The following is a 56,583-nucleotide window of genomic DNA, read 5'->3' on the forward strand; positions in this document are numbered from 1 at the left end:
GGCGGGCGCTGGCGTACCGCTGGCGCCGCCGGGCCGGGCCTGGCCGGGAATCGCTTCCCCTTCGGCCGCGCCGTCCGTACCGGCGCCCGTAGCTGGCGTCCCCGGCTGCGCTGGCGTGCCGGGGGAAGCGCCGGTGGCGGGCTTGCCGCTACCCGGCACGTACACGGCGCTGCCTTGCGACGGCAAGGTGGTGGCGTCGCCGCCCTCGGTGGCGCCGCCTTCGGTGTAGAGCAGGGTGGGCGTGCTGCCCGGTGGCGTATTGCCGAGCTGGAAGGTGGGACGCGGCTGGGCGCTGAGCACGGTCAGCGGCACGTTGCTGCCCACTTGCGTATCGCCCGGCAGCATCATGCGTACGGCGTTGTCGGCCACCCGCACCAGATAGCTGCCATCCTTGAGTTTGGACAGCACTTCGGCCGGCACGGTCTGGCCGACCAGGTTTTGCAGCACGCGCTGCAGGGCCACCTGGCGGCCATCGCCGATCGGCAGGCCGGCGCCAGCGCCATCAGCCGGATTGACCGGCGTGATGACTGCGGCGTCCAGGCGCGGCATCATGGCGCGCGCCTGCTTTAGACGCTACCGTAGGCGGTGACGATGCGCCGTTCAGTACCGGTGGCGTTGATCAGTTTGGACAGCTGGGCCATCCATGGCATGGTCAGGTCGCGGATCTGGCGATCGGCGTTCAGCATCTGACGGATGAGTTCAATCTTGCGCTCGCGGTCGGCGCCGCTCATGGTGTGCTGCGGTTCTTGCTCGCGCAGGGCCTGCACGTGGGCGGCGCAGCGCTGTTCCAGCAGGACCAGGGTATCCCAGTCGCTGTGGCTGGCGGCCTGCACCATTTGTTCGGTCAGGTCGGCCATCGCGGCGTACACGGATAAAACATCTTGAATCGTCATCATAAATCAGGCGCTCGCGAGGTTGTTGGTGGGGTTGACGCCGGTGGCGGCAGGGGTGTCGGCGATGGCGTTCCAGGCATCGCGCAACTCGATCAGCAAACGCTGCACTTCTTCAATAATCGTGGCATCGTTGTTGAGGTTGGCCGTGAGCAGGCGGCTGCTCATGTATTCGTACAGCGCATCGAGGCCTTCGGCGATTTCGCCGCCGGCTTTCTTGTCGAGCGCGGCGCGCAGGCCGCTGTCGATAATCATGATGGCCTTGGAGATCGATTTGCCCTTCTCGCCGATATTGCCACTGCGTAGACCGTTCAGTGCCGAACTCAGCGCCACCAGGGCGCCGTCAAACAGCATGACGATGAGCTTGTGGGGGCTGGCGGCAACGACGCCGGTTTCCATGCCGACTTTGGCATAGGCATTGACGCCAGTTTGTCGAGATCCGAACATACTTTATCTCCTAATAATGCGCTTGCGGTCAGGACTTGGCCAGGGCCGCAAATTGCTGCGTCAAGAATGACTGGGTGGTATTCATGCTGGCAATCGTGGTATCGAGTGCCGAGTACTGCTTGCGGTAACGCGCTTCGACATCGACCAGGCGGGCGCTGAACGCGTCGCGCTGCTTGGTGATGTCCTTGACGGAATTGTTCAAGCCGGTGGTGCGGCTGGCGATCGTGCCGCTGGTCCCGAGGAAGCCCGCGGCCAGCGTGTTGAGCTGGTAGGCGTAGCCTTGCGAGAAGCCAAAGCTGCCGCGCGAGCCGATACTGTCGCCGGTAATCGTGAGCTTGAGGCCATCGACCGGGGCGCCGGGCGAGCCGGTCAGTGTCTGGCCGTCGCCGGTGGCGGTGTAGCCGCCGATGGTGCCCGTCACGTCCACGCCATCCACCGAGGCGCCGCCGCCAAACACGGCCGATACCGCAGTGCCGGTGGCGCTGCTGACGTGGACGTTGGACTTGGAGCCATAGCGCGTCGAGGTCAGCGACAGCTTGCCATCATCGCCCACGGTGGCCGTTACGGTGGCGCCGGCGGTGGAGAATGCGCTCACGCCATTGATGGCCGATTGCAGCATGGTGGCCAGCTGGCTCGGGTTGTAGTTGCCGGCCGGCAGGGAAATCGAGGCGGTATTCGACAGCGTGGACGGCTTGGTGTCGTTCAGCGTTACGGTCCAGGTGGTATCGGGGTCGATGGTGGTTTCCGCTGGCAGCACCAGGTCACCCGCGAGTGTGCCCTTGGTGGCCAGCTGGCTGATATCGACGTTGAAGTCGCCGGCCTGGGTTTTGCTGGTGGAGCTGACGAACTTGACATCGGGGTCAGTGCCACGGCCCACCGCCGCGAACAGGCCTGGTATGTCGTTGAACTTGGTGTTGATTGCATTTTGCAGCTTGCTGGTATCGAGCTGCAAGGTACCGTCTTTTTGGAAGGAAATACCAAGTTGCGACAGATTGGTCAGCGAGGTGCCTTGCAGGCCGGTAATCGAACTCGACAGTTGGCGTCGGATCGACGATTGCAGATTGCGCAGCGTGGAATCGCCCAGCAGCGGGCCGCCGGTCTTGGTATCGGCGTTGTAGCCGCCGAGCTGGGTGATCTGGCCATTCAGGTCGTTATACGCCTTGACGAAGCCGTTCACCGCGCTGGTCAGCGAAGTACTGTCGGTGGCCACGGTCAGCGAGGTCGCCCCGGCCTTAAGGGCGCTGATGGTGACACCTGGAATCGCGCCGCTGATGCCGGCGCTAGGGCTGGTCACCGCAATGCCGTTGACGGTGGCCTTGGTGTCGGCTGCCGCGGCTTTTTGCGACAGGCTCTGAGTGCCGCCCGGATCATAGCCCAGCAGGGCCGACAGTGCCGGGTCCGCCGGATTGCCGCCGGTGCCCGACAGCGTGATTTTCATGGTCGAGGTGGCGCCGGTCGCGCTCGAGGTCAGGATCAGGTGATTCGGGGTCGCGTTGGTGCCGGTGCTGCCGTCCGAAACAATGCTGGCGGTGACGCCGAAATTGCCTTTGTTGATCGCGGCCACAATACCCTGCAGGGTATTGTTGGAGCTGTCGATCACGATGTTGCCGCTGGTGCGACTGGAGTCGGCCGCAAAGCTGGCGTCCAGATAGGCGCCGCCGGTGCCGGCCGTGAGTCCGGCGCCGGCCGGATTGGTGCCGCCCACGGTGATCGGGCTGCCGTCGGCCGAAATCAGCGAGATCGAGCCGATGGCGGTGGTGTTGGAGCCGATGTTGGCGGTGCCGCTGTTGCCGATGCCGCCGTTGACGGCGCCCGTGATGGTTTCGGTGATGGCGATGTTGTTGCCGTCGGCATTTTTGAATTGCAGGTCGCCGCCGGCCACCGTACCGGAAACCGTGATGTTGGCGTCCGCCAGCGCGCGCTTGACGGCGGTGTCGCCGGTCAGCGCCGCGTCCAGCGAGGCGGCGCTGACGCCGCTGCCGCCGGCCACGCCGGTTTGCTGGATGGCAATTTCCACACCGCCCACCGACAGGCTGTAGGTGCCGCCGCCGCTGGTGTCCACATTGCCAAAGGTCGAGGCGCCGCCGCTGCCAAACAGGGTGGCGCTAGTGGCGGTGGTCGCGGCCTTGGCCGAGACGCCGGTGGTGGTGCTTTTGGCGTTGATGGCGTCCGCCAGCAGGCGTGCGCTGCGCGTGCTGCCGTCGGTGGCGATGGCCGTGTTGTTGATCGACAGCGAACCCGGGGTCAGGCCGCTGGTGTTGAGACTGGCGCCAAGCTGGGTGCCCGTGATGCCGAACGTGCCGCCGCTGACCGTACCCAGCGCGAAGTTAATTGTGGTCTTGGCGCCCAGGCCGATTGCGGCCGTGGTGCTCTTGTAACCGTTGGAAGCCAGCGTTTGCGCCTGGGCCACCTGGGTGACGTTGATGCGATAGTTGCCTGGCAAGGCGTCGCCGCCTGCAGTGGCGGTCAGGATGGAGGCGTCGCCAGGCGTGGCGGTGCGGGTCTGGAAACTCGACAGCGAGGTCAGGCCGGACAGCGAGGACTGAAAGCTGCCCAGGGCGCCGGACAGATTGCCAAAAGCGGAGACTTGCGCCAGATAGCTCGCCGACTTCTTGTCGAAGTCCGCCAGTGGGGCCGACTCCACTGCCATCAGCTTGCTGACGATGCTGTCGACCGGAATGTTTGAGCCGATACCGGGAGATGAGATGCCCACTTTGTGCTCCTGTGTAAAACAATAATATAAGACAATATCGGCAGAATCAAACCGGACTTGAGAGGGGATAAAACCCGCCAGTTCGCGCAAAGCTGAAAAAAACGGCAGTGCTTAACAAGTTGATATTGCAACGTTGATACTGCGCAGTGATCGGCAGCAAGGTGGCGGCGATGGAGGAGGGGACGCCTGGCGTCAGGATGCCATAGATGAGGAAAAGGCGGCGCGCGGCGGGCGCGCGCCGGCTTCAGGCGGTTTGCTGGATCAGCAGACCGGTATTGCTGGACTTGCTTTCAAGGGCCTTGGCGATTTCCAGCGCTTCGGGCGTGGGAATCTGACGCAGCACTTCCTTGGTGCTCTGGTCGATTACTTTCACCACGGTACGCTTGGTGTCGTTGTCGACCGAGAACTCCAGACCTTGCGACTTGGCCTGGGACGACTTGTTCAGTTGCGACACGGCTTCGTTGACCTGGTCCAGCGTCGGGACGGCCGTGCTGGCCTTGACAGCGTTGGCGGTCTCGACGGCGGTGGCCGGCGCGCGCGCTGCGCCCTGCGCTACTGCAGCGTCAGAGCTGACCGGGCTGCGGTCGGCGGTGCGGGCCGTGGTGGCCGAGCCTATGGTATCGATAGTCATGATGCTTCCTTTACGAAAAATCCCCGACTGATGAAATCAGCCGGGGAACCTGGTCAGAGCGATGTATTCCGAATCAGCTCATCCCCGGATTTTAGCCACGCAGCAGCGACAGTACGCCGTTCGGCAGCGAGTTGGCTTGCGCCAGCATCGCGGTACCAGCTTGTTGCAGAATCTGGCCACGGGTCAGATTGGCCGTTTCCGCCGCGAAGTCGGTATCTTGAATCCGGCTACGCGAAGCCGACAAGTTCTCGGTCGTGGTGTTCAGATTCGAGATGGTCGAAGCAAAACGGTTCTGAATCGCACCCAGTGCAGCACGGTTGCTGTTGATCTGGTTCAGTGCAGCGTCGATGGTCTTCAGCGCAGCGTTCGAACCTGCCACGGTGCTCACGTCCAGCTTGGCCACCGATTGCAGCTGGCTAGCGGTGGTCGCAGCAGCACCGCCGGAGTTGGCGATAATGCTGTTGTCGGTCAGCGTGGAGCTGGCCGAGAAACCACTGTCCGAGGAGAACTCGATGTGGCCACCAATGATGATGTTCGATGCTGCACCGTCATACTGCACGGCGCCGGTCGAATCCACCTTGTCGCCACCGGTACCGCCGCCAGCGAAGGTCTGGTCGGTTGCTGGCACAGCTGGCTTCGAGCCTTGTGCTGGCTGGTCGGCACCGCGAATCTTGGCGCCGTTCAGCTTGTCGTCCGCTGCGGTGTTGGTGTTCTGGATGTTGATGTCATCGCCATTGCCGTTGACCAGGGCGATTTCCTTGCCCGTGCCCGCTGCGTTGGTTTTGATGGTGGCGCTGACGCCCGTGGTGCCCGACTGCGCATTAATGGCTTGTGCCAGTGCCGACAGATCGCCGCCCTTAACCTGGGCCGAGACGGTCACGGCTTTCGATTGCGAATCGTTAGCGATCGAGTTGTTGCCACGCAGCGTGAACTGGTAGGAGCCGTCTTGCAGGTTCGACAGGGTTGCGCTGGTGGTGGCAGTTGCCGTTACACCGCTGGTGCCACTCTGGCCATTGACTGCTGCAGCAATCTTTTTGGCGCTGTCGCCGTCGCTCACCTGTACGCTGGTGCTGACGCCGGAACCCGAGTTGAAGGTCAGCGCCTGGGCTTTGACGTTATTGGCGTTGGTGGCTGCGCCGCCGCCGAAGGAAACCGCTTCGGACAGTGCACCAGTGCCGTAGGCGGAGGTGGCGGTATTGTTGCCGATGTCAGTCGCTTTGGCCGAGCCGACGCCGATGTTGATGGTCTGGCCCGAGTTGGCGCCGACCTGGAACTGCGCCGAGGTCAGCGAGCCGTCCAGCACGTTCTGGCCGTTGAACTGGGTGGTGTTGGCCACGCGGTCCAGCTCTTGCGACAGCGCGCCTACCTCATTCTGGATCGATTTGCGGTCGGAATCGGAGTTGGTGCCGTTGGCCGATTGCACGGCCAGTTCGCGGATACGCTGCAGCAGGTCGCCGGCGGTGCTCAAGCCACCCTCGGCCGTTTGCGCCAGCGAGATACCGTCGTTGGCGTTACGCGCAGCCGTCGTATTGCCGCGAATCTGCGACGTAAAACGCTCCGAAATCGCCAGGCCAGCAGCGTCGTCCTTGGCGCTGTTGATGCGCAGGCCCGAGGACAGGCGTTGCAGCGAAGTCTGCAGGCTGGATTGCGAGGAGGTCAGGTTACGTTGCGAGTTCAGCGATGCAATATTACTGTTGATGACTTGTGCCATGATGTTTCTCCAAACTGGTACTTCATTGTGGGCGGGTTGCCTCAGTTCCCCTTGGTCTGTCCCTGTGCTGCCAAGACAATCAAACCGCAGTTATTCTCGGTAACGGGTTCCCATGTGGAAAGTTTAGGGAGAAAAAGCCGGAAAATTTTTCGCTGCAGGGCTAAAGTTCGCTCTGCATGAGCGTCTAAACGACGCCAAAAAAAGAAACTTTAGGGCGAAAAAATATTTATTTCGCGCAAAAAAAATGCCCGGCGCGGGGCCGGGCACGGGGGGATGGGTGGGGAAACGGCTTAGTCGGCCACCACCACGCGGTTTTTGCCGGTCTGCTTGGCCGTGTACATGGCCTTGTCGGCACGTTTGACCAGCTCGGTCTGCTCTTCGTTGGGGCGGCGCAGGGCCACGCCGGCCGAGAAGGTGATCAGCACCTTCTCGTTATCGTGCATGAAGAAGTGCTTGGTCAGCTCGCGCTGCAAACGGGTCATGGTGCTGGCAGCCGCTTCCACCGTGGTTTCCGGCATCAGGATCAGGAATTCCTCGCCGCCGAAGCGGGCGATCACGTCCATCGAGCGCAGCGTGTCCTTGACGATCTTGACCAGGTGCTTGAGCGCGGCGTCGCCGGCAATGTGGCCGTAGGTGTCGTTGAGCTTTTTGAAATCGTCCAGGTCCAGCACGGCAATGCACAGCGGCGTGCCGCGGCGGTCGGCGCGCGCGGTTTCGCGTTCGAACACATCGTCCAGGCCGCGGCGGTTGAGACTGCCCGTAAGCTGGTCTTCGCGCACCAGCTCGCTCAGATGCTGCAGCTTGGCTTCCAGCGTGTGGATGCGCGCCTCGGCGTCCTGCACTTCCTGTTTGGCCAGCATCATCTTGTCGCGCGCCTTGAGCGCTTCGCTCTGGACGATGCGGGTTTCCTTGAGCACTTCGTCGAGGATGCTGTTGAGCTCGGCGATATTGTCGGCGCGGCTGATCTTTTCCGAATAGCCGCCAATTTTCTCGTGGAAGTCGCCTGTGGAGGCCGCCACCTGGCCCAGACGGTCGATAAAGGTCATCATCATGTTCTTGACGGTGAGCTTGACGTCCGCCAGGCTGTGCTTGAGCTGGCCCTGCTTGTAGATGACTTCCTTGAGGCTGCGCGTGGCTTCTTCCAGCGCGCGCACGTCGAGCGGGCCGGCGATGAGGTTTTGCACGGCGTCGATCTGGCCGCGCAGCCAGCTGTCATCGTCCAGCAGCTCGCTGACGTTTTCCAGCAGCAGCTTGAACAGGCGCAGCAGCAGTTCCTGCTGTTCGCCGCTGTCGCCGCCGCGCAGTTCGATCTGGTAGCACAGCTGTTTGAGGCGCACCGCAATTTCCGCCAGCGCTTCCTCGCTGTGGGCCAGTTTGGTGGCGGCGCCCAGCGATTCGGCTTCCGCCGCCAGGACTGGCGCGCCGGCCAGCAGCGAGGCCACGGCAAAGGTCAGGGTGCGGCTCAGCAGGTCGCGCAGGCTGCGCGCCTGCTCGCTCTCTTCGCCGGCCAGTCCGGCCACTTCAATGCCTTTCTTGGCCGCGATAAAGTGCTTTTCCACTAGTTGCGACAAAGCACGCGCATAACTGTCCCAGTCGCGCGACTTGACGGCGCGGTTAAAGCGGCGGCCAAACTCGGCCAGATCGCCGGTATTTTCCGTGAGCTTGGTGGCAAACTGGCTCAACACCGATTCCGGACCGGGGTCGGCACTGCCCAGCGGGGCGGCAGGCGTGGCGGAGGCGGGGGCTGTGGCGGCGGGCTCGGGCGGCAGGCCGGCAATTTCGTTATAGATGTCGCGGTAAGCTTCCGGCGTCGGCGCAATGCGGCGCACTGCCAGGCGACGAAACGCCTCGCGCGCGATGTCGGCCGGATTCTGCTCGGGAGTAGGTGGTTTGCTGGACATAGTGACGCGCGGACCTCTTAATGGATTACCAATTACGGCAATGATAAGCGCGCTGTCCGCCCGGCAATGCTTTGATCAGGGACGGGAAGGTGGCTTTCATCCAAGTATTGCTATCTTACCCTCGCTTATTCAATGAGTTGGTTTTTAATCGCGTAGTGGGTCAGCTCGGCGCTGTTTTTCAGCTTCATTTTAACCAAAAGACGGGCCCGGTACTCGCTGACCGTCTTGACCGACAGCGACAGCTCCTTGGCAATCATGCCCACGGTTTTGCCGGAGGCGATCATGGTCAGGGTCTGGTATTCGCGGTCGGACAGGGTTTCGTGCAGCGGCGCCTCATGGTCATCGTTGACGTGGTTGGCCAGCTCCTGCGCCAGCGCCGCGCTGATGTACTTGAGGCCGCTGGCGACCTGGCGGATGGCGTTGACCAGCTCCTTGGGCGCGCTCTGCTTGGTCAGGTAGCCGGCCGCCCCCGCCTTGAGCGAACGGATGGCGTACTGGTCCTCGCGGTGCATGGACAGCATCAGCACCGCCAGTTCCGGCTTTTCCTTCTTGATCTGTTTGAGGACCTCGATGCCGCTGCGGTCCGGCAGCGAAATATCGAGCAGCATCACCTGGCATTCGGACTTGCGGAACAGCTTGATGGCGTCCAGCCCGTTCTCGGCCTCGCCGGCAACCACAATGTCGCGCGTCTCGGCCAGGATTTGCTTCAAGCCTTCCCGCACGATGGCGTGGTCGTCGGCAATGAAGACCTTGATGGTGGCTTTTTCTGTCATGAATCGTTATACCCTGTTGTGTCCCGCTTGCATGCGGCAAGACACATTATTTCGTAGTGGAAATGTTTTCTTCCGCTATTGTAGCGCCAGCGGCCGCTGCAATGAGGTTGTCGCGCACGGTATCGCGTTTAATTTTGATCGACACCACGGTGCCGCCGCCGTTCGCGTGGCTGAGCGTCAACGTGCCGCCCAGCGCGCGCGCGCGTTCCGACATGCCGCGCAGGCCGAACGAGTCAGCCTTGGTGCGGTCGGCCTGGCGGATGCCGCGGCCGTTGTCAGCGATTTTCAGGCTCACATGGTGGCGCAGCCGAGCCAGCTTGACCGTCACCTTGCTGGCGTGCGCGTGTTTGGCGATATTGGTCAGCGCCTCCTGGGCGATGCGGAACAGCGCGGTGGCCTGGTCGTTGTCCAGCCCGATGTCGCGCTGGTTGGCGCTGAAGCTGGTGTGGATGCCGGTCTGCTTGTCGAACTCCTTGACCTGCCATTCCAGCGCCGCCACCAGGCCCAGGTCCAGCAGGGCCGGACGCAGGTCGAGCGAGATGCGGTGCACCGCGTCAATCGTGCGGTCGACCAGGGCATCGACGTAGTCGGTTTTTTCGCGCAGCACGGGATCGGCGCCGTCCAGCCGCGCGGCCAGCATGGCGACGGCCATCTTGATGGCGGTCAGGTTGCCGCCCAGCTCGTCATGGATTTCACGCGCGATGCGGGTGCGCTCCTGTTCCTTGACGCGGTCGGTATGCGCGGTCAGCTCGGCTAGGCGCGCGCGCGAGTGGCGTACTTCGAGCTGCTCTATCTTGCTTTCGGTGATGTTGGTCATGATGCCGTCCCAGCGCACCGCGCCGGCCGGCAGCGCGTGCGGCGTGCAGCGCAGGTTGATCCACTTGACGTCCTTCCAGGCATCGACCCAGATCCGGCCTTCCCAGTTCCAGCTCCACAACGCGGTGGCGGAGGCGTGCATGGCATCCAGATAGGACGCGCGGTCGTCTTCCAGGATCAGCGCCAGAAAGCGCCCGGGATGGGCGTGCAGCTCGGCCGCCGTCAGGCCCAGCAGCGCCTGGCAGCCATCGCTGAGGTAGGGAAAGCTGACCTGGCCATCGCCATGCAGGATGAACTGGTACACCAGACCCGGCGTATTGGAGACGATGGCGGCAAAACGCGCGCGGACTTGTTCCAGTTCGGCCACCAGGGACTGGCTGTCGTTGTGATGTGGGGAAGCTGCGCTCATGTGGCCATTTTATCTTGTGTGCCGGAAGCGCTTCAACAGCCGGCGGAAGCGCGCGACCCAGCTGCGCGGTCGGGGCACCGCGTGCTGGCGCCAGTGGCGCAATGCCTTGCGCAGCGCATCGACCTTGCGCCACGCGCGGGTGGCGCGCAAACGCGCGATCCAACGTTCTTTCAAGGCCAGGAACCAGGCCAGCAGCGCGGCAAACCAGACGATGGTCAGCAGCACCGGCCGTGTCAGCAGATACAGCCGGGCGACGGCCGCCGCGCCGCCCAGCTTGGCCAGCACGATCACGGTCAGCCCCAGCACGGGGTGGCCGTGCGCCATCGCCCACAGCGCCAGCAGCTTGACGGGAAACAGCAGCGTGGCGGGCAGCACGAACAGCACCAGCGCCGCTTTCGGACCCAGACGGCAGATCCAGGCCTCAAGCCGGTGCAGCGGCGGCCATTGCGCCAGCCGGTTCATGATGCTGGCGCCGATATTCCACAACCAGTCTTCCAGTAACAGCAGCAGCGCGGCCAGATAAACCAGCGGCGCCAGCAGCCAGCGTTGGAGGCGATAGAGTAATCTCATGCTTGTTCCTTTGACAGCATGATACGTGAAAGCCGTTACAATAGCCTGTATGAATAAAGCATTTGTCAAAGAATCGGACGGCGATGACGACGACGAAGCCGCAGCACTGGCTTTGGCAATCCCGGCCGGCTCCAAGAATTACATCCGCCCGGAAGGCTATCAACGCATCAAGGATGAGCTGCTGCAGCTGATCGATGTCGACCGTCCCGAGGTGGTAAGGATCGTGCACTGGGCCGCCTCCAATGGCGACCGTTCGGAAAATGGCGACTACATCTACGGCAAGCGCCGCCTGCGCGAGATCGACCGCCGCATCCGCTTCCTGACCAAGCGCATGGATTCAGCCGCCATCGTAGATCCCAGCGCGCACTATGGCAGCGACCAGGTGTTCTTTGGCGCCACCGTCACGTACAGCAATCAGCATGGCGAAGAACGCACCATCACCATTGTTGGCATTGATGAGCTGGATCCGCTGAACGGCAAGATCAGCTGGGTGGCGCCCGTCGCGCGGGCGCTGACCAAGGCGCGCGAAGGCGACACCATCACCTTCCAGGCGCCGCATGGCGTGGAAGAGCTGGATATTCTCGAGGTCCGTTATCCTGCGCCGGTGGCGGAGTAAATCAGGATTTTGTCCGACATCAGTCTGAATTTAAATCAGCCGAAGCACCACCCTAGTAGGGGTAGCTACAGCCCAATTCAAGATATAAGGAAGTAAACTATTTTTGTTAATGTTTCTGCGTGATATATTGCGTGTGATTTCTTTTTGGAAATTTTTTAAAAGGAGTATGCATGCAATTTTTCATATCATCGCGTCAAGTGTTAACGCTGCTGGGTGTAGCAATTGCCACCGGAGCGGCAGCGACTCCGGCCCCTATCGTCTCGTTTTTGCAGCCGTTAGGCGCCGGTGCCGGGTTGATATCCGCGCCATCTGTCAGTCCAGACGGGCGCTATATCGCCTACCGCCAAGATAATCCGGCAGGGACCGCAAACGATATTTATCTCTATGATCGTGTCACGGGCACCGCAAGCCAGGCAAACCTGACGTCTGGCGGCGCACCCGTAGGTGCAAAGTGCGATTTGCCTGTTGCTAGCAATGATGGCTTGTACGTTGTCTTTGCCTGCAATTCAGCGCAAATGGGCCTGCCGAATACGCAACTGCCAGGTGCAGGGCAAGCGTATTTTGTTTATGACCGTCTGAAAAATAAAACCGAAGTAGTGGCACAAGGCAGTCAGAGTGCATACGTCGGGTTAAGCAATCCCATTGCGCTCAGCGCCAACGGCCGGTATGCCGCTTACCGTACCTGGACAAATGGTGCGAACAATGTCGCGATTTATTCCTTAGTTATTCGTGATTTAGTTAATAAAACCAGTACGGTGACGCCAGCCACTTCCACCTATGTTTATTTGCAGCAGGCACCGACCAGTATTAGCAATGATGGCAGGTATGTCGTCTACGCTGGCAAATCCAATGGCGGCAGCACGCAGGAGGATGTGCTGGTGTTCGACCGCGTTGCCGGCGCCAGTTCGCTGATCAACGTCACGCCGGCGGGGGCGCGCGCTAATGGTAGTAGCCAAGGAGATGTGGCGATCAGCGAGGATGGCAATTTCATCGCGTTCTATTCCAACGGCACCAATCTAGTTGCCTCCCAAACGGGCACGCCGCGTCGTGTCTTCCTGCGGGAACGCAGTACAGGCAAGACCGAGCTGATCAGCCCGATGAACTTGGTGGGCACACCCGCAGGCGTGGCCTTGAGCGGCGACGGCCGCTACGTGTCTTATGCCTCCAATAGTGTGTTGTATGTTTATGACCGGCTGACTAAAAAAACCCGCAATGTGAGTAGCGCCGGTGCAGCAGCAGTCAGCACGCGCATCAGCCGCGATGGTCGCTACGTGGTCTATCAGACCAGCCAAGCTCCTGGTATGACGCGGGCGATTGCACTGGTTGATTTCGGCGCACGTCCAGGATTGTCTCTATCTTCTTACAATCTGTCGCTGACTGAAGGCGGTGCAGCGGGTACATATTCCGCCGTGCTGAATCAGGTCCCTGATTACGACGTAACAGTGGCACTATCCACCAACGCGCAGCTCAGTTTGGCACGAAGCCAGTTGACCTTTACGCCAGACAATTGGAGTGTGCCGCAAATCGTTAGCGTGCAAGCGCTGAACGATGGCATTGTGGAAGGCCAACATAGCGCTATCGTTAGCAATACCGTGAGCAGCAACGACATAGAGTACGGCGTCCTTAAGTCTCAGCAGGTCACGGTCGCGATCAGCGACGCGATCATCCCGACTATCGTCCTGCCTGCGGGCACCTGGACCAGTCCGGAGCTACCGCTGGTTGGCACTGCAGCCCCTAACGCGACCGTCATGCTGACTGCAGTGAATCGTACAACCGGGTGGCTGACCTCGGTCACTACTGTGGCGGATGCTCAGGGCAACTGGAGCTATACGCTGACTGGTCTGACGGTCGGTGTAGTAGACCTGGACGCGCAGGCGGATGGCTTGAAGAGTGCCGTGCAGACCGTGACCATCGCGCTGGACATCGCACAATAAAAAGAAGCCAAGCCGGACAGGCCGGCTTGGCTGCGCTGGCCGAAACGTCACTGACAGCCAGCGTTGCCGTCGCCCATCGCCATGAATCCCATTCTCAAATAATCAATAGTAACTATTTGCTACTAGTTGCAATATAATAATATTGGCGAAAGGAAAATTTCGCTCAATTGATTATTCCGGCCGACTGCTGCCGTCGGCCCAATTTTGAAGGGTAACTTCATGAGTTCAGCAAGCAAAGCAGCCGCAGGGCTGTTGTTCACTTTCAGTGCCGCGATGGCGCAGGTGCATGCCGCACCTGATATCGTCATTCAAAGCATTCCGTTTGATCTGGTCGCGCAAGAGCCGTATGCCAATATCAGCGCGGATGGCCGCTATGTTTCGTTCAAACTTCAGCAGCGCCGCGATCCCGCTTTCTATCCTGTGAACGAGTATATTCAGGACATGCGTACCGGGCAGCGCGTACAGGCCAATCTGACGTTAACTGGCGACCCTGCGCCAACCAATGCTGCGTGTAACTACCCATCCATGAATGCGACGGGCCGCTACCTGGTGTTCACTTGTGTGGCCTCGTACATGGGCGGCAAAACCGCTGGCGGCAGCGCGAATTTCGTCTACGACAAAGAAACCAATACGACGCAGATGATTCCTGATACCGGCGATGACCGGCCAGGCAACAATGGCACGGGGATTAGCGCCGATGGCCGCTTCGTGGCATTCCGTACCACGACCGCTCAGAATGTCGCCAAAATCTATGTGCGGGATATGGTGAACAAAATCACCAGCAGTACTAATGCCCAAGGTGTGCAGCTCAGCACTAGCCGCGTGTCTATCAGCGGCGATGGCCGTTACATCGGCTATGCCGGCCGTAACATTGGAGGCACCTTCTTTAATATTTCGGTGTATGACCGCGTGACGGGAACGACCGAACCAATAGACGTCAGGATGGATGGTAGCCGCTCTACGATTAATACGAGTGATGTTTCGATGAGCGACGATGGGATGATATTTGTATTTGTATCTACAGACAAGGCGTTGTCACCCACTCCTCCAATGAATAACAATGCCGGCGCCTATGTACGCGATCGGAAGACCGGTAAAACGGAGATGGTCAGCTATATCAACGGGACGGTTCAGTATGCGGCCGTTAGTGGTAATGGCCGCTATGTCGGCTATGTGCAGGCAGGTATCATGTATGTCTACGACCGCTTCACCAAGCTCACCCGTAAGATTGTTCAGACTTCGATGCAAGTCTTTGGGCCGCCAAGCTTTTCTGCAGATGGCCGCTACGTCGTGTTTACTGTCACGGACGTACGAGGCATGCAGTCGATCACGATTGCCGACCTGGGGATTGCGCCAGGCGTGACCTTGTCGACCAACCAGCTGACCCTGACAGAGGGCGGTAACGCTGGCACTTACAGCGTGTCGCTGAACCAGGCACCGAATGCAGACGTTAAAATTAAAGCGACTACCAATGCTCAGCTCAGCTTGGTGCGTAGCGAATTGACGTTTACGCCGGCTAACTGGAGTTCGCCGCAAATTTTCAGTGTGCAGGCAGTGGCAGATGGCATTACTGAAGGCAAGCACAGCGCAACCATTGCTCACACGGTTGCTTCTGCGGACCCCGGTTACGCTGTGGTACAACCGGCGGATGTGACTGTGGCGATTTCGGACGGCATTATTCCGACCATCGTTATTCCATCGACGAACTGGGGACGTGCCGACATGCCCTTGAACGGCACCGCGGCACCTGGCTCGACCGTGCTACTGACCGCCGCCAACCGCAGCACCGGCTGGCTGTCCTCGGTGAGCACCGTAGCCGATGCGCAGGGCAAATGGAGCTACACACTGACCGGCTACACCGACGGCGTGATTGACCTGGATGCACAGGCTGATGGCATCAAGAGCGTGGTGCATACAATCAATGTGAACCTGGCGCCGACCTACATCGATGTGAGTGGCTATATTCGTACTACCGGTTATGGCCTGGCCTACAACCGTGCCACCGGCAAGTATGTGGGCAATATCGTGCTGGCGAACACCGGCAGCATTTCATTGGCAGGTCCACTGCACCTGCAGTTCAACAACCTGACCGCAGGCATCATCTTGTCCAATGCTACCGGCAGCCATAACGGTTCGCCTTACATTACGGTGCAAGGTGCGCTGGAGCCGGACGGCACGGTAACCATTCCGCTGGTTTTTGACAATCCGGGCAAAACCCCCATCAACTACGACAACAAGATTTATAGCGGCATCTTCTGATCGCTTGTCCCTTAATGTTACGAGGAATCTCTATCATGTTAAATCTTCAAATGCGCCGTGCCTTGCTCGCACTGGTATTGGGCGCCAGTGCAGCGCTGGCGAGCGCCGATACCTTGCACGTGGAAATCGATACTAGCAGCTTTGGTAATGTAAACAGTGGCGGGTGGATCGATCTGTCTTTCCTGCCATTCAATGCCAAGGCGGCTGTCGCCAGTGCGAGCCTGTCTGGTTTCTCCGGCTTCAGCACGCTGGCGCCCGCGCAGATTTCGGGGGATGTACAGGGCTCGCTTGCCAGTGGCTATACACTGAGCAATACGGGCCTTGGCGCTGATCTGTTCCATGCCGTGAATTTTGGCGGCAAGGTCGGCTTCAATGTGGACTTCAGCGGTGCAACGGACCCTGCGGTCAACCGTGCTCTGTCAGCGCTGTCGGTATCGATCTATGGTGCTGACCAGCTTACCTTGCTGGGTAATGGTGATCCAGCAAGCGGTAGCCTGCTGCAATTCTACTGGACACCGTCGAAAACCAGTGCGAAGCCGGGCTCGGTGAGCTATCAGGTGTTTGACAGTGTTGCAGGTGTTGGTCCGGTGCCTCCAGTGTTGGCACTGCATTCAGTATCGGCGGTACCTGAACCCTCCAGCTGGGCAATGATGGGTGTCGGGATAGCTTTGCTGGGGCTGGCACGCCGCCGTAAAGCGGCAGCAGCGTTCGCAGTGTAAGAGGAAAACGAAGCCGGCGTCTGCCGGCTTCGTTTTAGCTGCGCTCGCGCAGGATGCGGTTGACGCCTGCCACGCGGCGCACGTTGCGCAGCAGGCCGGCCAGGTGCACGCGGTCCTTGACCTGCACCGTGAAGCGCAGCTGGTGCAGCACGTGTTCCTTGTCCTCGTCCATGCCGACGTAGGTGATGTTGGCGTCCGATTCGCCGATCTCCGCCGCTACGCGCGCAAGGATGCCTTTCTCGTTGTTGATCAGCAGCTTGATGCGGCTGTCGAAACGGCGGTTCAGCTCCGTGCCCCACTTGACGGCAATCCAGCGGTCCGGCTCCTTGGCTTTTTGGCGCTTGGCCAGGGTGCAGTCGGCGGTATGCACCAGCAGGCCCTGGTCGCGGCGCAGCTGGCCGATGATGGAGTCGCCCGGTATCGGCAGGCAGCACGGCGCCAGCTGCACCGATACGCCTTCGCTGCCGCAGATGGTGACCGGGTCCAGCTCCGATGCGCTGTTGTGGTCCACCGGCGCGCTGACCGATTCGCCACCGCGCAGGCCAAAGATATGGCGTGCCACCAGCGCCGCCATGCGCTTGCCGACGCCGATGTCGGCATACAGCTCGTCCAGCGACTTGGCGCTCGACTCCTTGAGCAGGCGCTCGATCAGATGGTCTTCCAGCTCCGGGCTGATGCCCAGCGAGGTCAGTGCCTGCGACAGCAGCTGCGCGCCCAGCGCGATCGACTCGGGCAAGTTGATCGTCCGCAGATGGTGGCGGATCGCCGACCGCGCCTTGCCGGTGCGGACGAACGACAGCCAGCTCGGGCTGGGGCGCGATTCCGTGTCTGTCACGATCTCGACGATGTCGCCATTGCGCAGCTCGGTGCGCAGCGACGCCGGCTCGTTGTTGATGGTGACCGACACCGTGTGATCGCCAATGCCGGTGTGGATCGCATATGCAAAGTCAATCGGCGTGGCGCCACGCGGCAGGGCGATGATTTTCGATTTGGGCGTGAACACGTATACCGAATCCGGGAACAGGTCGACCTTGACGTGTTCGAGGAATTCGGCCGAGTCGCCGGTCTGCTGCTGGATGTCGAGCAGCGATTGCAGCCAGGCGTGGGTACGCTGCTGCAGGTCCGACATATTGGCGTCGCCGTTCTTGTACAGCCAGTGCGCCGCCACGCCCGATTCGGCGGTGCGGTGCATTTCCTGGGTGCGGATCTGGAACTCCACCGGCGTGCCGTACGGGCCAATCAGCGTGGTGTGCAGCGACTGATAGCCATTGAGCTTGCGGATCGCGATGTAGTCCTTGAACTTGCCCGGCATCGGCTTGTACAGCGAGTGCAGGGTGCCCAGCGCCACATAGCAGTTGGGGAAGCTGTCGACCACCACGCGGAAGCCATACACGTCCAGCACCTGCGAGAACGACAGGTGCTTGCTGCGCATCTTCTTGTAGATGCCGAACAGGGTCTTTTCGCGGCCGTAGACTTCGGCCTCGATATTGGCCATGGTCAGCGTGTTCTTGACCGACTCCAAAATCTTCTTGACCACTTCGCGGCGGTTGCCGCGCGCCGCCTTGACCGCCTTGGCCAGCGTGCGGTAGCGCAGCGGGAACAGGTGCGAGAACGACAGGTCCTGCAGTTCGCGATAGATGTTGTTCAGGCCGAGGCGGTGCGCAATCGGCACATACACTTCCATGGTCTCCTTGGAGATGCGCGCCTTTTTGGCGGGCGCCATCACGTCCATGGTCCGCATATTGTGCAGGCGGTCGGCCAGCTTGATCAGGATGACGCGCACGTCCGAGGCCATGGCCAGCAGCATCTTGCGGAAGTTTTCCGCCTGCGCTTCGATCTGGCTCTGGAACTCGATTTTCTCCAGCTTGGACAAGCCGTCCACCAGGTTGGCCACGGGCGCGCCAAAGCGCTCGATGAGCTCTTCCTTTTTGACGTCCTGGTCTTCCATCACATCGTGCAGCAGCGCGGCCATGATGGCTTGCGCATCGAGCTTCCAGTCGGCGCAGATTTCCGCGACCGCGATCGGGTGTGAGATGTAAGGCTCGCCGGATTTACGCAATTGGCCGAGGTGCATTTCGTCCGAGAAGCGATACGCTTCCTTGACCTTTTTCAGGTCGGCGGCGTTCATGTACTCAGCCAGTTTTTCAGTCAGATGGGACACCGACGCAACACCGGCCGTCAGGGCAGGGGGCGTGGCCAGGGGCGACGAGGAGATCACAGAAGGTGCAGGGGGAGAGGCTGGTGGTGCGAGTGCGTTGGCGGTGCTATCCCCTGCATCATGACCAGACATGGCCGCGGCCGACGCTTTGGTCGGCCGTTTCGCCCGGGCGGGCTTGGCACTTAATGTCGGATCTGCAGGGATCAGATTCATACGGTTGCGTTCCGTCACGATGGGAATGTCCAATACTACTGCTAAACCGCATCATTCACATTGTTCGGGAACGCGGTCCCAACTTACATTGGGACTTTCTTCAACATTTCCAGACCGACTTTGCCGGCGGCGATTTCACGCAGGGCGACCACGGTCGGCTTGTCCTTGGCTTCCACTTTCGGGGTGTGGCCTTGCAGCAGCTGGCGTGCGCGGTAGGTCGCTGCCAGGGTCAGCTGGAAACGGTTAGGGACGTTTTTCAGACAATCTTCAATCGTAATGCGGGCCATCTATAACTCCTAAAAATCTTGTGTATTTATTTATTCAGCGTGGATGCCCAGCTGGGCAAAGAGCGAGGTGTTGCGTGCCGCTTGTTGCGCAAACCGGCAACGGGCTGCTCGGACGATCGCCGTCAGTTCCGACAGCGCTACGTCGAATTCTTCGTTGATAATAGCATACTCGAACTCGGGGGCGTGGGCGATTTCGCCGCCCGCCGCCAGCAGGCGTTTGGTGATCACGTGCGGCTCGTCGGTGGCGCGTTTGTACAGGCGTTCTTCCAGCGCCGCGATCGATGGCGGCAGGATGAAAATGCCGGCCGCCTGCGGGAACAGTTTCTTGACCTGGCGCGCGCCTTGCCAGTCGATTTCCAGCAGCACGTCGGTGCCGGTTTTCATCTGTTCTTCCACCATCAGGCGCGAGGTGCCGTAGTAATTGCCGTGCACTTCGGCCCACTCCAGGAATTCACCGTTCTTGGTGCGCGCGATGAAGTCGTCGGCGGTGGTGAAGTAGTATTCCTTGCCGTGGGTTTCGCCCGGACGCGGCGCGCGGGTGGTGGTGGAAATCGACAGCTTGATGGTCGGTTCCTTGGCCAGCAGCGCGTTGACCAGCGTGGACTTGCCGGCGCCGGACGGTGCGGCGACGACAAACAGGCTGCCCGAGAATGCGTTGGTTGAGCTCATGTTGATCTTTCAAAAACGTCAGCAGGCGACTTTTCCGTCGCCCAAAGATGTATTTTACCAAGAGCAACGGCGAGAGTTCAATTTACAGGAGGGAGAGGAAATGCTGCGCTGCGGCGGGCGCGCGTTCCTTGGCGCCGTTGATGAAGTAAACGTAGACCTGGCCGGACTTCGTCTGCGCCTGCCAGTGCGTGGCCTGGGTGGCCCATTTCTTCAATGCCGGCTTGGTGTAGCCGGTGGCGATGCCGCTTTGTGCGTCCATCAGGCGGGCGTAGGCAAACTCGCCGGTCAGCTCGGTAAAGTTGGGGAATTTGGGCGAGTCGGTGAGCACGGTCGCGATCTTATATTTGCGCGCCAGCTTGAGATAGTCCTCGTTGAGGAAGCTGTCGTGGCGCGCGTCCAGCACGTGCTGCAGCTTGCGTTTGCCTAGCTTGGCGGGCAGCAGCTTGAAGAAGGCTTCGAGGTCGTCGGGGTCGAACTGCTTGGTGTTGGCCAGCTGCCACAGGATGGGGCCGAGTTTGTCGCCGAGTTCCGTGAGGCCGCTGTCCATGAATCGCTGGATCGATTCGCCCGCTTCGGCCAGCACCTTGCGGTTGGTGGCGTAGCGCGTGGCCTTGACGGAGAAGACGAAATCGTCGGGCGTTTTTCCGGCCCAGCTGGCGAAATGTTCGGGCTTGGCGGTGCGGTAGAAGGTGCCGTTGATTTCAATGCTGGTGACTTGCGTGCTGGCGTATTCGAGCTGCTTCTTGACCGGCACATCTTTCGGATAGAAGGTCTCGCGCCACGGAGCGAAGTCCCAACCGCCGATGCCAGCCCTGATCTGCGCCATCTTCCGTCTCCTGATAGTATCGAGGTTTAAGTCTACACCGGGATATACCATGAAAGACCTGATCGTCGTCGCCACCATTACCGCCAAGGACGGCAACGCAGTACTGGTGCGCGAGGCGCTGGAGAAGATTGTGCCCCTGAGCCGCGAGGAAGCGGGCTGCATCCGCTACGACCTGCATGTGGACCTGGGCAACCACGCCAGCTTCGTCATGCTCGAAGCCTGGCGCGACGCCGCCGCGCTGGCCGAACATGAAGCCGCGCCGCACTTCCAGGAGCTGGTCAAGACCATCGGCGGCAAAGCTGATGTGCAGATCCTCAAGCTGAACCAGGTGTTGTAACTAGTCTGGCGAGAAGGCCTTGGCGGCGGCCAGGGTGTCCAGGGCTTCGCGCAGCAGCTGGATTTTGCCGTCTTTGGCGACCAGCCGGCCGGCGTAGGTTTGTTTGTAGAGCTTGCCGGTGGAGGGCACGTCAACCTCGACGCTGTATTCGCCAAAAGCCTGGTCGCCGGTTTCAATGAATAGCTGCACGTCCTTGAAGCGGAAGTCCGGCACTTTCTTCAGCAGGCCGCCGATAAACGCTTCGATGGCGGCCGGGCCGACCGCGCGGACGTTGGCGCCCAGTGTCGGCAGTTCCAGCACGCCGTCGTCGGCAAACAGCGCCGCTGCAGCGGCTGGGTCCTGGATGTTGTCCAGATAGGCGTGGAGTAATTGGCTGGCGTTTTTCATGATGTTTCGCTTTCAGTGGAAGTTGGTATGGCTCCACTGTAGCGCTACATCATTGTTGGATAAATCCGTTAAAGCCGAATGCTTTGTGCATATGGGTGAATAATCCGGGCGTTAAAAAAGGAGCCGGAGCTCCTTGGGTTTATTCCAGGTTCTGCACCTGTTCGCGCATCTGCTCGATCAGCAGCTTGAGCTCCATCGAGGCGTCGGCCAGTTCTTTGACCGAGGCTTTCGCGCCCAGCGTGTTGGCTTCGCGGTTCAGTTCCTGCATCATGAAGTCTAGGCGTTTGCCGACCTGGCCGCCTTTTTTCAGGATGTGACGGGTTTCGGTCAGGTGCGCCGACAGGCGGCCCAGCTCTTCGGCGACGTCGATACGGATGCCGTACAAGATCACTTCCTGGCGAATGCGCTCCAGTGCATCCTGGCGCGACAGCGCCGAATTCGACCCCTGGCAAGCCAGACCCAAGGCATCCTGCATGCGCTCCACCGCCTTTTGCTGGAACGCCGCCACCACTTGCGGAATCAGCGGCGTAATGCGCTTGACGATGGCTTCCATCGCCTCGATGCGCGAAATCAGCATGGCTTCCAGCGCCGCGCCTTCACGCTGGCGGCTCTGCACAAACGCCTCAATCGTGCGGCCGGCGAGGATGGCGACGTCCGCCTGCAGCGACTCCTGGCCGATCTGCGCCTCTTCAATCACACCTGGCCAGCGCAGCAGCTCAGCAACTGACATCGTTTGCACGCCCGGGAACAAGCCGCCGACTTCACCCTGCAAGCGTTGTAATTCGGTCAAAAGCGGCAGATTCAGCGCCTGCGTGCCCGTTGTCGCGGCCTTGCGGCCGAAGCTCAGGCGCAGTTCGACCTTGCCACGGGTGATGGCGCCCATGATCGCTGAGCGTAAATCGGGTTCAAGCGCACGCAAATCGTCGTTTATTCGGAACTGTAAGTCCAAAAACCGCGAGTTCACACTCTTGATTTCAATAGTCAGTGTTCCCGCCGCACTTTCACTGGTGGCGACCGCGTAGCCCGTCATGCTGGAAATGCTCAATGGATATCCCCGATTTAATCTTTACAAAACAGTGATTTATCCACACAATCCGGTTGTTGAGGCGAGGAACCTTATGGCTGCACAAAACAACGCCCCCTTACCAGATGGTCTGGAAATTGCTGGATATCGCATTGTAAAGAAAATTGCGTCCGGTGGGTTCAGTATTGTTTACCTTGCGTACGATACTGACGGTGTCGCTGTCGCAATCAAGGAGTATTTGCCTAGTTCTTTGGCACTTCGGCAGGAGGGCGACCTGGTTCCAGCCGTCTCCAAGGCCAATCTTGCCGTGTTCCGCATCGGCTTGAAGTGCTTTTTTGAGGAGGGCAGGGCGCTGGCCCGCATCTCCCACCCCAATGTGGTCAGCGTGCTCAATTTCTTCCGCGCGCACGAAACGGTTTATATGGTTATGGCCTATGAATCTGGCCATTCGCTGCAGGAGCACATCCAGCGGCAGCGCGGCAAGGGCGTTAAAGTAGGCGAACTTTTTATCCGCACCATTTTTACCCAGGTGGTCAAAGGCCTGCGCGAAGTCCACGCCAACAAGCTGCTGCACCTGGACCTGAAACCCGCCAATATTTATCTGCGCACCGACGGCACGCCCATGCTGCTGGACTTTGGTGCGGCGCGTCAAACCGTCAACACCGATATGCCGACGCTGACGCCGATGTACACGCCCGGCTTTGCGCCGCCCGAGCTGTACGCCAAGACCGGCATGGGACCGTGGACCGATATCTACAGCATCGGCGCGTCGATCTTTGCCTGCATGGTCGGTTCGCCGCCACAGCCGGCCGACCAGCGCAAGACCGAAGACAAAATGGCCAGCCACTTCGACAAGCTGGAAGGCCAGTATTCGCCGGCACTGGTCAAGCTGGTGCGCTGGTGTCTGGAGGTCGAACCGCTGGATCGTCCTCAAAGCCTGTTCGCGGTGCAGAAGGCGCTGCAGGAGAAGGAGCCCGCAGCCGCACCGGCGCCGCCACCGGCCACCATGCTCGACCGGTTGCGCGGTCTGCTGGGGCGCCTGGGCGGCAGCAGCACAGCGCGGGCCAAGGCCGGTCCGGATACCTTGATCTGATTCCGATTCGATAAGGACGTCGCCATGCAATTCTCCGTGTACCAGGAAAGTCACATCGGCGGCCGCAAGGTGAATCAGGACCGCATGGGCTACAGCTTCACGCGCGACGCGCTGCTGCTGGTGCTGGCCGACGGCATGGGCGGGCATTTGCGCGGCGAGGTGGCCGCCACGGTGGCGCTGCAAACCATCTCCACGCTGTTCCAGCAACAGGCGCAGCCCTATGTGAAAAAGCCGCAGCGCTTTCTGGAAGAGGCGTTTCAGGCCGCGCACCGCGACATCCACCAGTACCGCCACACGCACCAGATGCCGGAGACGCCGCGTACTACCATCGTCGCCTGCCTGGTCCAGCACAACACTGCGACCTGGGCGCATTGCGGCGATTCGCGCCTGTACTGGATGCGCAGTGGCCAGATCCTTGCCCGCACGCGCGATCACTCGCATGTGGAAAACCTGATCGCCAAAGGCCTGGCGCTGCCGTCCGAACGCGCCACGCACCCGGACCGCAACAAGCTGTGGAACTGTCTCGGCGCCGACACGCCGCCGCGCATCGAGGTAGGCGGTGGCGCCGGCCTGCTGCCGGGCGATCTGGTGCTGTTGTGTTCCGACGGTTTGTGGTCTATGCTGCCGGACGATGAGCTGGTGGCCCGCATGCACGCGCACACCGTGGTGCGCGCCGTGCCGGATGTGCTGCAAGCCGCGCTGCGCGCTGCGGGCGATGCCAGCGACAATGTCACCGCGCTGGCCATCATGTGGCAGGGCAGTTCGGTGGTGGATGGCATGGACGACCCGGTGACGGCGACGGTGATTTCCACCGAGGCGCTGCCGGAAGGCCTTCACAGCACCACCATCCGCGACACGCCCGCGCCCGAAGCAGCATCGGCCGAAGCCGACGCCTTCGATGACGACGAAATAGAAAAAGCCATCGCGGAGATTCGCGGTGCGATCGAAAAATCTTCCCAAATCCTCAAATAAGGAAAACTGTATGACCGTTGTAACCCGCCCTAGCGGCCGCGCCGTCGATGCGCTGCGCACCCTGCGCATGACCCGTGACTACACCAAGCACGCCGAAGGTTCGGTGCTGATCGAATGCGGCGACACCAAGGTGATTTGCACCGCCAGCATCGAAGAGAAAGTACCAGGCTTCCTGAAAGGGAAAGGCCAGGGCTGGCTGACCGCCGAATACGGCATGCTGCCACGCTCGACCCACAGCCGCATGGACCGCGAAGCCGCCAAGGGCAAACAGTCCGGCCGCACGCAAGAAATCCAGCGCCTGATCGGCCGCTCGCTGCGTGCGGCGTTCGACCTGGAAGCGTTTGGCGAACGTACGCTGCACCTGGACTGCGACGTGATCCAGGCCGATGGCGGCACCCGTACCGCATCGATCACCGGCGCCATGGTGGCGGCGTATGACGCGTTCTCCAAGCTGGCCGCGCGCGGCGCCATTCCTGCGATCCCGCTCAAGCATTTTGTCGCTGCGATTTCGGTCGGTGTGTATCAAGGCACGCCAGTGCTGGATCTGGACTACATCGAAGACTCGGGCTGCGATACCGACATGAACGTGGTGATGACCGATGCCGGCCACTTCATCGAGGTGCAGGGCACGGCGGAAGGTGCAGCCTTCGACCGTGAAGGCATGAACCGTCTGCTGGACCTGGCGCAGTCCGGTATTGCGGATCTCGTCAAACTGCAGAAGCAGACCCTAGGCCTGTAAGGCTTTCCAGCAGCCGCCAGCCTTCGGTCCAATCGCCCAAGCCGCTGGCGGCGTTGATGTGGCCTCGCTTGCCGATACGGTGCAAGCGGCTGCCCCAGGCTTGTGCGCAGCGCTGTGCGTAGTCAGCCTTGGCGTACGGATCGTCGTCGCTGGCGACGATCAGCGAGGGGAAGGGCAGGCGCTGTGTTGGTAGCGGCGCGAATCCCCGGGCGGCGCCAGGGAAGACCGGGCCATCAGGATCAGGCACCGCAACCAGCAGCGCACCGGCAATCCCGTTTGTGTCCGTAGCCGCGCCGCCGGTGACGCGACTGTGCGCCCAATGCGCGACGGCCAGGCATCCCAGGCTATGCGCGACAATCTGCGTTTGCGGGCCGCTGGCCTGCACCGCACGCTCAATCGCCGCGACCCAGTCGTCGCAGTCCGGCGCATCCCAGCTTGCCGGCGCGATGCGGGTAATGTCCGCGTATTTTTCCTGCCAGCGCGTTTGCCAATGCTCCGCTCCCGAATTGCCGATTCCCGGCACGATCAATACAGACATGCACACTCCTTGGTGGTTGACCGCATCCAGTATGCCCCATTAATCGGCCTCCATTCCATGGCGAAGCCGATGAATCGTGCGCGTGGCGGTGGCGGCCATGCATCAGCTGGAAGCCTGATTCATGCGCTCCTTGAGGAAGTCGATAAACACCGACGTCTTCAACGCCAGAAACTCACGCGCGGGATACACCGCATAGGTTGCCGGGCCTTGCGGCAGCGGGCAATCGGCCAGCACCTGCACCAGTGAACCCTCCGCCAGCTCCTTGCGCGCCAGTGCGACGGGCACGCGCAATATGCCTGCTCCCGCCACGGCCGCGCCGACCAGCGAGCCGCCGTCATTGATCTGCAAAGGGCCATCGACACGCACGGCGTAGATGTTTTCCTTGCCGGTGAAAGTCCATTCATCGAATACCCGGCCGCCGTTCGTGTAGAGCAGGCAGGCGTGATCGCGCAAGTCTTCCGGGGTCTGCGGCGTACCGGCGCGGGCGAGATAGCTGGGCGCGGCGACGATGACGCTGCGGTTCTCGGCCAGCTTGCGTGCGACCAGCGAGGAATCGACCAGACTGGAAGTGCGTATCGCCACATCAATCTGTTCATCGATGAGGTCCACGATGCGGTCTTCCAGTTGCAGCGAAATCTTCACTTCCGGGTAGCGCTGCGCAAACTCCGCCAGCAACGGAACCAGTGGCCGCCGCGCGGCGATGGAGCTGGAAACGCGCAGCAGGCCGCGCACCTGTTGCTGGTGCTGGTCGGTCAGCTGTTCGATATTGCCCAATGCCCGCTCGATCTGGCGGGCCTGTTGCAGCACCTGGTCGCCTATCTCGGTCAGCGCCAGCTTGCGCGTGGAGCGTTGAATCAGCCGCGCACCCAGTTCCTCTTCCAGCCTGGCCAGCTGGCGTGAAACCACGGATTTGCCGATGCGGAGCTGGGCCGCCGCGGCGCTGATGCTGCCGGCTTTGATGATAGTGGCGAAAATCGCCAGACGCTGTGGATTGAGCATAAATTGTCCCTGTTTGGTCAACAATGTATCGCCTCATTGATGACTAATCAAGCGCCCGAGTGCGGTCTATACTGGCTTCATTCCATCTTCTTTAAGAGGTCCACCATGCTGAATCATCAATTCCGTCTCACCGGCCGCCCGGCAGGCGCCGTCAAACGCAGTGACTTTAGCTACGGTAGCGAGGAAGTGCGCGCCCTGGCCGATGGCGAAGTGCTGATCCAGACCGCCTACATCTCGCTCGACCCGGCCATGCGCGGCTGGATGAACGCCAGCGAAAACTCCTACATGCCGCCAGTCGCGCTGGGCGATGTGATGCGCGCGATTGCCGCCGGCCGCGTGATCGATTCGCGCAATGCCGCGTTTGCGGTGGGCGACCACGTTACCGGCCTGCTGGGCGTGCAGGAATACGCCATCTCCACGGGCCAGGGCCTGTTCAAGGTGGATCCTGCACTGGCGCCGCTGCCGCTGTTCCTTGGCACGCTGGGCATGACCGGCATGACGGCCTACTTTGGCCTGCTGGATGTCGGCCAGCCGAAGGCCGGTGAAACGGTGGTGGTTTCCGGCGCAGCTGGCGCGGTAGGCGCCACGGTGGGCCAGATCGCCAAGATCAAGGGCGCACGCGTGGTCGGCATCGCCGGCGGTGCGGACAAGTGCCGCTACCTGGTCGAAGAGCTGGGCTTTGACGCCGCCATCGACTACAAATCCGAAAATGTGGCCAAGGCCCTCAGGCAGCGCTGCCCGCAAGGCGTGGACGTGTTCTTCGATAACGTCGGCGGCGAGATTCTGGATGCGGTGCTCGGCAACCTGGCCATGCACGCCCGCGTGGTGATTTGCGGCGCCATTTCGCAGTACAACAATCTGGAGCAGGCGCGCGGTCCGGCCAACTACCTGCAGATCATGGTCAAGCGCGCCACGCTGCGCGGCGTGATGGTGGCCGACTACTACCCGCGCGCGAAAGAAGCCATCACCGATATGGCGGGCTGGCTGCGCGCCGGCCAGCTGAAAACGCGTGAAGACGTGGTGACGGGCCTGGAGACCTTCCCGGAAACCTTCCAGAAGCTGTTCGATGGTTCCAATAACGGCAAACTGGTACTGAAGGTGGCGCAGGGCTAAAGGGTTTACAATGTCGGCTTCATCGAATTTATGTCGCCGACTCACCATGACCCAACGCCTGATCCTCGCCTCCAACAACGCCGGCAAACTCAAGGAATTCAACGAACTGCTGTCCACCGTGGGTTTCTCCGTCCATGCGCAGGGCGAATACGATGTGCCTGAAGCAGATGAACCTTTTCACACGTTTGTCGAAAATGCACTGCAAAAGGCCCGTCACGCCGCGCGTCTGACAGGCTTGCCTGCGCTGGCCGATGACTCTGGCGTGTGCATCAATGCGTTGGGCGGCGCGCCGGGCGTGTATTCGGCCCGCTTTGCCGGTGAACCGAAATCGGACGCCCGCAACAACGAAAAAATGATCGCCGAACTGGCGAAGCATGAAGACAAGTCCGCATACTACTACTGCGTACTGGTGTTCGTGCGCCATGCCGACGATCCCCAGCCGGTGATCGCTGACGGCCGCTGGAACGGCGTCATGATCGATACGCCGCGCGGCAATGGCGGCTTTGGTTACGACCCGTACTTCTACATCCCGTCGCTGGACAAGTGCGCTGCCGAACTCAGTGCCGATGAAAAGAACGCCATGTCGCACCGCGGCCAGGCATTGCGCGCCCTGGTAGAGAAGCTGAAAAAATGATCCCGATTAAAGTCGTCGGCGCAAGCACCAAGCCAGCGCGCGACATCAGCGAGTCTGCCGGCGTCGCTGCGAAATACCTGCAAGGCGGTGCGCTGAACCTGACGGCGCTGCCGCCGCTGTCGCTGTACATCCATTTCCCGTGGTGCGTGCGCAAATGCCCGTACTGCGATTTCAATTCGCATGAAGCCAAGGACGGTGGCGCCTTCCCGGAACAGGAATACCTCGACGCCGTGCGCGCCGACCTGGAACAGGCCTTGCCGCTGATCTGGGGCCGCAAGATCTACACCATCTTCATTGGCGGCGGTACACCCAGCCTGATGTCGGCCGCCGGGCTGGATCGCCTGCTGTCCGACGTCCGCACCTTGCTGCCGCTGGACAGCGATTGCGAGATCACGATGGAAGCCAACCCTGGCACCTTCGAAGCGGAAAAGTTCAAGTCCTACCGCGCGAGTGGCGTGAACCGCCTGTCGATCGGCATTCAGAGCTTTAACGAGCGCCATCTGAAAGCGCTGGGACGCATCCACGACGACAACGAAGCCAAACGCGCGGTGGAAATCGCTTTCGCCAACTTCGATAACTTCAACCTGGACCTGATGTACGCGCTGCCGTCGCAGACGCTGGAAGAAGCGCGCCAGGACGTAGAGACGGCCATGGCCTTCAATCCACCGCATCTGTCGCTGTACCATCTGACGATGGAGCCGAACACGCTGTTTGCCAAGTATCCGCCAACGCTGCCCGACGACGACGCCAGCGCCGACATGCAGGACATGATCGCCGAACTGACCAAGGCCAACGGCTACGAACAGTACGAGATTTCCGCGTACGCGAAGAAGGGCCACCGCGCGCGCCACAATCTGAACTACTGGGAGTTTGGCGACTACCTCGGCATCGGCGCGGGCGCACACTCCAAGCTGTCGTTCCCGCACCGCATCCTGCGCCAGGCACGCTACAAGCAGCCCAAGGCCTATATGGAGCAGGTGAAGCTGGGCGCACCGATCCAGGAAGAATACGAGATCGAGCGCGAGGACATGGGCTTTGAATTCATGCTCAACACGCTGCGCCTGCATGAGGGCTTTGATCCCAACCTGTTCAGCGAGCGTACCGGCATGAGCATCAACGCGATTGACAAGACCCTCAACGAAGCGGAAGCCAAGGGACTGCTCTATCGCGACTACAAGATCATCAAGCCGACCGTGTTAGGCCAGCGCTTCCTCAATGATCTGCAAGAGATGTTCCTGAAGGGTTAAAACTCTTCCCATTCCTTGTCGCTGCCAACGGCAGCGGGCTTGCTGGCGCTGGCCAGCCGTGGTGCAGGGCGTTTGGCGGCAGCGCCTTTCGCCACAACAACCGGCCGCGCTGTGGCCAGCTTGCGGGGCGCCGGTGCTGTTGCTGTCAATGCGCCATGCAAGCCCTCATTCCCCAGCTTGAACGAGGATGCCACGTCCGCCAGACGTATCGCCTGTTCCTGCATGCTGGCTGCGGCGGCAGCGGCTTGTTCGACCAGCGCGGCATTCTGCTGCGTCACCTGATCCATTTGCGTGATCGCCGTATTGACCTGATCGATGCCGATGCTCTGCTCACTGCTGGCCGAGGTAATCTCGCCCATGATGTCGGTAACGCGGCGCACGCTGGCCACCACATCGTCCATGGTGCTGCCAGCCTGCTGCACCAGTTTGGAGCCGATGCCCACCTGTTCCACCGAATTACCGATCAACTCCTTGATCTCCTTGGCCGCACCGGCCGAGCGCTGCGCCAGGTTGCGCACCTCCGACGCCACCACCGCAAAGCCGCGCCCCTGTTCACCGGCACGCGCGGCTTCCACCGCCGCGTTCAGGGCAAGGATGTTGGTCTGGAAGGCGATGCTGTCGATGACGCTGATGATGTCGTAAATCTTGCGCGAAGAGTCATTGATGGAACCCATGGTGTTCACCACCTGGCCGACGATGTCGCCGCCTTTCTCGGCCACGCTGGAAGCGGCTTGCGCCAGCTGGTTGGCCTGCTTGGCGTTTTCCGCATTCTGACGCACGGTGGAGGTCAGTTCTTCCATTGACGACGCGGTCTCCTCCAGCGAGCTGGCTTGCTCCTCGGTGCGCTGCGACAGATCCATATTCCCCGCAGCGATCTGGTTGGAGGCGGTGGCGATGGTGTTGGTGCCAACCTGCACCTGGCTGACCACCTCGCGCAGCGAATCATTCATGCCGCGCAGGGCTTTCATCAGATCGCCGATTTCATCCTTGTTGTCTTGCGCATTGAACTGCGTGGTCAGATCACCGTTGGCCACCGTGGCCGCGATGTCCACTGCGGATTTCAGCGGCACCGTAATCGAGCGCGAAATAATCCAGGCGGCGACAGAGCCTATGCTCACCATCAGCAAGGCCAATAGCATCAGCAAACTGTTGGCGCGGCTGTTGGCCGCATCGATGGCATGCGCGGTATCGTCGATCGCCTTGCGCTGCATGGCGAGGAAACTCTTCACGCGGTTCTGGTAAGCGTCGGCGGAAGGCGTAAAGGCATCCTTGAACAGCTGCTCGGCCTTGGCCGCGTCGCTGGCTTTGCGCGCGTTCATCACATCCGTTTTGGACTTTTGATACTTGCTGCGGAGTTCAGTGATCTCTTCGTACATCTTGCGTTCTTCATCCGTGGCCAGCAGTTCCTTGATCTGCGCCAGCAGCTCGCTGCCACGCTTGGTGCTGGCGCTGATGGTCTCGGCAAAGGTGTCGGAGAGCTTGTCGTCCGTGCTGCGGGCGATCAGCGCGGTGCGGGCGATGGCGGAATAAATCAGCACATACCAGTCGGACACCAGGCGTTCCTTGGCAAGCGGCTGCTCCATCATGGCGCGCGTGGCCTGGGCGTTGGCGCGGGCGTTGACCAGCGCAACCGAAGTGGCAAGGATCGCCAGCAGCAGTACCACGGCAAAGCCGAAAGCGAGGCGGGTACCGATACGCATTTGCGACAGAACGTTCATGATCTTCACTCCCTCCAGCATGCGGGATACAAGTATGCGCCTGTCCTGCGCCGAAACGGCGCCTTCGCTAACTTCTGTTGCTTTTTGGGAACAGTCAGAAACTGCTGGTCAGATGCAGGTCCGGTTTTTCGGCCCAGCGCGCAAAGGCCTCGGCCATGCGCTCGCTTTCGCCGACGGCCTGCAACCAGTCGCGGTTGCGGCGGTCGTGGTCCTGGCCATAGACATTGAAGTCCTTGCGGTCGGGCAGCTTGGCGTTGGGAAGTGTAGCGACAAACTCCGGCGACGGCGACACCAGAATCATATTCTCCAGCGCGTGGTCTTTGGCGCGGCGCCACGGCATGGATTTATCGAGCCAGCCCGGAACGATGTAATCGTTGAAGTGCGGGTACAGCACCAGGCCGGGATCGCGCTGGTAGGGCAGATGCAGGTGATAGTCGATCAAGCCGCCATCCCAGTAAGCGCCATCGGGCGCGCCGGCGATATGGGTAACGGCTTCCAGCACCAGCGGAATCGAACCCGAGGCCAGCAGCGCATCACGCAGATTGGCTTCAGACAGGCCGACGAAGTGGCTGGAGAAGGCATCGAAACCATCACGCAGCCAGCGCGCGTCGTCATGCTGGTGATGGAAGATCACCCGCTCCATCGACGCCGCCAGACGGTTGCGCGACATGGCGTTGCCGGCAGCGGCCATCAGGAAGCCGGCCATTTCGCGCCAGCGCGTGCCCTGGGTATTGGCCAGCCTGCCGATACCGTGCACCGTCAGCACCGAGAGGTGATGGTGGGGGTGCTGCAGCGGCTCGGCGACACGGCCATCGAGCACCTCATCGAGCAGGGCGCGGCAAGTGCGGCTGACATAATCCGGCGTCACCTTGTCCGGATAGCGCTGGCCGGCATACAGCCGCGCCAGGCGCTTGTGCGCGGCGACCGGATCATCAAACGCCGACGCCGCCATGCGCCAGGCGCCGATCGACGCGCCGACCAGACGGCGCTGACGTGGCGCGTGCCGGAAAAACTCACCAAACATCCAGCAATCCAGCCCATGCAGAATCAGCCCCTTGGGACCGCCGGCGGCGGCAGGGATGATCGCAATATCAGCAGCCTGCAAGCCTTCGGCCGCAATCCGCTGCCTGGCCCGCTGGCCCAGGCGAATCGTGATAGGTGAGCTCATGCAATATTCCTAATCCGGGGTCAGGTCCGTCATTTCTACACGACCTCTGCTGTAGGGACAGCGCTACAGCAGAGGTCGTGTAGAAATGACGGACCTGACCCCGGAGGTTAACGAAGGCCGCCGCCGAGGGCGCGGTAGAGGTCGATGGCGGTGGTGGTGCGCAGCAGGCGGGCCTGCACCAGCGATTGCTGGGCGCTGAATAGTTCGCGCTGGGCGTCCAGCACGTCCAGTGTGCTGGCGACGCCGTTGTCGAAGCGTAGTTGCAGCAGTTTTAGCCGGTCGGCTTGCGCTTCCTGCACTGCGCGCTGGGCGTTGACCTGTTCGCCCAGGTAGTCGCGCGCGGCCAGTGCGTCCGCCACTTCGCGGAACGCGGTCTGGATGGTTTTTTCGTAGTCGGCGACGGCGATGTTTTTGCGTACTTCGGACAGTGTCAGGTTGGCGCTGTTGCGGCCGGCGTCGAAGATGGGCAGCGTCAGTTGTGGGGCGAAGGACCAGCTGCCGGAGCCGCTGTCAAACAGGCCATGCAGCGATGGGCTGCTGCTGCCGATTGCTGCTGTCAGGCTGATGCGCGGGAAGAAGGCGGCACGCGCGGCGCCGATGTTGGCGTTGGCGGATTTCAGGCGCTGCTCGGCGCTGCGGATGTCGGGGCGGCGCGTCAGCAGGTCGGATGGCAGGCCTTCCGGCAACGCGTTCAGGGCGTCGAGTTGGGCGTCGGTCGGCATGGCGCCGCTGGCAGCGGATGCGGGGGGCTGGCCGACCAGCAGCGTGAGTGCGTTTTCGGCCTGTGCGCGCTGGCGCGCCAAGGTCAACGCGGATGCGCGTGCGGTTTCCATCAGCGTTTCGTTGGAGCGCAGGTCGAGGCGTGATGAAGCGCCTACTTCGGCGCGCTGCTGCGTGAGCTTGTAGGTGCGCGCGCGTGCTTCGTAGGTTTGCTGCGCCAGTGCGTACTGTTCGGCGTAGGCGCGTTCGGTGTAGTAGGCCTGGGCGACTTGCGACACCAGCGCGATCTGCGCCGCGCTGCGTGCTTCTTCTGTGGCCAGGTAGCTGGCCAGGGCGGCGTCGTTCAGGCTTTTTACGCGGCCGAAGAAGTCGAGTTCAAACGCGGAGACCGAGGCGCCGATGTCGTAGCGTTTGCCGATGGTGGTCTGGCCCGTGGACGACAGGAAGGCCGGTGTCTTGGCGCGCGTTTCGCCGAAGCTGGCATTGACGTTGGGCAGGCGGTCGGCCGACTGCACGTTGTACAGCGCGCGCGCTTCTTCGATGCGCAGCACGGCGGTGCGCAGGTCGCGGTTGTTTTCCAGCGAGGCGGCGATCAGCGATTGCAGGCGCTGATCGGTGAAGTAGTCGCGCCAGCCGGTATCGACCGCGGTCCTGGCGTTGCCGGCCAGCGGCAATGGCACGCTGGTGCGCGAGGCCGCGCCGGCGCTGTCGGACGGGAAGGTTGCTGCCACAGGCGCCGCAGGGCGTTCATAAGTTGGCGCCATCGAGCAGGCGGACAGCAGCGATGCGCCAAGTAGCGCAGCGGTCAGCAATGCGGCGCGCGGCGCGCCTGCGAAGGGAACGGGCTTAGTCATAGGTTTCATGGTGTTTGTCGTTCAGTTCATGTGCGGCCAGTTTGCGCTGGCGTTCGCTGCCCTTGAAGATCTTGCGGACCACCACGAAGAATACCGGCACCAGGAATACGGCCAGCACGGTCGCGGTGATCATCCCGCCCATCACGCCCGTGCCGATGGCGCGCTGGCTGGCGGAACCCGCGCCGGTGGCGATCACCAGCGGCAGCACGCCGAGGATGAACGCCAGCGAGGTCATGATGATGGGGCGGAAACGCAGGTGCACGGCTTCCAGCGTCGCTTCGATCAGGCCTTTGCCCTGTGCCTGCAGGTCTTTGGCGAATTCGATAATCAGGATCGCGTTCTTGGCCGACAGGCCGATAATCGCAATCAGGCCGACCTTGAAGTAGACGTCGTTCGGCAGGCCGCGCAAGGAGGCGCCCAGCAGCGCACCCAGCACCCCAAGCGGCACAACCAGCAGCACGGCAATCGGGATCGATTCGCTTTCATACAGCGCGGCCAGCACCAGGAAGGCGGCCAGCAGCGACAGCGCAAACAGCATCGGCGCTTGCGAACCGGAGGTTTTTTCTTCCAGCGACTGGCCGGTCCATTCGATGCCGAAGCCCGGTGGCAGCTGCTGCGCAAGGCGTTCCAGTTCTGCCATCGCTTCGCCGGTGGAGCGGCCTGGCGCGGCGTCGCCCGTCAGTTTGATGGCCGGATAGCCGTTGTAGCGCACCAGCTGCACCGGACCTTGTATCCAGTGCGACGATGCGAACGAGGAGAAGGGCACCATGGTGCCGCTGGCGCTGCGCACGTTGAGCTGCATGATGTCCTGCGGTTGCAGGCGGCGTGGCGCGTCGGCCTGCACGATCACGCGCTGCTGGCGGCCGGAGCTGGCGAAGTCGTTGACGTAGGAGGAGCCCAGCGCGGTGGACATCATGGCGTTGACGTCAGCAAACGAGACACCCAGTGCATTGGCTTTTTCGCGGTCGATGTCCACTTGCAGCTGCGGCGCATCTTCCAGGCCTTCGGGACGTACGCCTTTGAGGATGTCGCTTTTGCCGGCAAGACCCAGCAGCTGGTTGCGCGCGGCGATCAGCGCATCGTGGCCCTGCGCGCTGCGGTCCTGCAGGCGCGCGGTGATGCCGGTGGCGTTACCGAGTTCGCGGATCGGCGGAGGGCTGAGCGGGAAGATGATGGCGTCCGGGATCGAGGACAGCGCGCCAAACGCGCGCTGCGCAATCGCCTGTGCCGATTCGTCCGGTCCGCGCTCTTTCCAGTCTTTGAGCGGGATGAATACCAGGCCCGCGTTCTGGCCGTTGCCGGAGAACGAGAAGCCCGCCACGGCGATAGTGCGCGCCACGCCTGGCTGTTTGCGGAAGTAGGCGTCGGCCTGCGCCAGCACGGCTTGCGTGCGGCTGGTCGATGCGCCCGCCGGCAGCTGGACGTTGGCGATCAGGTAGCCCTGGTCTTCGTTGGGCAGGAACGACGAGGGCAGGCGCGCATACAGCCAGCCCACCACGCCGCACAGCAGCGCGAAGATTATCAGGTAGCGGCCGGTGCGCTTGAGGATGTTGGCAATCACGCCCTGGTAACCGGTCGCGGTGACGGCGAACTTGCGGTTGAACCAGCCGAAGAAGCCTTTCTTCTCGTGGTGGTGTCCCGCCTCCACCGGCTTGAGCATGGTGGCGCACAGCGCTGGCGTCAGCGTCAGCGCCATCAGCGCGGAGAACAGCATGGCCGACACCATCGCCAGCGAGAACTGGCGGTAGATGGCGCCCACGGCGCCGCCGAAGAAGGCCATGGGAATGAACACGGCCACCAGCACCAGCGTAATGCCGATGATTGCGCCGGTGATCTGGCCCATGGCCTTGCGCGTGGCGTCGCGCGGCGACAGGCCTTCTTCGCTCATGATGCGTTCGACGTTTTCCACCACCACGATGGCGTCGTCGACCAGAATGCCGATCGCCAGCACCATGCCGAACATGGTCAGCACGTTGATGGAGAAGCCAAACAGCTGCATCGCGGCGAAGGTACCCATCAACGCCACCGGCACGACGATGGTCGGAATCAGCGTGTAGCGGATGTTTTGCAGGAACAGGTACATCACCAGGAACACCAGCACCACCGCTTCCAGCAGGGTCTTGACCACTTCTTCAATCGAGATCTTGACGAACAGCGAGGTGTCGTAAGGGATGGTGTACTTGACGCCAGGCGGGAAGTATTTTGACAGCTGCTCCATCTTGTCTTTGACGGCGGTGGCGGTTTGCAGCGCGTTACCGGTCAGCGACAGCTGCACGGCAATTGCCGAAAACGGTGCGCCATTCAGGCGTGCGCTGATGTTGAAGCTGGCGCCGCCCATTTCGATGCGGGCCACGTCTTTCAGCCGCACCAGCGAGCCATTGGGATTGGCGCGCAGGACGATCTCGCCAAACTCGGTGGTGGACGACAGCTGGCCCGTCACCACGATCGGCGCCGAGAAGGTTTGCTGCGCAGGGCTGGGCAGGTCGCCCAGCGTGCCGGAGGTGACCTGCGCATTTTGCGCGCGGATGGCGGCGGTGACGTCGGCCATGGTCATTTTCAGGCCGAGCAGTTTTTGCGGATCGACCCAGATACGCATGGCGCGCTCGGTGCCGAACAACTGCGCCTGGCCGACACCGGGAATGCGCTTGATTTCATTGACGACGTTGCGCGCCATGTAGTCGCCCAAGCCGGTTGGATCGAGGCGGCCATCGGTGGAGGTCAGGCCGACGAACATCAGGATGTTGGAACGAGCCTTGTTGACCTGCACACCTTGCTGCGTGACGGCGGCCGGCAGGCGCGATTCCACGCGCTTGATGCGGTTCTGGACGTCCACCGCCGCCAGGTCGGGATTGGTGCCGGGGACGAAGGTGACGGTGATGGTGACGGCGCCATTGGCTTCGCTTTGCGATTCGACGTATTGCAGGCCGTCGGCGCCGTTCATCTCCTGTTCGATGACGCTGGTGACAGCGTCGTCCAGCACTTGCGCGGTGGCGCCAGGGTAGGTGGCCGTCACCACGATGGATGGCGGTGCGATGGTCGGGTACTGTGCGACCGGCAGCACGGTAATCGCCAGCATCCCGCCCAGCAGAATGAACAGGGCGATGACCCATGCGAAGACCGGGCGGTCAATGAAGAACTTGGCCATGTGGGCTCCCGGTTATTTGGCGGCGCTGGCGGCTGGCGCGGCGGCACTGCCGGCCGGGCCCTTCCACGGCTGCGGATTCACGGTGGCGCCAGGCTTGGCTTTCTGGAAGCCTTCGACCACGATGCGCTCGCCGCCTTTGAGGCCGGCGCTGACCACCCAGTTGTTGCCGTCGTTGGCGTTGGCGACGACAGGCTGCGAAGCCACCTTGTTGTCGGCGCCGACGATCAGCACCGTCGAACCTTCATTGGTCCGCACGATCGCCTGCTGCGGCACGGTGATGGCGGCATCGCTGACGCCTTGCTCCAGCCGCGCGCGCACATACATGCCCGGCAGCAGAATACGGTCCGGATTGGGGAATTCGGCGCGCATCGAGACCGAGCCGGTGCTCTCATCCACCGACACATCCGAGAACAGCAGCTTGCCCGCCTGCCGATAGACCTGCCCGTCTTCCGTCACCAGCGTCACGCGCGCCTGGTCCTTGCCGGCGCTTTTCAGCTTGCCGCTGGCCAGCGCGCTTTTCAATTTCAGCACCTCGGTGGAGGACTGGGTGATGGTGACGTAGATCGGGTCCAGTTGCTGCACGGTGGCCATCGGCGTCGCTTCGCCCTGGCCGACCAGCGCGCCCTCGGTCACCAGCGCGCGGCTGACGCGGCCGGCGATCGGCGAGGTGACGGTTGCATAGCCCAGCGTCAGCCCGGCATTGGTGCGGGCCGCTTTGTTGTTGGCCAGGTCGGCCGCGGCCTGCTTCTGCGCGGTGACAGCGTCGTCGTATTCCTGCTGGCTGACGGCCTGCGCCGCCAACAATGGTTTATACCGTTTTACCTTGAGGTCCGCCTGCGCCAGGTTGGCTTCCGCCTTGGCCACGGCTGCCTGGGCGCTGTCGAAAGAGGCCTGGAACTGCGCCGGATCGATGCGGAACAGCACCTCGCCGGCCTTGACGTCGCCACCTTCCTTGTACATCCGTTGCAGCACGATGCCGGCGGTACGCGCGCGCACCTGCGCAATGCGCGAGGCTTCCGTGCGGCCCGGCAGTTCGCTGCTCAGCGTAACGGTGGCGGGATTGACGGTGATGACAGCAACGGTGGCGGGCGGTGGGGCGGCAGGCGGCGCCGCCTTGTCGCCGCAGGCGCTCAAAAGGGTGAGAACGGCGACGGCAACAGCGGTGCTACGAGGAACGGATCTCATGGACTGGTCTCGCGAGTGGGTTTTATAGTTGATGCAAGATTGTAATACAGTCAGAAAAACCACGTTGGGACCGGTCCCAAATGCAAAAAAGGCAGAAGAACGGCCTGCGCCGCGCTTCTGCCCTGGTGCCGGCCGGCGCTAAGGATTAACGCATGCCGGAGATGATTTGCTTGAGTTTGCCGGTGTCGGCGACGAAGGCGCGGATGCCTTCGGCGGTTTTCTCGGTGGCCATCGCATCTTCGTTCATCATGAAGCGGAAGGTGGCTTCGTCGACGGCGATCTTGCCGATGGCGGCGCTCTTGCCGCTGTCCGAACTCAGTTTGCGCTCGACCGGGGCGTTGGTGTCCGCCAGTTTTTGCAGCAGGTCCGGGCTGATGGTCAGCAGGTCGCAGCCCGCCAGTTCCAGGATCTGGCCGACGTTGCGGAAGCTGGCGCCCATCACTTCAGTGCTGTAGCCGAACTTGCGGTAGTAGTTGTAGATGCGCTTGACCGACTGCACGCCCGGGTCTTCCGCGCCTTCGTATTCGATGCCGGTGTTTTTCTTGTACCAGTCGTAGATGCGGCCGACGAAGGGCGAAATCAGCTTGGCGCCCGCTTCGGCGCAGGCGATTGCCTGTGGCAGCGAGAACAGCAGCGTCATGTTGGTGTGGATGCCTTCCTTCTCCAGGATCTCGGCGGCGCGGATGCCTTCCCAGGTCGAGGCCATCTTGATCAGCACGCGCTCGCGCTCGATGCCGTTCTTTTCGTACAGCTTGATGAGTTCACGCCCTTTGGCCACCGAGGCCGCAGTGTTGAACGACAGGGCGGCGTCGATCTCGGTCGAGACGCGGCCAGGAATCACGCGCAGGATCTGCTTGCCGAAGGCGACCAGCAGGTGGTCGATCACTTCGCCGGTGCTGGCGTCGAGGTTGTCGCGCACGGCTTTTTCCAGCAGCGGTTTGTACTCGTCTTTTTGCACCGCTTTCAGGATCAGCGACGGGTTGGTGGTCGCGTCGCGCGGGGTGTATTGCTGGATGGCCTGGAAGTCGCCGGTATCGGCGACGACGGTGGTGTATTGCTTGAGTTGTTCGAGTTGGTTCATAAACGCTGCCAATCTGATAAGAGAGTTGTAGTCGCGCTTATTTTACTCCTACCAGCCCGTAACAGCCCAGTTCAACCGAGGCGCATGACAATTGCGCCACAGGCGATCAGGGTAATCGCCAGGATGCGGCCGGGCGCCAGCCGCTCGCGCAGGAACAGGGCGGCAATCGCGGCGGCAAACAGGATCGAGGTTTCGCGCAGCGCGGCGACGGCGGCCACCGGCGCCTGTGTCATCGCCCACAGCGCCAGGCCGTAGGACGCCAGCGTACCGACCCCGCCCAGCAGCATCACGCGCAGGTGCGTGCGGGCGTAGGCGGGCAGCTCGCGCCAGCGGTGGGTGGAACACAGCAGCAGCATCACGGCGGTCAGCACGAACAGCCACATGGTGTAGGCGGCAGGCGCGCCGGAGCGGCGCACGCCGACGGCATCGATCATGGTGTAGCCGGCGATGACAGCGGCGTTGAGGAGCGCGTAGCTGGTTGCCCGGCGGCGCGCGCCGCGGTTGGCGGCGGTGTCAGCGCCGGCGTTGGCGCCACGCAGGATGGTCAGCGTCAGCACGCCGCCGCAGATCAGCATGACGGCGATATCCTGGCTCAGGTGCAGGCGCTCGCCCAGCAGCGGCACACTGGCCAGCGCCACCAGCAGCGGCGCGGCGCCGCGCATCAGCGGGTAGGCCTGGCTCATGTCGCCGTGGCGGTAGGCAGCGGCCAGCAAACGGTAGTAAATCACCTGGCAGCAGGCGGAGGCGATCAGCCACGGCCAGCTGTCCTGCGCAGGTGTCGCAATGAACGGCAGCAGTGGCAACGAGACCAGGCCGGCGCCGCAGGCCACCAGCAAGGTGGTCAGGTATTTATCGGGGCCGGCTTTGACCAGGGCGTTCCAGGTCGCGTGCAGCAGTGCGGCAAACAGGACGACGGTGACGACGGAACTGTCCATCAGCTAGCCAGTGGTCCGGGCAGTGGCGCGCATTATTTCCCCTTTGGTGCGATCAGCCTCTCGATTTCGGCCAGCAGCAATTCAAAGCGCACTGGCTTCTTGAAGTAGGTATCATACGGCAGCGCGGGTTCTTTGATCATGCCGGCACTGGTCAGGATGAAGGGAATGTTGCGTAGTTGCGCATCGTCGCGCCAGGCGAGGCACAGGCGGGCGCCGTCCATCACCGGCATCATCAGGTCGGACAGCACGATGTCCGGCCGCGTCATGGCGGCGATCGCCAGCGCTTCGGCGCCGTTGTTGGCCGTCAGCACGCGGTAGCCGTGATATTCGAACAGCATGCTGTAGGCGCTCAGCACGTCGAATTCGTCGTCGACCAGCAGGATCAGCGGGCCGGCGGTGGAGGGCGGGGAGTTCATGGGGCGCCTTAGAGCGGCTGTGCGCGCTGGAAGGATGCCGGTCCTTCGATACTCATGCCCTGGTTGGAAATCAACAGGACATGGTTGGCGGCGTCATAGCTGTTTTCGCGCAGTTTCAGCACGCCGATCTGACGCCGGTTGATGCCGCCCACATCCACATAGCGCAGCAGGATGATGTTCTCGAACAGCATCGACTCCGACGCTTCCGGCTTGGCGGTGCCATGGGCGAAATAGGGCAGCTCCTGCGTAAAGAAGGTGGTCACATGGCGGTGCCGCAGTTCGTTCACGAACGCCACCAGGAAGGAGCGCGAGCGGTGCGTATGCAGGATGATTTCGCGCAGCGCGTCGATGCCATCGATCACCAGCCGCACCACCTTGCGCTGCTCGACATTGTGCAGCACCTGCTGCGCCAGCGCATCCACCAGCACTTCCAGCGGAGGATGCCAGATCACTTGCAGCTTGCCGCTGTCGAGGTGCGGCTGCAGGTCGATGCCGACGCTGCGGCCCTTTTCCAGCAGCCGTGCCGGCGATTCATGGAAGCCGACGATGAGGCAGGTTTCGCCGCGCTTGAGGCCATCGTAAATGAAGTGCAGCGCCATCAGCGTCTTGCCAACGCCGGGGTTGCCCAGCAGCGCCGTGGTGGAGCCGCCCAGCACGCCGCCGTTGGTCAGCAGGTCCCAGCCTTGGATACCAAAGCTGAGCTGGGACAGTGCTTGTGGCGGCTCGGCGCCGGCCGCGCTGTTGATCGCTTCCAGACGCGGGTAGATGGTGACGCCGCCGGCGCCCACTTCAAACACATGCCGGCCCAGCATGTGCTTGGAGCCGCGCAGTTTGTAGACCTTGATTTCGCGGATCAGCTGCATGCCGCGCTCAAACTGGCTCAGTTCGATGAGGCCATCGACCAGCGTGTTTTCCGAGTCGGCCACATTGCCCTCGGTTGGCGACAGCAGGAAGGTGGTGCACTCCATGGTCGACACCAGCGAATTCAGGGACAGCATGAATTCGGACAGCGACATATCTGACGGCGTGGCCTCGCGCACGGTGCGGAAGCCGTCGATGATCATGATGTCGGGACGCTGTTCGGCCAGTGTGGCGGCAATCAGCTTCTGCAGCGCGCGCAGGCCGCCGCGCAGCAGCTCGTTGTAAGCGCCGAGGAACAGGATGCGTTCGGTGACCAGGCTTTCATCAAAGAAGGAGAAGTTGCTCAGGTGGTTGAGCATCTTGTTATGGGTCTCGGCGATCAGCGTCAGGATCAGCACCTTCTTGCCCTGGTGCGCGTGCTGGAAGCCGATCTGGCAGGCCAGCGTGGTCTTGCCGCTGCCGGCCAGGCCTTCGATGAGGTACAAGCTATGCGCAGGGAAGCCGCCGCCCAGGATGTGGTCCAGGCCGGGTACGCCGGTGTGCAGCAGGGGGATGCGCGTCGTGTTCATGTCCAAGTCGCAATATTACGGGTGAGGCAACAGCGACACTGTAACGTACTGTGGACGATTATAGAAGTTCTATCGAGTCCGGTGCGCTCGCTGGCGCACCGACCGGCACATTGACTTAGAGCACGCCATTGATACTGCTGACCTGGGTTTGCAGGCCTACCAGGTCCACCGTGCTGCCGCTGCCATGGGCGATTTCGGTATAGATGCCATCACCATTGCCGTCGTGGTAGACCTCGTAATTGCTGTGGCTGCCGTGGGTCTGCACTTCCAGCACATAGCCGGCGGCCAGCTGGGTATAGGTGGTGGCGCTGCCGATGGTGACCGACTTGGTGCTGCCGTCGGGCAGCACGCGGTCAACCGCGGTGACGGCGCCGCCAGTGCCGATGGTGAACTTGGCGCGGTCGTAAGGCTCGACGTCGAGGCGGGTGGTGGCCGTGCCTTGCGCAATGTAAGTGTGGGTCTCGGACTGGATGGTGTACTGGCCGGCAGTACTGCCTGCAACGTAGACCGTGGTTTCCACCGCGTTGCCGACCACCGAGGTTTCAGTGATCTTGCCGTCGGTGCCGACCGTGTAGCTGGTGGTGGGGCCGATATCGACGCTGTGCGTGCTGCTGCGGCTGCCGTGGGTTTCAGTGACGGCAACGGCGGTGATCGCGCCGCTGGTCAGCGTGAAACTGTAGGTGGCGTTGCCGCCGCCATTGAAGCCATTGCCGTGTGAACCGAAGCCGAAATGCTCATTGCTCATGATTGCCTCCTGTGGTGAGTCATCACAGGCTAGGCCAGAGCGTTCACTCAGGCAACGGCCGGGAGCGTAAATCCCGGCCTGACAGATATTGCAAAATGTTACTGAGGGGCGTCAGCCAATGAAGGAGTCGAATTGCAAGTCGAATTCCTGCAACGCTTTTTGTGCGTTTTGCATCTTTTTACGGAACTCGGGGCCGCGCTGCAGCGCCAGACCGACCGCCAGCACGTCAATCACCACCAGGTAGGCCAGGCGCGCGGAAATTGGCGTGTACGGGTCGATGTTGAAGATCAGGTCAATCGGAATCAGCACCGTGGCCAGTTCCGCCAGCGGCGTGCCCGACGGCGCCAGCACGATCACCTCGGCGCCACCGCGGCGCGCCAGCTTGACCGAGCGCACCAGCGACGGGCTGTTGCCGCGCTGGGAAATTGCCACCAGCGCATCGCCGGTGCGCAGCAGGGCAGCGGCGATGCTGTGGATATGCGGATCGGCATAGGCCACGGTCGGCACGCCGGAGCGGAAGAACTTGTGCTGCGCATCGGCTGCCACGATGCCGGACGTGCCCTGGCCGTAGAACTCGATCTTGTTGGCCTTGGACAGGATGTCCAGCGCCTTCTGGATCGCTTCCGGATCGAGGTTGTTGCGCAGGTCCAGCAGGGTGTTGATCGAACGGCTGCAGATCTTGTTGACCAGGTCTGCCGCCAGGTCGTCCTGGGTAGGCTGCTCGTTCAGGCCCGGCAGGGCCAGCGCCAGGCCCTGGGCCAGCTTGAGCTTGAACTCATGCCAGCCGTCATAGCCCAGCGTACGGCAAAAACGTACCACGGTCGGTTCGGACACCTGCGCGCTTTTGGCAAGCGCGGTGATATTCTGGTTGACCGTCTGCGTCGGGTGGTCGAGCACTGCCAACGCGACCTTGCGCTCCGATTTGGAGAGCGAGTCGAGTTGGGTACGGATGGAGTCGAGTAGCATGCGTGATTAATCTTCCGGTAGCGCTTCTTCGCGCCATTGCAGGCCATCGCGGCCGATCAGGGCCGATGCCGCAGCAGGACCCCAGGTGCCTGCGGCGTAAGGGATAGGATAGCTGTCGTCCGATTCCCAGTTGTCGAGGATAGGTTCGACCCATTCCCACGCGGCTTCCAGCTCGTCGCCGCGCATGAACAGGGTCAGCTGGCCGCGCAGCACGTCGAGCAGCAGGCGTTCGTAGGCTTCCATGCGCGGCGTCTTGAACTGCTCGCGGAAGTCCAGTTCCAGCTCCGCCTGTTTCAAACGCATGCCGTCGCCTGGGGTTTTCGCCATCAGGTTCATGCGCAGGCCTTCGTCGGGCTGCAGGCGGATCACCAGCGAATTTGGCTGGAAGCTGTTGGTCGGCTGGGCAAAGATCGAGTGCGGAATCTGCTTGAAGCGCACCACGATTTCCGCCAGACCGTCCGCCATGCGCTTACCAGTGCGCAGGTAGAACGGCACGCCGGCCCAGCGCCAGGTGTCGATTTCCGCTTTCATGGCGACGAAGGTTTCGGTGCGCGAGTGTTCCGGCGCATCCGGCTCGTCGCGGTAGCTTGGCACGGCCTTGCCGTCCACATGGCCGGCGCGGTACTGGCCGCGCACGATGTTCTGCGCCAGCGTGGTCGGCGTGAATTTTTTCAGCGAGCGCAGCACCTGCAGCTTGGCGTCACGCACGGCATCCGGCGCGATCGAGGTTGGCGGCTCCATGGCGACGATACACAGCAGTTGCAGCAGGTGGTTCTGCAGCATGTCGCGCAGCGCGCCCGAGGTGTCGTAGTAGCCCATGCGGTTGCCCACGCCCAGCTTCTCGGCAATGGTGATCTGCACGTCGGAGATCCATTCGCGGCGCCACAGCGGCTCGAACAGGATGTTACCGAAGCGCAGGGCCAGCAGATTCTGCACGGTCTCCTTGCCCAGGTAATGGTCGATACGGTAGATCTGCGATTCCTCGAATACCTTGCCGACTTCGGCGTTGATCTGCTTGGCCGAGGCCAGGTCGCGGCCCAGCGGCTTTTCCAGCACCACGCGCGAATTCGGCGTGACCAGGCCGTTCTCTTTCAGGTTCTCGCAAATCTGCGCGAAGATGGCTGGCGGCGTCGCCAGGTAGTAGACCTTGGTGATGTTCTCTTCCTTGCGCAGCGCGTCCACCAGCGACTTGTAGCTGCCGGAATCGGTCGCGTTGAGCGACACGTAGACGATACGCGCGGTAAAGCGCGCCCACGCTGCCGGCGCCACGGCGGGCGACTTGATCAGCGGTTTGGACGTGGTCTCGACGGTTTGCAGGAATTCTTCCTGGCTGGCGTCTGCGCGGCCGACGCAGATAATGCGGGCGGTCGGCGGCAAGTCATTGGCGACGTCACGCGCGTACATCGCGGGCAGCAATTTGCGCATCGCCAGATCGCCGCTGCCGCCAAACAGAACCAGATCAAAATCGGAAAGAGCCATAGTATGAAAATCGTCGCAAGAAAGTGCAGAAGGAATCGCCGCGCGCAGGCGCGGCAGCCAGTGTAAATTTACTACTTATAAAGGTGGTTTGCAAGAAATTTTACTACATTGCCCTATGGGGTGATGTAGGTGGATTATAAGCTGGCCAGTCATTGCTTGCGCTATACCCGCACGGCGATCCGTCGCGGGGTCTGACCCCGTACGGGGTCAGACCCCTCTTGCCGTAGTGTGGGTTAAGCGCTGCGGTAAGTTGGCTCGGCGCGGCCGGCGACATCCATCGGAATCGCCAGCAGCTTGCCGCTCAGCGGATACTGCGCCAGTTCCGGCGCCGGACGGGCGCCGGCGCTGGTCACGTACAGGGTCTTCAGATCCGGACCGCCAAACGCCGGCATGGTCGGACAGCGCACCGGCAGCGTGATTTCGCCCAGCAGCACGCCTTCCGGCGACAGCTTGGCAATACGCGCGCCTTCAAACATCGCCACCCAGTAGTTACCCTCGCTGTCCACGGCGGCACCGTCGGGACGGCCGCCGTAGTTGTTTTCCTTGTCCATCGAGAACTGGTGCAGCAGGCGCTGATTGGCGACGGTGCCGGTGGCGACGTCGTAGTCCAGCCTTGTCACGCGGTGCGCAGCGGTGTCGGCGTGGTACATGGTCTTCTGGTCCGGGCTGAAACCCGAACCATTCGAGTTGGTCATGCCACCCGACCACACCTTGCGCAGCGCGCCTTTTTCCAGCACATACATTTCCGCTGCCGGCTTGTCGCGCGGCTCATAAATCGTGCCGACCCAGAAGCGGCCCGCCGGATCGACATGGCCATCATTGAAGCGCGTGATGGCCTGGTCGTACGGCGCTGCTGCGATCTCCGTCAGTTTCACTTCATCGCTGCTGGTGTCCAGGTGCGCAAAGCCGCTGCGCAGGGCGACAATCAGGCCGCCCTGGTCGCTGATGCCCAGCGTGGCCGGCTCGCTGGCCAGCTTCCAGGCGCGGTGCGCGCCGCTGGCCGGATCGAGGCGGTGTACGGTGAAGGCGGGAATATCCACCCAGTACAGCGCCTGTTCCTGTGGATGCCACAGCGGGCATTCGCCCGTTTGCATCACCGCGTCGTAAGCTACCTTGATGTCGGAAGTGCTCATATGTGTTGCGCCGCTTTCGCCATCACGATCAGGCCATTGGTCGAGCTATCGTGACGCTCCGGCTTGACCTCGCCGGTCAGCTCGGACTGGATGTTTTTGGCCAGGACCTTGCCCAGTTCAACGCCCCACTGGTCAAAGCTGTTCACGTCCCAGATCACGCCCTGCACAAAGGTCTTGTGCTCGTACAGTGCGATCAGCGCGCCCAGCGCAGCTGGCGTCAGCTGGTCCATCAGGATGGTGTTGGACGGACGGTTGCCCGGGAAGGTCTTGTGCGGCACCAGCGCTTCGATTTCTTCGACGCTCAATTGTGCGTCGGCCAGGTCGGCGCGCACTTCGTCTGCGGTCTTGCCGGTCATGAAGGCTTCCGACTGCGCGAAGCAGTTGGCCAGCAGTGCATCGTGATGGCCTGCCAGGTCATGCGTCGCGCGCAGCGCGGCGATAAAATCGATCGGCGTCACGTCGGTGCCCTGATGCAGCAGCTGGAAGTACGCGTGCTGCGCATTGGTGCCGCACTCGCCCCACACCACCGGGCAGGTTGGCGTATCGACTGCCGCGCCGCCGCGCGTGATGCGCTTGCCGTTGGATTCCATGTCCAGCTGTTGCAAATAGGCCGGGAAGCGGTTCAGGTCCTGATGGTAAGGCGCGATCGACAGCGAGCTGGCGTCGAGGAACTGGCGGTTCCAGAAACCGACCATGGCCAGCAGCACCGGCATGTTCTGCTCCAGCGGCGCCTCGCGGAAGTGTTCATCCATGGCGTGGGCGCCAGCCAGGAAGTCGCTGAAGTAGCCCAAGCCCACCGCCAGCGCGACCGACAGGCCGATCGCCGACCATACCGAGTAACGGCCGCCCACCCAGTCCCAGAACGGGAACATATTGGCGGTATCGATGCCGAAGTCCGCCACCGCCTTGGTGTTGGTCGAGACGGCGACAAAGTGCTTGGCCAGGTTGTCCTGTTTGCCGCCGTTCTGCAGGAACCAGGTGCGTGCAGTGCCCGCGTTCAGCATGGTTTCTGCCGTGGTGAAGGTCTTGGAGGCGATGATGAACAGCGTGGTTTCCGGATTCACCTGCGCCAGCGCGGCGTCCATATCATGGCCGTCCACGTTGGAGACGAAGTGCATTTTCAGGCGCGGATGGGCGTACGAGCGCAGTGCCAGTACCGCCATTTTCGGTCCCAGGTCCGAACCGCCGATGCCGACATTGACCACATCCGTGATCGGCTTGCCGGTATAGCCCAGCCACTGGCCATTGCGTACGCGGTCAGTGAAGTCCTTAATGTGGTCCAGCACCGCATGCACGTCGGCGTTGACGTCCTGGCCATCCACCACCAGGGCTTTGCCGCGCGGCATACGCAACGCTGTGTGCAGTACGGCGCGATGTTCGGTAAGATTAATCTTCTCGCCGCCGAGCATGGCGTCGCGCTGGCGTTCCACGCCGCGTTCGCGGGCCAGATCCAGCAGCAGGCCGACGGTGGTGGCATCCAGGCGATTCTTGGAATAGTCCAGGAACAGGCCGGCCGCATCGACCGTCAACTCGGGAAAGCGTTGCGGGTTGGCGGCAAACAGCTGGCGCATTTGCCAGGTTTTGGCATTGACAGCATGGGATGCGAGGGCTTGGAAACTGGCGGTCGAAGTAAGTGCAGGCTGGCGCATAATCTTGTCAGTAGGGAGGGGATGGCGAAATAATACAGGAAAATCAGGTAAATTCACTACGGTTTGATGACGTGCGCTGAATATTTCTGCGTTTCAGAGGGGTAGTGTGACCATGCGATGACCGCCAGCGTAGGCCAGCCCGTCCAATAAAAGCCGGTGGGATTTGTATTTTTGTAGTAAAATTTCACGGAATCCATACATAAGGAACGATCATGGCGTTGCATCCAGTCCTGGAAACTGTCACCAATCGCATTATTCAGCGCAGCAAACCATCACGCGGCGCGTATCTGGCGCACCTCGAAGCGGCCCGTGTCAAAGGCCCGCAGCGCGGCACCCTGGCGTGTACCAACCTGGCGCACGGCTTTGCCGCCTTCCCGGCCAACGACAAGCTGGTGCTGAAGGAAATCAAAAAGCCATCGGTGGCGATTGTTTCGGCCTACAACGACATGCTGTCGGCGCACCAGCCGTTCGAGCGTTATCCTGAAATCATCAAGCAAGCCGTGCGCGAAGTGGGCGCGGTGGCGCAGTTTGCGGGCGGCACGCCGGCCATGTGCGACGGCGTCACGCAAGGCCAGCCGGGCATGGAACTGTCCCTGTTCTCGCGCGACGCGATTGCCATGTCGGCTGCAGTGGCGCTGTCGCACAATATGTTCGACGCCGCGCTGTACCTGGGCGTGTGCGACAAGATCGTCCCGGGCCTGCTGATCGGCGCGCTGCACTTCGGTCATCTGCCAGCCGTGTTTGTGCCGGCCGGCCCGATGACCACCGGCCTGTCGAATTCGGAAAAAGCCAAGATCCGCCAGCTGTACGCACAGGGCAAGGTCGGCCGCGCCGAGCTGCTGGAAGGCGAATCGCAGTCCTATCACAGCGCTGGCACCTGTACTTTCTACGGCACCGCCAACTCCAACCAGATGCTGATGGAAGTCATGGGCCTGCACCTGCCAGGCGCCGCCTTCATTACGCCGAACACGCCGCTGCGCGATGAACTGACCAAGGCTGCCGCGCAACGCGCCGCGGTGATTACGGACCAGGGCAGCGAATACATCCCGGTCGGCCATGTGATCGATGAAAAATCCATCGTCAACGCGATTGTCGCGCTGCTGACCACCGGTGGTTCCACCAACCACACGCTGCACCTGGTGGCGATTGCAAAAGCGGCCGGCATCGTGATCGACTGGAACGACTTCGACGAACTGTCGAAAGTGGTGCCGCTGCTGTGCCGTATCTACCCGAACGGCGAAGCGGACGTGAACCACTTCCACGCCGCAGGCGGTACCGGTTTTGTCATCCGCGAGCTGCTGGATGTCGGCCTGCTGCACGACGACGTTACCACCATCCTGGGCAAAGGCCTGCGCAAGCACTGCGCCGAGCCGTTCCTGGGCGAGGGCGACAAGGGCGTGGTCTTCAAGGATTCGCCAGCTGAATCGGGCGACGACAAAGTGCTGCGCAAGGCGGGCAATCCATTCTCGCCGGACGGCGGCATGGTGCTGGTGCAGGGTAACCTGGGCCGCGCCGTGATGAAAGTGTCGGCCGTGAAGCCGCAGCATCGCACGGTGGAAGCACCGGCGCTGGTGTTCAACTCGCAGGAAGATTTCATGGATGCGTACAAGGCCGGCCAGCTGGACCGCGACTTTGTCGCCGTGATCCGCTTCCAGGGTCCGCGTGCCAACGGCATGCCGGAACTGCACGCGCTGACGCCAGCGCTGGCCAACCTGCAGGACGCAGGCCGCAAAGTGGCGCTGGTGACCGATGGCCGCATGTCCGGCGCGTCGGGCAAGGTGCCGGCGGCGATCCACGTGTCGCCAGAAATCCTGGCGGGCGGTCCACTGGGCCTGGTGCGCGATGGCGACATCCTCAAGGTCTGCGCTGAAACCGGCACGCTGGAAGCGCTGGTGGATTCCGCCGTGTGGCATGCACGTTCGATGGCGCATGCCGACATGTCGCCGAATCACGTGGGCATGGGCCGCGAGCTGTTCGCCATGTTCCGCGCCAGCGTCTGCGAAGCAGAGAAGGGCGCGACCACCTTCCCGCTGCCATCGCCAATTCCTACCACGATAGGCCTGCATGACAAAGACCCGGTAGGCAATACCGTGCCGGGTTCCGATGAAGATTTCTCGACGAAGAAAGAAGTTTAAATCATGACCATGACTCTGCTCGACATTATGCGTACTTCGGCCGTGATCCCGGTGATCGCGATTGACGAACCTGAACACGCCGTACCGCTGGCGAAAGCGCTGGTGGCTGGTGGCATCCGCGTGCTGGAAGTAACCCTGCGCACCAAGCACGGCCTGGGCGCGATCAAGGCCATGAGCGAAGTGGAAGGCGCCATCGTCGGCGTCGGCACCCTGACGCAGCCGGAAGAATTTGCCGCTGCACGTGATGCGGGCGCCGTGTTTGGCGTATCGCCCGGCCTGACCCCGGCGCTGATCGCCGCCGCCAAGAGCAGCGGCCTGCCGCTGCTGCCAGGCGTGATGACGCCATCGGAAGTGATGGTGGCGCGCGAGCATGGCTTCAAGCAGCTGAAACTGTTCCCGGCCGTACCGGCGGGTGGCGTTGGCATGTTGAACGGGATTGGCGGTCCGCTGCCGGACGTCACCTTCTGCCCGACCGGCGGCATTTCGCAAGAAACCGCGCCGCAGTTCCTGAAACTGAAGAACGTGGCCTGCGTCGGCGGCTCCTGGCTGACGCCGAAAGACCTGATCGCCGCTGGCGAGTGGGACAAGATCACCGAAATCGCCAGACTGGCGAGCAGCCTGCGGGCTTAAACGACAACGGCGCCTCGGCGCCGTTTTTCATAGGCTCGCACCAATGTGCTCGCGCAGCCATTGGTGGGCTGGGTCGCGGTGGACGCGCTCGTGCCATAGCATGGCCATTTCGTAGCCAGGCAGCGCGACTGGCGCTTCCACGGTGCGCAGCGCAGTGTTGCCGCGTACCAGACGCTCGGGCAGCATGGCCACCAGATCGGTGCTGGCCAGTGCCGAGATCACAAACAGGAAGTGGGGCACGGAGAGCACGACGCGTCGCGTCAGGCCGGCCTGCGCCAGCACGGTGTCGGTGATGCCGCTGAAACCGCCGCCGTCCGGCGAGACGATGACGTGTTCCAGTTCGCACAACTGTTTGAGCGTCGGCTTGCGCTTCAAACGCGGATGGCCGGCGCGTCCCGCCAGCACATAGCGCTCTTCAAATAACAGCCGGTGACGCATGCCCGGCGGCGCCTCTTCAGTGATATGGAAGGCGAGGTCGATGATGCCTTGCTCGGCCTGGCGTGCGATATGGTTCGGTGCCAGTTCCATGACAGCCAGCCGCGTGCCTGGCGCGGCGGCGCGCAGGCTGGCCATCGCGGGCAGTACGATGGTGGATTCGCCGTAGTCGGTGGCGGCGACGCGCCAGGTATTGTCCGCGTGCGCAGGATCAAATGCGGCGGCGGGCGAGACGGCGCGGCCCAGTGCTTCGAGTGCCTGCTTCAGCGGTTCGCGCAATGCTTCCGCGCGCGCGGTGGGGCGCATGCCGCGCGGCCCTGGCAGCAGCAGTGGATCGCCGAAAATATCGCGCAGCTTGGCCAGGTGAACGCTGATCGACGGCTGCGAAAAGTTCAGCCGCTCCGCTGCGCGCGTGACGTTGTGCTCGGCCAGCAGTACGTCGAGCGTCACCAGCAGGTTGAGGTCCAGTCTCCTGAGATTATTCATGTCTATAGCTGGGATATTGGGAATTCATTTCTACTATACCTGATGCCGCCGTAAGCTGAGGTTTTCTTACCGGAGCCAGATATGAATGTCCTCATCGTTTATGCCCATCCCGATCCACAGTCGCTGAATGCCTCGCTCAAGGACTACGCCGTCCGGCATCTGCAAGCTGGCGGCCACACGGTACAAGTCTCTGACCTGTATGCGATGGAGTGGAACGCGATACTGCAGACGGAAGAAATCCCTGAGCGCGCCGATCACCGCGCCGACATCTTGAGCGAGCAGGAAAAACTGCGCTGGGCGGATACGGTGATCTTCCAGTTCCCGCTGTGGTGGTTCTCCATGCCCGCGATTATGAAGGGCTGGGTGGAGCGCGTGTACACGCTGGGCTTTGGTTACGGCGTCGGTGAGCATTCGGATCAGCGCTGGGGTGACCGCTACGGCGAAGGCACGCTGGCGGGCAAGCGCGCCATGCTGCTGGTGACGGCCGGTGGGTGGGAGTCGCATTACAGCCCGCGCGGCATCAATGGCGCGATCGATGAGCTGCTATTCCCCATCCATCATGGCATCCTGTTCTACCCTGGTATGGAGGTGCTGCCACCATTCCTGCTGTACCGCACGGGATGCATGAACGAGGCGCTTTTTGCCGAAGCATGCACGCAACTGGGCCAGCGGCTGGACACGCTGGCGACGACGGCGCCGATTCCTTTCCGGCGCCAGAATGACGGCGACTATGACATTCCCGCGATGACCTTAAAAGCGGCACTGGCGCCCGGTGCGCAAGGCTTCAAGGCGCATCTGGCTCAGCCGCCCAGCTTGTTGTAAAGCGTCCCAGGCCAGCGCGCGGTGATCCGGCTGCAGTGCATTTCAAACTCATCGCCGTCCTTGGTCTTGGTAGCGTAGAAGTGATTGACGGCGATGCGTGTCGCATCCTGCAGGGCGCCGGCCTCGGTGATCTGCTTGGGCAGCGGCAGGTCGGTAATATGCAGCAGGTACTCGACCTTCTTCGGATCGGTATTCTGGTCGTACCAGATCTCGACCCGAATCGCATCGTCATCATGCTCGGTCTCCGCAAGACATCGTCCATGCCGCCTGGTTTCAAATTTAAACCGCATCGTGCCCCTCCATCGACAGATGGAATGAGCCTAGCACGGCCGACGCGCACGCGAAATATGCTTGCAAATCAGGAGTGTTGTAGCCGCATCTGCAAACCTATCGGTGACATGGTGAAGCCCATCAATTCCTCGGCATCCTTGCCGTCCACGGTGGCGATGGACTCGATGTCGAAGCTGGATAGCAGCATGGCGCTGGCCAGTTTGATTTCCAGCAGGGCGAGATAGCGCCCCGGGCAGGTCCGCACGCCGGAGCCGAAGGGAATCGACAGGTGCTTGTTGACGGCGGGTACACTGTCCGGCAACCAGCGCTCCGGCTTGAAATCGGCCGCATCGGGCACGTATTGTTCCGCTACGCTGTTATTGCGCATCACGCACCACAGCAGGCCGCCTTTGGGAACCTGCACATCGCCGACGACGTTATCGCGCAGCGATTCCATCGGCATAAACGGCGCCACCGGCTTGAGACGCATGGCTTCCTGCGCGCACGCCTCCAGATAGTCCAGCCCATCCATCTGCTCGATGGTGAACGCGCCAGGGTCCGGCGCCACGCGCAGCACTTCCTCGCGCGCCTTGCGCAGGGTGTCGGGATTCTGCTGGAGCAGGTAGAGCATCCACGCCAGCGAATTGCTGGTGGTGTCTTCGCCCGCCAGTAGCATGGTGGTGACGTTGCCGGCCACCGCAACGTCGTCCACGCCGCTGCCGCCTTCGTCCGCGGCGCAGATCATGGCTTCCAGAAGATTGGCGGGATGTTCGCGGCGCGCTGGCTCGGCTTCCAGACGTGTGCGGGCGTTGGCGATCAGTTCATCGACGGCCTTGTTCAATTCGGCCAGGCAGGCGTCCAGATGGCGGTCCTGCGGCAGCTTGAAATAGCGCCAGTAGGGGAACAGGGCAATCGAACGGCGCGCGATGGCAGGCAGCACTACGTCCATATGACGCTGGATCACATCCTCGCCGCCGTCGATGGTGTTCACGGCGGTACCGAAGGCCAGGCCAGCGATGATGTCCACGCTATAGCGTTTCAGATCTTCCGCCAGGTCGATCTCCTTGCCTGCACGCGCCGCCTGCTGCCAGTGCTTCTGCAGACGCAGCACCACCGACACCAGAGAGGGAAAGTAGGCCTTGACCGCATGCGGCGCCAGCGCCGTCATGACCATGCGCCGCTGGTTGCGCCAGGCCGCGCCCTCCGCCATGAAGACGCCAGTGCGACCACCCATTTCCAGCGCTACGCTTTCGGTGAGGGCAGGGCGGCGGTAGCCATCCGGCCGGTCGCGCAACACGGTGTTGACCAGTTCATGGTCCGCCACCACCAGCAGCGGGGTTTTGCCGAAGCTGATCTTGAACAGCGGACCATATTGCCTGCTCCACGCTTCCACATCCTGATGGATGCGCAAAGGCCGCATCTGTGGGAGATTGCCCAGTAGTGGCCAGGGGCGTGGCCCCGGCAACTCGTTCATCTGGCGTAGCGGCGTGGTAGCGGTCATCGTGGTCTGCATAGTGTTTTCCTTGTTTTCCTTGATTAGCGATGCCCCATTGTGCGCCGCGCGGCGACCGCAGTATTGAACGTTTCCGACATCCGCGTTTGGTATAAACTATTCGGTATGGAGCCTCAGGTACAACCCACACGATTGGTTTTCCCGCGCAAGTCGCTGGCGTCTTGCGTGCGGGCGTACATCTTGCGCAGTACCATGGATGCACCGTTGACAGACCCCCTTGACCGGTACAACCATTTCCCCGCCACACCGCATTGTTCGATTTCGTTTTACATCGACGGCGAGGCGGAAGTGGTGGATCCGCCGGATGCGCCGCAGGGCAATATCCGCGTGGTGTTCTGCGGTCCACAGAACCGGCCGATGACGACTTACAATCCCGGCCCGGTACGCATCCTGATGCTGATGCTATATCCGCAGGTATTGCACGCGCTATGCGGCGTCGATGTATCCGAATGGGTCAACCGCTGGGCGCCCATCGATGTGGCGCTGGGGCCGGAGTGGCAAACGCTGGCCGATGCGGTGGTGGCAAATCCCGACGATGCCATCGCAATCATTGAGGCCTTTCTTGAACCGCGCTGGCAAGCTGCCCGTCCTGGCGGCGCAGGCGCCATGGCCAGCGACTGGGTGCGCCATCTGGGTGCGCAGGTTGCCGACACCGCGCTGGGGCGCGGCGTGCGCAATATCGAACGCCGCATCAAGGCCCGCGCCGGACAGCCGATGCGCAAGCTGCTGCTCTTCCAGCGCGCCGAGCTCTCCTTCTTTGAAGCGCGTGACGAATACCTTGCCGGCAAAGCCGTCTGGTCCGATATTGCCGCACGCGGCGGCTATTCCGATCAGGCGCACTTCTGCCGCGTGGCGCGCGAGATCACCGGCCACAGTCCGGCGGAGCTGGCCCGCAGGCTGGGTTCCGATGAGGAGAGCTACTGGATTTACCGCGTCTGGACTTGATCCGCATAGGCCAGTGCTGCCGCAGCACACCGCGTGCCGCGCGTCATGACTGCAGGGCCGCCACCCGGTTGCGGCCATTGCGCTTGGCCTGGTAGAGCGCGCGGTCGGCGGCACCGATCAGGGCGTCGATCTCCACTGTCGCCTCGGCTTTTTGCGTGGCGATGCCGATGCTGACGGTGACCAGCTGTGAGGCGTCGGTGGTGCGTTCATGCGGTATCGCCAGCTCCTGCGTGCGAGCCCGGATCGCCTCTGCCATCAGCAGCGCCTGATCGACGTCGGTCTCCGGCAGTATCATCGCGAACTCTTCGCCGCCGTAGCGCGCCATCAGGTCGCAGGGACGTTTCAAGATGCCGGCCAGCGCGGCCGCCACCTGTATCAGGCACTGGTCGCCTTTCTGGTGGCCGTAGTGGTCGTTGTAAGCCTTGAAGTGGTCAATGTCGATCATCAGCAGTGACAGCGGCGTGCCGCCACGCTTGGCGCGCCGGTGCTCCTTCTCCATCGCCACGTCGAAATGGCGGCGGTTGGCGATGCCGGTCAGGCCGTCCGAGAAGGTTTGCGAACGCAGCACCATGGTCTGCTCGCGCAGCAATCGTTCGCGGCCGACGGCGATGCTGACATCGCTAACCTGGATCAGGCAGTGGCGCGCGGTGCCTTCAATCGCAATCGGCGTGACCTCCACTGCCTGCTGCATGCGTTCGTCGTGCGCTGCGGCGGCAGGGCTGAGGTAAAGCGCGAATGGCGCCTTGTTCAGCGTCTGCGACAGCAGGGACGGGAAGTTGTTGTACAGCGCGTGCTGGATGGCGGTGTCCACGCGGCCGCCGCGCAGTTCCGGGCAGACGGCAAAGAAGTCCTGGCCCAGCACCTGCTCATGCTTCAGGCCCGAATGCTTGACCATCCACGAATTCCATAACACGATGCGGCGCTCGTTATCGAGCACGATGGCGCCCAGGCTCACCGCGCAGAACACACTCTCCAGCAGGGGAAGACGCAGTGAACTCATGGTCTCCTCAAACCTTGCCCATCGCGCGCGCGATGTAGAGATTGATCTGGTCCTTCAGATCGTGCAGCGCCGAGATATCCAGCACAAAGGCCACATAA

General features: G+C 62.0%; 51 protein-coding genes and 1 pseudogene (1 of these 52 only partly in view). 15 read left to right on the forward strand and 37 right to left on the reverse strand.

Features of this window, described 5'->3' with window-relative positions; all coding sequences use genetic code 11:
* From GTP58_RS00005 to GTP58_RS00050, 10 genes and pseudogenes are all read right to left on the reverse strand, one after another.
* Positions 1–552: pseudogene (locus GTP58_RS00005) on the reverse strand (flagellar hook-length control protein FliK); the annotation flags it as partial.
* A gap of 14 nt (positions 553–566) precedes the next feature.
* A complete protein-coding gene (locus GTP58_RS00010) occupies positions 567–896 on the reverse strand; it encodes a flagellar protein FliT (protein ID WP_072781372.1) in 330 nt (109 codons plus the stop codon).
* Between the two features lie 3 nt (positions 897–899).
* Positions 900–1,337, reverse strand: a complete 438-nt coding sequence (fliS, locus tag GTP58_RS00015) for a flagellar export chaperone FliS (RefSeq protein WP_072781370.1) — start codon at positions 1,335–1,337, stop codon at positions 900–902.
* A gap of 28 nt (positions 1,338–1,365) precedes the next feature.
* Entirely contained in the window at positions 1,366–4,050 is a 2,685-nt protein-coding gene (gene fliD / locus GTP58_RS00020; protein WP_161075777.1) for a flagellar filament capping protein FliD, read from the reverse strand.
* 244 nt (positions 4,051–4,294) lie between these two features.
* On the reverse strand, positions 4,295–4,681 hold the full coding sequence (locus GTP58_RS00025) for a flagellar protein FlaG (RefSeq protein WP_072781366.1): 387 nt from the start codon (positions 4,679–4,681) through the stop codon (positions 4,295–4,297).
* 91 nt (positions 4,682–4,772) lie between these two features.
* On the reverse strand, positions 4,773–6,392 hold the full coding sequence (locus GTP58_RS00030) for a flagellin (protein WP_161075778.1): 1,620 nt from the start codon (positions 6,390–6,392) through the stop codon (positions 4,773–4,775).
* A 290-nt stretch (positions 6,393–6,682) separates the two neighbouring features.
* On the reverse strand, positions 6,683–8,293 hold the full coding sequence (locus tag GTP58_RS00035) for a GGDEF domain-containing protein (RefSeq protein WP_072781363.1): 1,611 nt from the start codon (positions 8,291–8,293) through the stop codon (positions 6,683–6,685).
* 125 nt (positions 8,294–8,418) lie between these two features.
* The gene (locus GTP58_RS00040; protein WP_072781361.1) at positions 8,419–9,066 is read right to left on the reverse strand and encodes a response regulator transcription factor; all 648 of its coding nucleotides are present in this window, start codon (positions 9,064–9,066) and stop codon (positions 8,419–8,421) included.
* Between the two features lie 46 nt (positions 9,067–9,112).
* Positions 9,113–10,291 carry a sensor histidine kinase gene (locus GTP58_RS00045; RefSeq protein WP_161075779.1) on the reverse strand — a complete coding sequence of 393 codons (1,179 nt, stop codon included), beginning with the start codon at positions 10,289–10,291 and terminating at the stop codon, positions 9,113–9,115.
* Between the two features lie 9 nt (positions 10,292–10,300).
* On the reverse strand, positions 10,301–10,861 hold the full coding sequence (locus tag GTP58_RS00050; protein ID WP_161075780.1) for a hypothetical protein: 561 nt from the start codon (positions 10,859–10,861) through the stop codon (positions 10,301–10,303).
* Between the two features lie 49 nt (positions 10,862–10,910).
* On the opposite strand from GTP58_RS00050, the gene greB reads away from it, so the two are divergent.
* From greB to GTP58_RS00070, 4 genes are all read left to right on the forward strand, one after another.
* Entirely contained in the window at positions 10,911–11,477 is a 567-nt protein-coding gene (gene greB, locus GTP58_RS00055; RefSeq protein ID WP_161075781.1) for a transcription elongation factor GreB, read from the forward strand.
* A 170-nt stretch (positions 11,478–11,647) separates the two neighbouring features.
* A complete protein-coding gene (locus GTP58_RS00060) occupies positions 11,648–13,411 on the forward strand; it encodes a PD40 domain-containing protein (protein ID WP_161075782.1) in 1,764 nt (587 codons plus the stop codon).
* 219 nt (positions 13,412–13,630) lie between these two features.
* The gene (locus GTP58_RS00065) at positions 13,631–15,670 is read left to right on the forward strand and encodes a hypothetical protein (RefSeq protein WP_161075783.1); all 2,040 of its coding nucleotides are present in this window, start codon (positions 13,631–13,633) and stop codon (positions 15,668–15,670) included.
* A 35-nt stretch (positions 15,671–15,705) separates the two neighbouring features.
* On the forward strand, positions 15,706–16,389 hold the full coding sequence (locus GTP58_RS00070) for an NF038129 family PEP-CTERM protein (protein ID WP_202413441.1): 684 nt from the start codon (positions 15,706–15,708) through the stop codon (positions 16,387–16,389).
* A gap of 34 nt (positions 16,390–16,423) precedes the next feature.
* Here the strand turns inward: GTP58_RS00070 and GTP58_RS00075 are convergent, their stop codons facing one another.
* The 4 genes from GTP58_RS00075 to GTP58_RS00090 form a co-directional block, all read right to left on the reverse strand.
* Entirely contained in the window at positions 16,424–18,760 is a 2,337-nt protein-coding gene (locus GTP58_RS00075; protein ID WP_072781573.1) for a bifunctional (p)ppGpp synthetase/guanosine-3',5'-bis(diphosphate) 3'-pyrophosphohydrolase, read from the reverse strand.
* An 83-nt stretch (positions 18,761–18,843) separates the two neighbouring features.
* Entirely contained in the window at positions 18,844–19,047 is a 204-nt protein-coding gene (rpoZ, locus tag GTP58_RS00080) for a DNA-directed RNA polymerase subunit omega (protein ID WP_005665923.1), read from the reverse strand.
* 30 nt (positions 19,048–19,077) lie between these two features.
* The gene (gene gmk / locus GTP58_RS00085) at positions 19,078–19,716 is read right to left on the reverse strand and encodes a guanylate kinase (protein WP_072781354.1); all 639 of its coding nucleotides are present in this window, start codon (positions 19,714–19,716) and stop codon (positions 19,078–19,080) included.
* An 82-nt stretch (positions 19,717–19,798) separates the two neighbouring features.
* Positions 19,799–20,542 carry a DUF72 domain-containing protein gene (locus GTP58_RS00090; protein ID WP_161075784.1) on the reverse strand — a complete coding sequence of 248 codons (744 nt, stop codon included), beginning with the start codon at positions 20,540–20,542 and terminating at the stop codon, positions 19,799–19,801.
* A gap of 49 nt (positions 20,543–20,591) precedes the next feature.
* On the opposite strand from GTP58_RS00090, the gene GTP58_RS00095 reads away from it, so the two are divergent.
* The gene (locus tag GTP58_RS00095) at positions 20,592–20,879 is read left to right on the forward strand and encodes a putative quinol monooxygenase (RefSeq protein ID WP_161075785.1); all 288 of its coding nucleotides are present in this window, start codon (positions 20,592–20,594) and stop codon (positions 20,877–20,879) included.
* Here the strand turns inward: GTP58_RS00095 and GTP58_RS00100 are convergent, their stop codons facing one another.
* Positions 20,880–21,266, reverse strand: coding sequence for a nuclear transport factor 2 family protein (locus GTP58_RS00100; RefSeq protein WP_161075786.1), 387 nt, complete (start codon positions 21,264–21,266; stop codon positions 20,880–20,882). It abuts the gene before it with no gap.
* A 139-nt stretch (positions 21,267–21,405) separates the two neighbouring features.
* Complete coding sequence (locus tag GTP58_RS00105; protein WP_072781348.1) at positions 21,406–22,296, reverse strand: YicC/YloC family endoribonuclease; 891 nt, start codon at positions 22,294–22,296, stop codon at positions 21,406–21,408.
* An 88-nt stretch (positions 22,297–22,384) separates the two neighbouring features.
* On the opposite strand from GTP58_RS00105, the gene GTP58_RS00110 reads away from it, so the two are divergent.
* From GTP58_RS00110 to rph, 3 genes are read left to right on the forward strand one after another with little or no spacing between them, the layout of a single operon-like run.
* Positions 22,385–23,383: a serine/threonine-protein kinase gene (locus tag GTP58_RS00110; RefSeq protein ID WP_161075787.1), complete on the forward strand. Its 999-nt coding sequence runs from the start codon at positions 22,385–22,387 to the stop codon at positions 23,381–23,383.
* Positions 23,384–23,407: 24 nt separating this feature from the next.
* The gene (locus GTP58_RS00115) at positions 23,408–24,355 is read left to right on the forward strand and encodes a PP2C family serine/threonine-protein phosphatase (protein WP_161075788.1); all 948 of its coding nucleotides are present in this window, start codon (positions 23,408–23,410) and stop codon (positions 24,353–24,355) included.
* A 10-nt stretch (positions 24,356–24,365) separates the two neighbouring features.
* On the forward strand, positions 24,366–25,094 hold the full coding sequence (gene rph, locus GTP58_RS00120) for a ribonuclease PH (protein WP_161075789.1): 729 nt from the start codon (positions 24,366–24,368) through the stop codon (positions 25,092–25,094).
* On the opposite strand, the gene GTP58_RS00125 is transcribed toward rph, so the two are convergent.
* The gene (locus GTP58_RS00125) at positions 25,063–25,632 is read right to left on the reverse strand and encodes an alpha/beta hydrolase (protein ID WP_161075790.1); all 570 of its coding nucleotides are present in this window, start codon (positions 25,630–25,632) and stop codon (positions 25,063–25,065) included. The two genes, rph and GTP58_RS00125, sit on opposite strands and share 32 nt — an antisense overlap.
* A 102-nt stretch (positions 25,633–25,734) precedes the next feature.
* Positions 25,735–26,631 (reverse strand): LysR family transcriptional regulator, encoded by an 897-nt coding sequence (locus tag GTP58_RS00130; protein ID WP_161075791.1) that lies wholly within the window; start codon positions 26,629–26,631, stop codon positions 25,735–25,737.
* A 105-nt stretch (positions 26,632–26,736) separates the two neighbouring features.
* Between GTP58_RS00130 and GTP58_RS00135 the strand changes: the two genes are divergently transcribed.
* Genes GTP58_RS00135 through hemW form a run of 3 tightly spaced genes read left to right on the forward strand, consistent with a single transcriptional unit; the run spans position 26,737 to position 29,625 of the window.
* Positions 26,737–27,744 (forward strand): NADP-dependent oxidoreductase, encoded by a 1,008-nt coding sequence (locus tag GTP58_RS00135; RefSeq protein WP_161075792.1) that lies wholly within the window; start codon positions 26,737–26,739, stop codon positions 27,742–27,744.
* Between the two features lie 46 nt (positions 27,745–27,790).
* On the forward strand, positions 27,791–28,378 hold the full coding sequence (gene rdgB / locus GTP58_RS00140) for an RdgB/HAM1 family non-canonical purine NTP pyrophosphatase (RefSeq protein ID WP_072781336.1): 588 nt from the start codon (positions 27,791–27,793) through the stop codon (positions 28,376–28,378).
* Positions 28,375–29,625, forward strand: coding sequence for a radical SAM family heme chaperone HemW (hemW, locus tag GTP58_RS00145; protein WP_161075793.1), 1,251 nt, complete (start codon positions 28,375–28,377; stop codon positions 29,623–29,625). The genes rdgB and hemW overlap by 4 nt, the downstream gene beginning before the upstream one ends.
* On the opposite strand, the gene GTP58_RS00150 is transcribed toward hemW, so the two are convergent.
* From GTP58_RS00150 to pgi, 14 genes are all read right to left on the reverse strand, one after another.
* Entirely contained in the window at positions 29,622–31,343 is a 1,722-nt protein-coding gene (locus tag GTP58_RS00150) for a methyl-accepting chemotaxis protein (protein WP_161075794.1), read from the reverse strand. The genes hemW and GTP58_RS00150 overlap by 4 nt on opposite strands.
* 94 nt (positions 31,344–31,437) lie before the next feature.
* Positions 31,438–32,511: a patatin-like phospholipase family protein gene (locus tag GTP58_RS00155; RefSeq protein WP_161075795.1), complete on the reverse strand. Its 1,074-nt coding sequence runs from the start codon at positions 32,509–32,511 to the stop codon at positions 31,438–31,440.
* Positions 32,512–32,618: 107 nt separating this feature from the next.
* Entirely contained in the window at positions 32,619–34,085 is a 1,467-nt protein-coding gene (locus GTP58_RS00160) for an efflux transporter outer membrane subunit (RefSeq protein WP_161077216.1), read from the reverse strand.
* On the reverse strand, positions 34,078–37,230 hold the full coding sequence (locus GTP58_RS00165; protein WP_161075796.1) for an efflux RND transporter permease subunit: 3,153 nt from the start codon (positions 37,228–37,230) through the stop codon (positions 34,078–34,080). The genes GTP58_RS00160 and GTP58_RS00165 overlap by 8 nt, the downstream gene beginning before the upstream one ends.
* 12 nt (positions 37,231–37,242) lie before the next feature.
* The gene (locus GTP58_RS00170; protein ID WP_161075797.1) at positions 37,243–38,415 is read right to left on the reverse strand and encodes an efflux RND transporter periplasmic adaptor subunit; all 1,173 of its coding nucleotides are present in this window, start codon (positions 38,413–38,415) and stop codon (positions 37,243–37,245) included.
* A 145-nt stretch (positions 38,416–38,560) separates the two neighbouring features.
* On the reverse strand, positions 38,561–39,496 hold the full coding sequence (gene tal, locus GTP58_RS00175; protein ID WP_161075798.1) for a transaldolase: 936 nt from the start codon (positions 39,494–39,496) through the stop codon (positions 38,561–38,563).
* A 71-nt stretch (positions 39,497–39,567) separates the two neighbouring features.
* A complete protein-coding gene (locus GTP58_RS00180) occupies positions 39,568–40,431 on the reverse strand; it encodes a DMT family transporter (RefSeq protein WP_161075799.1) in 864 nt (287 codons plus the stop codon).
* A gap of 32 nt (positions 40,432–40,463) precedes the next feature.
* Entirely contained in the window at positions 40,464–40,847 is a 384-nt protein-coding gene (locus GTP58_RS00185) for a response regulator (RefSeq protein WP_161075800.1), read from the reverse strand.
* Between the two features lie 8 nt (positions 40,848–40,855).
* A complete protein-coding gene (locus tag GTP58_RS00190; RefSeq protein WP_161075801.1) occupies positions 40,856–42,277 on the reverse strand; it encodes an ATPase domain-containing protein in 1,422 nt (473 codons plus the stop codon).
* 115 nt (positions 42,278–42,392) lie between these two features.
* Positions 42,393–43,022 carry a hypothetical protein gene (locus GTP58_RS00195; protein ID WP_161075802.1) on the reverse strand — a complete coding sequence of 210 codons (630 nt, stop codon included), beginning with the start codon at positions 43,020–43,022 and terminating at the stop codon, positions 42,393–42,395.
* Positions 43,023–43,133: 111 nt separating this feature from the next.
* Positions 43,134–43,988, reverse strand: a complete 855-nt coding sequence (locus GTP58_RS00200; RefSeq protein WP_072781318.1) for an SIS domain-containing protein — start codon at positions 43,986–43,988, stop codon at positions 43,134–43,136.
* Positions 43,989–43,994: 6 nt separating this feature from the next.
* Positions 43,995–45,467 carry a glucose-6-phosphate dehydrogenase gene (gene zwf / locus GTP58_RS00205; protein WP_072781316.1) on the reverse strand — a complete coding sequence of 491 codons (1,473 nt, stop codon included), beginning with the start codon at positions 45,465–45,467 and terminating at the stop codon, positions 43,995–43,997.
* Positions 45,468–45,700: 233 nt separating this feature from the next.
* Complete coding sequence (locus GTP58_RS00210; protein ID WP_161075803.1) at positions 45,701–46,600, reverse strand: SMP-30/gluconolactonase/LRE family protein; 900 nt, start codon at positions 46,598–46,600, stop codon at positions 45,701–45,703.
* Positions 46,597–48,249, reverse strand: a complete 1,653-nt coding sequence (pgi, locus tag GTP58_RS00215) for a glucose-6-phosphate isomerase (RefSeq protein ID WP_161075804.1) — start codon at positions 48,247–48,249, stop codon at positions 46,597–46,599. Before pgi ends, GTP58_RS00210 begins: the two co-directional genes overlap by 4 nt.
* A gap of 212 nt (positions 48,250–48,461) precedes the next feature.
* Here pgi and edd point away from each other — a divergent pair, with 212 nt between their 5' ends.
* Positions 48,462–50,384: a phosphogluconate dehydratase gene (gene edd / locus GTP58_RS00220; RefSeq protein ID WP_161075805.1), complete on the forward strand. Its 1,923-nt coding sequence runs from the start codon at positions 48,462–48,464 to the stop codon at positions 50,382–50,384.
* A gap of 3 nt (positions 50,385–50,387) precedes the next feature.
* Positions 50,388–51,014 (forward strand): bifunctional 4-hydroxy-2-oxoglutarate aldolase/2-dehydro-3-deoxy-phosphogluconate aldolase, encoded by a 627-nt coding sequence (eda, locus tag GTP58_RS00225; protein WP_072781309.1) that lies wholly within the window; start codon positions 50,388–50,390, stop codon positions 51,012–51,014.
* Between the two features lie 27 nt (positions 51,015–51,041).
* Here the strand turns inward: eda and GTP58_RS00230 are convergent, their stop codons facing one another.
* A complete protein-coding gene (locus tag GTP58_RS00230; protein ID WP_161075806.1) occupies positions 51,042–51,935 on the reverse strand; it encodes a LysR family transcriptional regulator in 894 nt (297 codons plus the stop codon).
* A gap of 81 nt (positions 51,936–52,016) precedes the next feature.
* Here GTP58_RS00230 and GTP58_RS00235 point away from each other — a divergent pair, with 81 nt between their 5' ends.
* Positions 52,017–52,757 (forward strand): NAD(P)H-dependent oxidoreductase, encoded by a 741-nt coding sequence (locus tag GTP58_RS00235; protein WP_161075807.1) that lies wholly within the window; start codon positions 52,017–52,019, stop codon positions 52,755–52,757.
* Here GTP58_RS00235 and GTP58_RS00240 read toward each other — a convergent pair.
* Both GTP58_RS00240 and GTP58_RS00245 read right to left on the reverse strand, forming a co-directional pair.
* Positions 52,736–53,047, reverse strand: coding sequence for a hypothetical protein (locus GTP58_RS00240; RefSeq protein WP_161075808.1), 312 nt, complete (start codon positions 53,045–53,047; stop codon positions 52,736–52,738). The two genes, GTP58_RS00235 and GTP58_RS00240, sit on opposite strands and share 22 nt — an antisense overlap.
* 68 nt (positions 53,048–53,115) lie before the next feature.
* Complete coding sequence (locus GTP58_RS00245) at positions 53,116–54,540, reverse strand: cytochrome P450 (protein ID WP_161075809.1); 1,425 nt, start codon at positions 54,538–54,540, stop codon at positions 53,116–53,118.
* 105 nt (positions 54,541–54,645) lie between these two features.
* On the opposite strand from GTP58_RS00245, the gene GTP58_RS00250 reads away from it, so the two are divergent.
* Entirely contained in the window at positions 54,646–55,485 is an 840-nt protein-coding gene (locus GTP58_RS00250; protein WP_161075810.1) for a helix-turn-helix domain-containing protein, read from the forward strand.
* Positions 55,486–55,528: 43 nt separating this feature from the next.
* On the opposite strand, the gene GTP58_RS00255 is transcribed toward GTP58_RS00250, so the two are convergent.
* Together GTP58_RS00255 and GTP58_RS00260 are read right to left on the reverse strand one after the other, a co-directional pair.
* Positions 55,529–56,485 (reverse strand): diguanylate cyclase domain-containing protein, encoded by a 957-nt coding sequence (locus GTP58_RS00255; RefSeq protein ID WP_161075811.1) that lies wholly within the window; start codon positions 56,483–56,485, stop codon positions 55,529–55,531.
* A gap of 7 nt (positions 56,486–56,492) precedes the next feature.
* A protein-coding gene (locus GTP58_RS00260; RefSeq protein ID WP_161075812.1) for a chemotaxis protein CheC crosses the window boundary here: on the reverse strand, positions 56,493–56,583 show its end. Its footprint extends 536 nt past the window's final position; the window shows 91 of its 627 coding nt (coding positions 537–627); its start codon lies off the right edge, out of view; its stop codon occupies positions 56,493–56,495.

The sequence above is a fragment of the Duganella sp. CY15W genome (assembly GCF_009857555.1).
Lineage (GTDB): Bacteria > Pseudomonadota > Gammaproteobacteria > Burkholderiales > Burkholderiaceae_D > Rugamonas > Rugamonas sacchari.

Excerpts from the sequence above, each read along its gene's own strand:
- GTP58_RS00010 (WP_072781372.1), bottom strand. The coding sequence starts at position 896 with ATGATGACGATTCAAGATGTTTTATCCGTGTACGCCGCGATGGCCGAC.
- fliS (WP_072781370.1), bottom strand. The coding sequence starts at position 1,337 with ATGTTCGGATCTCGACAAACTGGCGTCAATGCCTATGCCAAAGTCGGC.
- GTP58_RS00025 (WP_072781366.1), bottom strand. The coding sequence starts at position 4,681 with ATGACTATCGATACCATAGGCTCGGCCACCACGGCCCGCACCGCCGAC.
- GTP58_RS00030 (WP_161075778.1), bottom strand. The coding sequence starts at position 6,392 with ATGGCACAAGTCATCAACAGTAATATTGCATCGCTGAACTCGCAACGT.
- GTP58_RS00035 (WP_072781363.1), bottom strand. The coding sequence starts at position 8,293 with ATGTCCAGCAAACCACCTACTCCCGAGCAGAATCCGGCCGACATCGCG.
- GTP58_RS00040 (WP_072781361.1), bottom strand. The coding sequence starts at position 9,066 with ATGACAGAAAAAGCCACCATCAAGGTCTTCATTGCCGACGACCACGCC.
- GTP58_RS00045 (WP_161075779.1), bottom strand. The coding sequence starts at position 10,291 with ATGAGCGCAGCTTCCCCACATCACAACGACAGCCAGTCCCTGGTGGCC.
- GTP58_RS00050 (WP_161075780.1), bottom strand. The coding sequence starts at position 10,861 with ATGAGATTACTCTATCGCCTCCAACGCTGGCTGCTGGCGCCGCTGGTT.
- greB (WP_161075781.1), top strand. The coding sequence starts at position 10,911 with ATGAATAAAGCATTTGTCAAAGAATCGGACGGCGATGACGACGACGAA.
- GTP58_RS00060 (WP_161075782.1), top strand. The coding sequence starts at position 11,648 with ATGCAATTTTTCATATCATCGCGTCAAGTGTTAACGCTGCTGGGTGTA.
- GTP58_RS00065 (WP_161075783.1), top strand. The coding sequence starts at position 13,631 with ATGAGTTCAGCAAGCAAAGCAGCCGCAGGGCTGTTGTTCACTTTCAGT.
- GTP58_RS00070 (WP_202413441.1), top strand. The coding sequence starts at position 15,706 with ATGTTAAATCTTCAAATGCGCCGTGCCTTGCTCGCACTGGTATTGGGC.
- GTP58_RS00075 (WP_072781573.1), bottom strand. The coding sequence starts at position 18,760 with ATGAATCTGATCCCTGCAGATCCGACATTAAGTGCCAAGCCCGCCCGG.
- rpoZ (WP_005665923.1), bottom strand. The coding sequence starts at position 19,047 with ATGGCCCGCATTACGATTGAAGATTGTCTGAAAAACGTCCCTAACCGT.
- gmk (WP_072781354.1), bottom strand. The coding sequence starts at position 19,716 with ATGAGCTCAACCAACGCATTCTCGGGCAGCCTGTTTGTCGTCGCCGCA.
- GTP58_RS00090 (WP_161075784.1), bottom strand. The coding sequence starts at position 20,542 with ATGGCGCAGATCAGGGCTGGCATCGGCGGTTGGGACTTCGCTCCGTGG.
- GTP58_RS00095 (WP_161075785.1), top strand. The coding sequence starts at position 20,592 with ATGAAAGACCTGATCGTCGTCGCCACCATTACCGCCAAGGACGGCAAC.
- GTP58_RS00100 (WP_161075786.1), bottom strand. The coding sequence starts at position 21,266 with ATGAAAAACGCCAGCCAATTACTCCACGCCTATCTGGACAACATCCAG.
- GTP58_RS00105 (WP_072781348.1), bottom strand. The coding sequence starts at position 22,296 with ATGACGGGCTACGCGGTCGCCACCAGTGAAAGTGCGGCGGGAACACTG.
- GTP58_RS00110 (WP_161075787.1), top strand. The coding sequence starts at position 22,385 with ATGGCTGCACAAAACAACGCCCCCTTACCAGATGGTCTGGAAATTGCT.
- GTP58_RS00115 (WP_161075788.1), top strand. The coding sequence starts at position 23,408 with ATGCAATTCTCCGTGTACCAGGAAAGTCACATCGGCGGCCGCAAGGTG.
- rph (WP_161075789.1), top strand. The coding sequence starts at position 24,366 with ATGACCGTTGTAACCCGCCCTAGCGGCCGCGCCGTCGATGCGCTGCGC.
- GTP58_RS00125 (WP_161075790.1), bottom strand. The coding sequence starts at position 25,632 with ATGTCTGTATTGATCGTGCCGGGAATCGGCAATTCGGGAGCGGAGCAT.
- GTP58_RS00130 (WP_161075791.1), bottom strand. The coding sequence starts at position 26,631 with ATGCTCAATCCACAGCGTCTGGCGATTTTCGCCACTATCATCAAAGCC.
- GTP58_RS00135 (WP_161075792.1), top strand. The coding sequence starts at position 26,737 with ATGCTGAATCATCAATTCCGTCTCACCGGCCGCCCGGCAGGCGCCGTC.
- rdgB (WP_072781336.1), top strand. The coding sequence starts at position 27,791 with ATGACCCAACGCCTGATCCTCGCCTCCAACAACGCCGGCAAACTCAAG.
- hemW (WP_161075793.1), top strand. The coding sequence starts at position 28,375 with ATGATCCCGATTAAAGTCGTCGGCGCAAGCACCAAGCCAGCGCGCGAC.
- GTP58_RS00150 (WP_161075794.1), bottom strand. The coding sequence starts at position 31,343 with ATGAACGTTCTGTCGCAAATGCGTATCGGTACCCGCCTCGCTTTCGGC.
- GTP58_RS00155 (WP_161075795.1), bottom strand. The coding sequence starts at position 32,511 with ATGAGCTCACCTATCACGATTCGCCTGGGCCAGCGGGCCAGGCAGCGG.
- GTP58_RS00160 (WP_161077216.1), bottom strand. The coding sequence starts at position 34,085 with ATGACTAAGCCCGTTCCCTTCGCAGGCGCGCCGCGCGCCGCATTGCTG.
- GTP58_RS00165 (WP_161075796.1), bottom strand. The coding sequence starts at position 37,230 with ATGGCCAAGTTCTTCATTGACCGCCCGGTCTTCGCATGGGTCATCGCC.
- GTP58_RS00170 (WP_161075797.1), bottom strand. The coding sequence starts at position 38,415 with ATGAGATCCGTTCCTCGTAGCACCGCTGTTGCCGTCGCCGTTCTCACC.
- tal (WP_161075798.1), bottom strand. The coding sequence starts at position 39,496 with ATGAACCAACTCGAACAACTCAAGCAATACACCACCGTCGTCGCCGAT.
- GTP58_RS00180 (WP_161075799.1), bottom strand. The coding sequence starts at position 40,431 with ATGGACAGTTCCGTCGTCACCGTCGTCCTGTTTGCCGCACTGCTGCAC.
- GTP58_RS00185 (WP_161075800.1), bottom strand. The coding sequence starts at position 40,847 with ATGAACTCCCCGCCCTCCACCGCCGGCCCGCTGATCCTGCTGGTCGAC.
- GTP58_RS00190 (WP_161075801.1), bottom strand. The coding sequence starts at position 42,277 with ATGAACACGACGCGCATCCCCCTGCTGCACACCGGCGTACCCGGCCTG.
- GTP58_RS00195 (WP_161075802.1), bottom strand. The coding sequence starts at position 43,022 with ATGAGCAATGAGCATTTCGGCTTCGGTTCACACGGCAATGGCTTCAAT.
- GTP58_RS00200 (WP_072781318.1), bottom strand. The coding sequence starts at position 43,988 with ATGCTACTCGACTCCATCCGTACCCAACTCGACTCGCTCTCCAAATCG.
- zwf (WP_072781316.1), bottom strand. The coding sequence starts at position 45,467 with ATGGCTCTTTCCGATTTTGATCTGGTTCTGTTTGGCGGCAGCGGCGAT.
- GTP58_RS00210 (WP_161075803.1), bottom strand. The coding sequence starts at position 46,600 with ATGAGCACTTCCGACATCAAGGTAGCTTACGACGCGGTGATGCAAACG.
- pgi (WP_161075804.1), bottom strand. The coding sequence starts at position 48,249 with ATGCGCCAGCCTGCACTTACTTCGACCGCCAGTTTCCAAGCCCTCGCA.
- edd (WP_161075805.1), top strand. The coding sequence starts at position 48,462 with ATGGCGTTGCATCCAGTCCTGGAAACTGTCACCAATCGCATTATTCAG.
- eda (WP_072781309.1), top strand. The coding sequence starts at position 50,388 with ATGACCATGACTCTGCTCGACATTATGCGTACTTCGGCCGTGATCCCG.
- GTP58_RS00230 (WP_161075806.1), bottom strand. The coding sequence starts at position 51,935 with ATGAATAATCTCAGGAGACTGGACCTCAACCTGCTGGTGACGCTCGAC.
- GTP58_RS00235 (WP_161075807.1), top strand. The coding sequence starts at position 52,017 with ATGAATGTCCTCATCGTTTATGCCCATCCCGATCCACAGTCGCTGAAT.
- GTP58_RS00240 (WP_161075808.1), bottom strand. The coding sequence starts at position 53,047 with ATGCGGTTTAAATTTGAAACCAGGCGGCATGGACGATGTCTTGCGGAG.
- GTP58_RS00245 (WP_161075809.1), bottom strand. The coding sequence starts at position 54,540 with ATGCAGACCACGATGACCGCTACCACGCCGCTACGCCAGATGAACGAG.
- GTP58_RS00250 (WP_161075810.1), top strand. The coding sequence starts at position 54,646 with ATGGAGCCTCAGGTACAACCCACACGATTGGTTTTCCCGCGCAAGTCG.
- GTP58_RS00255 (WP_161075811.1), bottom strand. The coding sequence starts at position 56,485 with ATGAGTTCACTGCGTCTTCCCCTGCTGGAGAGTGTGTTCTGCGCGGTG.